58 protein-coding genes and 1 riboswitch (1 of these 59 running past the window's edge) are annotated in these 56,031 nt (G+C 70.0%); of the genes, 17 read left to right on the forward strand and 41 right to left on the reverse strand.

Annotated elements, in window-relative coordinates; translation table 11 throughout:
• Positions 1–376: 376 nt before the first annotated feature.
• From ACFWWR_RS08130 to rlmN, 4 genes are all read right to left on the reverse strand, one after another.
• Positions 377–1,408 (reverse strand): ABC transporter ATP-binding protein, encoded by a 1,032-nt coding sequence (locus ACFWWR_RS08130; protein WP_383861261.1) that lies wholly within the window; start codon positions 1,406–1,408, stop codon positions 377–379.
• A 17-nt stretch (positions 1,409–1,425) separates the two neighbouring features.
• Positions 1,426–3,099, reverse strand: coding sequence for an ABC transporter permease (locus ACFWWR_RS08135; protein WP_384302538.1), 1,674 nt, complete (start codon positions 3,097–3,099; stop codon positions 1,426–1,428).
• Entirely contained in the window at positions 3,075–4,154 is a 1,080-nt protein-coding gene (locus tag ACFWWR_RS08140) for a thiamine ABC transporter substrate binding subunit (RefSeq protein WP_383861255.1), read from the reverse strand. The genes ACFWWR_RS08135 and ACFWWR_RS08140 overlap by 25 nt, the downstream gene beginning before the upstream one ends.
• An 86-nt stretch (positions 4,155–4,240) precedes the next feature.
• A riboswitch (TPP riboswitch) is annotated at positions 4,241–4,346 on the reverse strand.
• 24 nt (positions 4,347–4,370) lie between these two features.
• Positions 4,371–5,477: a 23S rRNA (adenine(2503)-C(2))-methyltransferase RlmN gene (rlmN, locus tag ACFWWR_RS08145; RefSeq protein WP_383861252.1), complete on the reverse strand. Its 1,107-nt coding sequence runs from the start codon at positions 5,475–5,477 to the stop codon at positions 4,371–4,373.
• Between the two features lie 500 nt (positions 5,478–5,977).
• Between rlmN and ACFWWR_RS08150 the strand changes: the two genes are divergently transcribed.
• A complete protein-coding gene (locus ACFWWR_RS08150; protein WP_384302540.1) occupies positions 5,978–6,445 on the forward strand; it encodes an SPW repeat protein in 468 nt (155 codons plus the stop codon).
• Positions 6,446–7,339: 894 nt separating this feature from the next.
• On the opposite strand, the gene ACFWWR_RS08155 is transcribed toward ACFWWR_RS08150, so the two are convergent.
• The 4 genes from ACFWWR_RS08155 to ACFWWR_RS08170 all read right to left on the reverse strand — a co-directional run bounded on the left by ACFWWR_RS08155 (position 7,340) and on the right by ACFWWR_RS08170 (position 9,678).
• Positions 7,340–7,825 carry an NUDIX domain-containing protein gene (locus ACFWWR_RS08155; RefSeq protein ID WP_384302542.1) on the reverse strand — a complete coding sequence of 162 codons (486 nt, stop codon included), beginning with the start codon at positions 7,823–7,825 and terminating at the stop codon, positions 7,340–7,342.
• Positions 7,826–7,843: 18 nt separating this feature from the next.
• Positions 7,844–8,251, reverse strand: a complete 408-nt coding sequence (locus ACFWWR_RS08160) for a hypothetical protein (protein ID WP_384302544.1) — start codon at positions 8,249–8,251, stop codon at positions 7,844–7,846.
• Positions 8,252–8,764: 513 nt separating this feature from the next.
• Entirely contained in the window at positions 8,765–9,055 is a 291-nt protein-coding gene (locus tag ACFWWR_RS08165) for a helix-turn-helix domain-containing protein (protein WP_384302546.1), read from the reverse strand.
• A gap of 251 nt (positions 9,056–9,306) precedes the next feature.
• On the reverse strand, positions 9,307–9,678 hold the full coding sequence (locus ACFWWR_RS08170; RefSeq protein ID WP_062043675.1) for a winged helix-turn-helix domain-containing protein: 372 nt from the start codon (positions 9,676–9,678) through the stop codon (positions 9,307–9,309).
• Positions 9,679–9,828: 150 nt separating this feature from the next.
• Between ACFWWR_RS08170 and ACFWWR_RS08175 the strand changes: the two genes are divergently transcribed.
• From ACFWWR_RS08175 to ACFWWR_RS08230, 12 genes are all read left to right on the forward strand, one after another.
• A complete protein-coding gene (locus ACFWWR_RS08175; protein WP_062043671.1) occupies positions 9,829–10,182 on the forward strand; it encodes a hypothetical protein in 354 nt (117 codons plus the stop codon).
• Positions 10,183–10,184: 2 nt separating this feature from the next.
• Positions 10,185–11,540, forward strand: a complete 1,356-nt coding sequence (locus ACFWWR_RS08180) for an FtsK/SpoIIIE domain-containing protein (RefSeq protein ID WP_384302548.1) — start codon at positions 10,185–10,187, stop codon at positions 11,538–11,540.
• A gap of 82 nt (positions 11,541–11,622) precedes the next feature.
• Entirely contained in the window at positions 11,623–11,826 is a 204-nt protein-coding gene (locus ACFWWR_RS08185) for a hypothetical protein (RefSeq protein ID WP_384302550.1), read from the forward strand.
• On the forward strand, positions 11,826–12,512 hold the full coding sequence (locus ACFWWR_RS08190; protein WP_384302552.1) for a DUF2637 domain-containing protein: 687 nt from the start codon (positions 11,826–11,828) through the stop codon (positions 12,510–12,512). Before ACFWWR_RS08185 ends, ACFWWR_RS08190 begins: the two co-directional genes overlap by 1 nt.
• A gap of 19 nt (positions 12,513–12,531) precedes the next feature.
• The gene (locus ACFWWR_RS08195; protein WP_046708309.1) at positions 12,532–12,723 is read left to right on the forward strand and encodes a mobile element transfer protein; all 192 of its coding nucleotides are present in this window, start codon (positions 12,532–12,534) and stop codon (positions 12,721–12,723) included.
• Between the two features lie 13 nt (positions 12,724–12,736).
• A complete protein-coding gene (locus ACFWWR_RS08200) occupies positions 12,737–12,892 on the forward strand; it encodes a hypothetical protein (RefSeq protein WP_093746058.1) in 156 nt (51 codons plus the stop codon).
• Between the two features lie 12 nt (positions 12,893–12,904).
• On the forward strand, positions 12,905–13,228 hold the full coding sequence (locus ACFWWR_RS08205; protein ID WP_384302555.1) for a SpdD-like protein: 324 nt from the start codon (positions 12,905–12,907) through the stop codon (positions 13,226–13,228).
• A gap of 89 nt (positions 13,229–13,317) precedes the next feature.
• Positions 13,318–13,509, forward strand: coding sequence for a hypothetical protein (locus tag ACFWWR_RS08210; RefSeq protein ID WP_384302557.1), 192 nt, complete (start codon positions 13,318–13,320; stop codon positions 13,507–13,509).
• The gene (gene repSA / locus ACFWWR_RS08215; RefSeq protein WP_384302559.1) at positions 13,502–14,878 is read left to right on the forward strand and encodes a replication initiator protein RepSA; all 1,377 of its coding nucleotides are present in this window, start codon (positions 13,502–13,504) and stop codon (positions 14,876–14,878) included. The genes ACFWWR_RS08210 and repSA overlap by 8 nt, the downstream gene beginning before the upstream one ends.
• 1 nt (position 14,879) lies before the next feature.
• Positions 14,880–15,077, forward strand: coding sequence for a helix-turn-helix transcriptional regulator (locus ACFWWR_RS08220; protein ID WP_384302561.1), 198 nt, complete (start codon positions 14,880–14,882; stop codon positions 15,075–15,077).
• Positions 15,077–16,312, forward strand: a complete 1,236-nt coding sequence (locus ACFWWR_RS08225) for a tyrosine-type recombinase/integrase (protein WP_384302563.1) — start codon at positions 15,077–15,079, stop codon at positions 16,310–16,312. The genes ACFWWR_RS08220 and ACFWWR_RS08225 overlap by 1 nt, the downstream gene beginning before the upstream one ends.
• 55 nt (positions 16,313–16,367) lie before the next feature.
• Positions 16,368–16,814, forward strand: a complete 447-nt coding sequence (locus tag ACFWWR_RS08230; protein WP_384302565.1) for a hypothetical protein — start codon at positions 16,368–16,370, stop codon at positions 16,812–16,814.
• A 383-nt stretch (positions 16,815–17,197) separates the two neighbouring features.
• Here the strand turns inward: ACFWWR_RS08230 and ACFWWR_RS08235 are convergent, their stop codons facing one another.
• From ACFWWR_RS08235 to rpsB, 6 genes are all read right to left on the reverse strand, one after another.
• Positions 17,198–17,647, reverse strand: a complete 450-nt coding sequence (locus tag ACFWWR_RS08235; RefSeq protein ID WP_383861249.1) for an SRPBCC family protein — start codon at positions 17,645–17,647, stop codon at positions 17,198–17,200.
• Between the two features lie 134 nt (positions 17,648–17,781).
• Positions 17,782–18,996: a phosphatidate cytidylyltransferase gene (locus tag ACFWWR_RS08240; protein ID WP_383861246.1), complete on the reverse strand. Its 1,215-nt coding sequence runs from the start codon at positions 18,994–18,996 to the stop codon at positions 17,782–17,784.
• Positions 18,996–19,553 carry a ribosome recycling factor gene (gene frr, locus ACFWWR_RS08245; RefSeq protein WP_250074558.1) on the reverse strand — a complete coding sequence of 186 codons (558 nt, stop codon included), beginning with the start codon at positions 19,551–19,553 and terminating at the stop codon, positions 18,996–18,998. Before frr ends, ACFWWR_RS08240 begins: the two co-directional genes overlap by 1 nt.
• 130 nt (positions 19,554–19,683) lie before the next feature.
• The gene (pyrH, locus tag ACFWWR_RS08250; protein ID WP_217234642.1) at positions 19,684–20,442 is read right to left on the reverse strand and encodes a UMP kinase; all 759 of its coding nucleotides are present in this window, start codon (positions 20,440–20,442) and stop codon (positions 19,684–19,686) included.
• Positions 20,443–20,618: 176 nt separating this feature from the next.
• A complete protein-coding gene (gene tsf, locus ACFWWR_RS08255) occupies positions 20,619–21,455 on the reverse strand; it encodes a translation elongation factor Ts (RefSeq protein ID WP_384302567.1) in 837 nt (278 codons plus the stop codon).
• A gap of 97 nt (positions 21,456–21,552) precedes the next feature.
• Positions 21,553–22,512, reverse strand: coding sequence for a 30S ribosomal protein S2 (rpsB, locus tag ACFWWR_RS08260; protein ID WP_384302569.1), 960 nt, complete (start codon positions 22,510–22,512; stop codon positions 21,553–21,555).
• Between the two features lie 271 nt (positions 22,513–22,783).
• Here rpsB and ACFWWR_RS08265 point away from each other — a divergent pair, with 271 nt between their 5' ends.
• Positions 22,784–23,383 carry a murein hydrolase activator EnvC family protein gene (locus ACFWWR_RS08265; RefSeq protein WP_384302571.1) on the forward strand — a complete coding sequence of 200 codons (600 nt, stop codon included), beginning with the start codon at positions 22,784–22,786 and terminating at the stop codon, positions 23,381–23,383.
• A 174-nt stretch (positions 23,384–23,557) separates the two neighbouring features.
• On the opposite strand, the gene ACFWWR_RS08270 is transcribed toward ACFWWR_RS08265, so the two are convergent.
• The 18 genes from ACFWWR_RS08270 to proS form a co-directional block, all read right to left on the reverse strand.
• Positions 23,558–24,115, reverse strand: a complete 558-nt coding sequence (locus ACFWWR_RS08270; protein WP_384302623.1) for a TetR/AcrR family transcriptional regulator — start codon at positions 24,113–24,115, stop codon at positions 23,558–23,560.
• 82 nt (positions 24,116–24,197) lie between these two features.
• Positions 24,198–25,040: an RNA polymerase sigma factor WhiG gene (gene whiG, locus ACFWWR_RS08275; protein WP_217234646.1), complete on the reverse strand. Its 843-nt coding sequence runs from the start codon at positions 25,038–25,040 to the stop codon at positions 24,198–24,200.
• A 282-nt stretch (positions 25,041–25,322) separates the two neighbouring features.
• Positions 25,323–26,483, reverse strand: a complete 1,161-nt coding sequence (dprA, locus tag ACFWWR_RS08280) for a DNA-processing protein DprA (protein WP_384302573.1) — start codon at positions 26,481–26,483, stop codon at positions 25,323–25,325.
• Positions 26,480–28,105, reverse strand: coding sequence for a YifB family Mg chelatase-like AAA ATPase (locus tag ACFWWR_RS08285; RefSeq protein ID WP_383861231.1), 1,626 nt, complete (start codon positions 28,103–28,105; stop codon positions 26,480–26,482). The genes dprA and ACFWWR_RS08285 overlap by 4 nt, the downstream gene beginning before the upstream one ends.
• Position 28,106: 1 nt before the next feature.
• Positions 28,107–28,478 (reverse strand): YraN family protein, encoded by a 372-nt coding sequence (locus tag ACFWWR_RS08290; protein ID WP_383861228.1) that lies wholly within the window; start codon positions 28,476–28,478, stop codon positions 28,107–28,109.
• Between the two features lie 144 nt (positions 28,479–28,622).
• Positions 28,623–28,931 (reverse strand): DUF2469 domain-containing protein, encoded by a 309-nt coding sequence (locus ACFWWR_RS08295; RefSeq protein ID WP_123991871.1) that lies wholly within the window; start codon positions 28,929–28,931, stop codon positions 28,623–28,625.
• A gap of 56 nt (positions 28,932–28,987) precedes the next feature.
• Positions 28,988–29,512 carry an NUDIX hydrolase gene (locus tag ACFWWR_RS08300; protein WP_383861224.1) on the reverse strand — a complete coding sequence of 175 codons (525 nt, stop codon included), beginning with the start codon at positions 29,510–29,512 and terminating at the stop codon, positions 28,988–28,990.
• Positions 29,502–30,278 carry a signal peptidase I gene (lepB, locus tag ACFWWR_RS08305; protein WP_383861221.1) on the reverse strand — a complete coding sequence of 259 codons (777 nt, stop codon included), beginning with the start codon at positions 30,276–30,278 and terminating at the stop codon, positions 29,502–29,504. The genes ACFWWR_RS08300 and lepB (ACFWWR_RS08305) overlap by 11 nt, the downstream gene beginning before the upstream one ends.
• A gap of 94 nt (positions 30,279–30,372) precedes the next feature.
• Entirely contained in the window at positions 30,373–31,353 is a 981-nt protein-coding gene (lepB, locus tag ACFWWR_RS08310; RefSeq protein ID WP_383861219.1) for a signal peptidase I, read from the reverse strand.
• The gene (gene lepB / locus ACFWWR_RS08315) at positions 31,241–32,332 is read right to left on the reverse strand and encodes a signal peptidase I (RefSeq protein ID WP_384302575.1); all 1,092 of its coding nucleotides are present in this window, start codon (positions 32,330–32,332) and stop codon (positions 31,241–31,243) included. Before lepB (ACFWWR_RS08315) ends, lepB (ACFWWR_RS08310) begins: the two co-directional genes overlap by 113 nt.
• Positions 32,325–33,065: a signal peptidase I gene (gene lepB, locus ACFWWR_RS08320; protein ID WP_383861213.1), complete on the reverse strand. Its 741-nt coding sequence runs from the start codon at positions 33,063–33,065 to the stop codon at positions 32,325–32,327. Before lepB (ACFWWR_RS08320) ends, lepB (ACFWWR_RS08315) begins: the two co-directional genes overlap by 8 nt.
• 45 nt (positions 33,066–33,110) lie before the next feature.
• Complete coding sequence (gene rplS, locus ACFWWR_RS08325; RefSeq protein WP_383861211.1) at positions 33,111–33,461, reverse strand: 50S ribosomal protein L19; 351 nt, start codon at positions 33,459–33,461, stop codon at positions 33,111–33,113.
• A 133-nt stretch (positions 33,462–33,594) separates the two neighbouring features.
• Entirely contained in the window at positions 33,595–34,428 is an 834-nt protein-coding gene (trmD, locus tag ACFWWR_RS08330; protein WP_383861208.1) for a tRNA (guanosine(37)-N1)-methyltransferase TrmD, read from the reverse strand.
• Positions 34,428–35,006, reverse strand: a complete 579-nt coding sequence (gene rimM, locus ACFWWR_RS08335) for a ribosome maturation factor RimM (RefSeq protein ID WP_383861205.1) — start codon at positions 35,004–35,006, stop codon at positions 34,428–34,430. Before rimM ends, trmD begins: the two co-directional genes overlap by 1 nt.
• A 109-nt stretch (positions 35,007–35,115) precedes the next feature.
• Entirely contained in the window at positions 35,116–35,355 is a 240-nt protein-coding gene (locus tag ACFWWR_RS08340) for an RNA-binding protein (protein ID WP_005479813.1), read from the reverse strand.
• A 2-nt stretch (positions 35,356–35,357) separates the two neighbouring features.
• Positions 35,358–35,777 carry a 30S ribosomal protein S16 gene (gene rpsP / locus ACFWWR_RS08345; protein ID WP_217234666.1) on the reverse strand — a complete coding sequence of 140 codons (420 nt, stop codon included), beginning with the start codon at positions 35,775–35,777 and terminating at the stop codon, positions 35,358–35,360.
• A 293-nt stretch (positions 35,778–36,070) separates the two neighbouring features.
• Entirely contained in the window at positions 36,071–36,673 is a 603-nt protein-coding gene (locus tag ACFWWR_RS08350; RefSeq protein WP_383861200.1) for a hypothetical protein, read from the reverse strand.
• Between the two features lie 260 nt (positions 36,674–36,933).
• Positions 36,934–38,349 (reverse strand): proline--tRNA ligase, encoded by a 1,416-nt coding sequence (proS, locus tag ACFWWR_RS08355; RefSeq protein WP_383861197.1) that lies wholly within the window; start codon positions 38,347–38,349, stop codon positions 36,934–36,936.
• A gap of 198 nt (positions 38,350–38,547) precedes the next feature.
• Here proS and ACFWWR_RS08360 point away from each other — a divergent pair, with 198 nt between their 5' ends.
• The gene (locus ACFWWR_RS08360; RefSeq protein ID WP_384302577.1) at positions 38,548–39,402 is read left to right on the forward strand and encodes a methyltransferase domain-containing protein; all 855 of its coding nucleotides are present in this window, start codon (positions 38,548–38,550) and stop codon (positions 39,400–39,402) included.
• On the opposite strand, the gene ftsH is transcribed toward ACFWWR_RS08360, so the two are convergent.
• From ftsH to ACFWWR_RS08390, 6 genes are all read right to left on the reverse strand, one after another.
• A complete protein-coding gene (gene ftsH, locus ACFWWR_RS08365; RefSeq protein WP_384302579.1) occupies positions 39,399–41,339 on the reverse strand; it encodes an ATP-dependent zinc metalloprotease FtsH in 1,941 nt (646 codons plus the stop codon). The two genes, ACFWWR_RS08360 and ftsH, sit on opposite strands and share 4 nt — an antisense overlap.
• Positions 41,340–41,437: 98 nt before the next feature.
• Positions 41,438–42,991, reverse strand: coding sequence for a signal recognition particle protein (gene ffh, locus ACFWWR_RS08370; RefSeq protein ID WP_383861189.1), 1,554 nt, complete (start codon positions 42,989–42,991; stop codon positions 41,438–41,440).
• Between the two features lie 88 nt (positions 42,992–43,079).
• Complete coding sequence (locus tag ACFWWR_RS08375; RefSeq protein WP_383861187.1) at positions 43,080–45,527, reverse strand: [protein-PII] uridylyltransferase; 2,448 nt, start codon at positions 45,525–45,527, stop codon at positions 43,080–43,082.
• 26 nt (positions 45,528–45,553) lie between these two features.
• Entirely contained in the window at positions 45,554–45,892 is a 339-nt protein-coding gene (locus ACFWWR_RS08380; RefSeq protein ID WP_006379495.1) for a P-II family nitrogen regulator, read from the reverse strand.
• Positions 45,889–47,232 (reverse strand): ammonium transporter, encoded by a 1,344-nt coding sequence (locus tag ACFWWR_RS08385; RefSeq protein ID WP_383861184.1) that lies wholly within the window; start codon positions 47,230–47,232, stop codon positions 45,889–45,891. Before ACFWWR_RS08385 ends, ACFWWR_RS08380 begins: the two co-directional genes overlap by 4 nt.
• 324 nt (positions 47,233–47,556) lie before the next feature.
• The gene (locus ACFWWR_RS08390) at positions 47,557–49,050 is read right to left on the reverse strand and encodes a hypothetical protein (protein ID WP_383861181.1); all 1,494 of its coding nucleotides are present in this window, start codon (positions 49,048–49,050) and stop codon (positions 47,557–47,559) included.
• 445 nt (positions 49,051–49,495) lie between these two features.
• Here ACFWWR_RS08390 and ACFWWR_RS08395 point away from each other — a divergent pair, with 445 nt between their 5' ends.
• Positions 49,496–50,152 (forward strand): bifunctional DNA primase/polymerase, encoded by a 657-nt coding sequence (locus ACFWWR_RS08395; protein ID WP_383861179.1) that lies wholly within the window; start codon positions 49,496–49,498, stop codon positions 50,150–50,152.
• An 83-nt stretch (positions 50,153–50,235) separates the two neighbouring features.
• On the opposite strand, the gene ftsY is transcribed toward ACFWWR_RS08395, so the two are convergent.
• The gene (gene ftsY, locus ACFWWR_RS08400; protein ID WP_383861176.1) at positions 50,236–51,438 is read right to left on the reverse strand and encodes a signal recognition particle-docking protein FtsY; all 1,203 of its coding nucleotides are present in this window, start codon (positions 51,436–51,438) and stop codon (positions 50,236–50,238) included.
• Between the two features lie 147 nt (positions 51,439–51,585).
• Here ftsY and ACFWWR_RS08405 point away from each other — a divergent pair, with 147 nt between their 5' ends.
• Positions 51,586–52,557, forward strand: coding sequence for an LLM class flavin-dependent oxidoreductase (locus ACFWWR_RS08405; protein ID WP_383861173.1), 972 nt, complete (start codon positions 51,586–51,588; stop codon positions 52,555–52,557).
• 99 nt (positions 52,558–52,656) lie between these two features.
• Here the strand turns inward: ACFWWR_RS08405 and ACFWWR_RS08410 are convergent, their stop codons facing one another.
• Together ACFWWR_RS08410 and ACFWWR_RS08415 are read right to left on the reverse strand one after the other, a co-directional pair.
• Positions 52,657–54,075, reverse strand: a complete 1,419-nt coding sequence (locus ACFWWR_RS08410) for a sugar porter family MFS transporter (RefSeq protein ID WP_383861170.1) — start codon at positions 54,073–54,075, stop codon at positions 52,657–52,659.
• A 188-nt stretch (positions 54,076–54,263) separates the two neighbouring features.
• A protein-coding gene (locus ACFWWR_RS08415; RefSeq protein ID WP_384302581.1) for an AAA family ATPase crosses the window boundary here: on the reverse strand, positions 54,264–56,031 show its final stretch. It continues 2,102 nt past the right edge of the window; the window shows 1,768 of its 3,870 coding nt (coding positions 2,103–3,870); the start codon falls outside the window, past its right edge — the gene reads right to left on this strand; it ends in the stop codon at positions 54,264–54,266.

Raw genomic sequence — 56,031 nt, forward strand, 5'->3', positions numbered from 1 at the left:
TCCGGCCGCCGCCCCGGGGTAACGACATCCCCCGGGTGCCCCGCCCGCAACCCCCCGTGCCCCGACCCCAACCACCGTTGGGGCGGGCCCACCGCCGTGTCACGGGCCCCCGGCCCCCATCCCCCATCCCCCCGCGCTGCGACGCGCAACGGCGGGCAGCCATGCACGCACGCGTAACGGCGGGCAGTCGCGCACGCACACCTAGCCGCGGGCAGTCGCGCACGCACACCTAGCTGCGGGCAGTCGTGCCGCTGGGGCGGCACGGGTGGGCGCAGCGGCACCCCGCAAGCGCGGGCAAGCGAAACCCACCCGCCGCCGACCCCGACGCCGTTCACCACGCAAGCCGGCAGATGCCAGATGCGGCCCCACTCACGCGTCAGCCGAGCACGACGATCTCACCCGCATCGAACTCCACCCCGACCACGTCCCCCACCCCCGGCGCCACCCGCAACGCACACGCCGCCTCCAGCCGAGGCGCCCCCTCCTCCGGCTGCAGATGTACGGCGACATGCGTGCCCTTGAACGTCCGCGCGACCACGCCACACCGCAGCCCCTCGTCCGCACGCACCAGCCGTACGCCCGCAGGCCGCACCAACAGGGACCGCACCCCCTGCGCAGCCCCCGCGGGGACCGGCACCTTGCCCCACGCCGTGTCCGCGGCCTCCCCCGCGACCGTGCCCTCGACCACGTTCTCGAAGCCCAGGAAGCGGGCCACGAACTCGTCCGCCGGCCGCTGCCACACGTCAAGAGGCGTACCGGACTGGGCGATCCGCCCGTCCCGCATCACCACGACCCGGTCGGCGAGCGCGAAGGCCTCGCCCTGGTCGTGGGTCACCGCGAGCACGGTGGTGCCCAACCGACCGAAGAGCTCCCGCAGTTCGACGACCAGCCGCTCCCGCAGCGACCGGTCGAGCTGCCCGAGCGGCTCGTCCAGCATCAGCAGCCGCGGCCGCGGCGCGAGCGCCCGGGCCAGTGCCACCCGCTGCTGCTCACCCCCGGACAGCGAGGCGACGGCACGGCGCCCAGCGCCCGGGAGGCCCACCAGGTCGAGCAACTCCCGTACCCGCTCCCCCTGTTGTTCTTTGGACACCCCGCGCCCTGCGTGCATCCGCAGCCCGAACCCGACGTTGCCGCCCACGTCCCGCTGCGGGAACAGCTGATGGTCCTGGAACATCAACCCGACCCCGCGTTTGTGCGCGGGCACACCCGCCTGGTCGCGTCCGTCGAGCAGCACCCGCCCGCCGTCGGGGGGTTGGAGGCCCGCCACCACCCGCAACAGCGTCGACTTGCCGCTGCCGCTGGGCCCGAGCACGCACACGATCTCGTGCTCGGCGACATCGAGGTCGACCCCGTCCAGGACGGCCCGCCCGCCGAACCGTACGGTCGCGTCCTCAAGACTCAGCAGCATCCAGAACTCCCCGGCATCTAGAACTCCCCGGTCCGGTCGGTCCGCAGCCGCTCAAGGACCAGCAGGGCCACCGCGCACACGATCATCAGAATCGTCGAAAGGGCCATCGCCTGGCCGTAGTTGAGCTCCCCGGCCCGCCCGAGCAGCCGCGCCACGGCGACCGGCAGGGTCGGGTTGTCGGGCCGCGCGATGAACACCGTCGCCCCGAACTCCCCGAGCGACACCGCGAAGGCGAACCCCGCCGCGATCAGCAGAGCCCGCCGCACCATCGGCAGGTCCACCTCCCGCCACACCCGCCACGGCGACGCCCCGAGCACGGCCGCCGCCTCCCGCAGCCGTACGTCCACCGCCCGCAGCACGGGCAGCATGGTCCGCACGACGAAGGGGACCCCGACCAGCGCCTGCGCGAGCGGCACCAGGATCCACGAGGACCGCAGGTCCAGCGGCGGCTCGTCGAGCGCGATCAGGAACCCGAACCCGACGGTCACCGCGGACACCCCGAGCGGCAGCATCAGCAGCGCGTCGAACCCGCGCACGAACCGGCCCGCGTCCCGGCGGGTGAGCGCCACGGCGGCCAGGCCGCCGACCAGCACGGCGATGGCGGTGGCCACGACGGCGTACTGCAGCGAATTGCCGATCGCCTCGATCGGCGGCACCAGGAAGAGCCCGCCGTCGTCGCTTGTCAGCGCCCGGTAGTAGGCGAAGTCCGGGGCGTCGAGGGACCGCTGCACCAGCACGGCGAGCGGCAGCAGAAGCAGGACGACGACGGAGGCGAGGACGCCGGCCAGCAACGCCCACTGGCCGGCCCCGCACGGCCGGCGCGCCGTCACGGACGCGTCCACCAGCCGCAGGGCGGTCTCCCGCCGCCGTACGGTCCACGCGTGCAGGGCGAGGATCGCGCCCACCGCCAGGAACTGGATCAGCGTCAGCACGGCGGCCGTGGACAGGTCGAAGATCTCGGACGTCTGCCGGTAGATCTCCACTTCCAGCGTCGAGAAGGTGGGCCCGCCGAGGATCTGCACCACACCGAAGGAGGTGAAGGTGAAGAGGAACACCATGAGCGCGGCGGCGGCCACGGCGGGCGCGAGCGCGGGCAGCGTGACCTTCCGCCAGGCCGCGAGCCGGGACGCGCCGAGCATCCGCGCGGCCTCCTCCTGCCGCGGGTCCAGCTGTCCCCAGAGCCCGCCGACGGTCCGTACGACCACCGCGTAGTTGAAGAAGACGTGCGCCAGCAGGATCGCCCACACGGTGGTGTCCAGGCGTACGCCCCACAGCTCGTCCAACAGTCCGCCACGCCCGACGAGCGCCAGGAACGCCGTACCGACGACGACCGTCGGCAGCACGAAGGGCACGGTGACGACGGCCCGCAGGACCTGCTTGCCGGGGAAGTCGAAGCGGGCGAAGACATACGCGCCGGGCAGCGCGATCAGCAGGGTGAGCGCGGTGGAGGCCAGCGCCTGCCAGGTCGTGAACCACAGCACGTGCCGGACGTCGGACTGCCCGAGCACGTCCATGATCCGGCCGAGGTGCCACACCCCGTCGACCTTGAGGCCGCGTACGACGATCGCGGCGACGGGGTAGGCGAAGAAGACCGCGAAGAACGCGACGGGCACGGCGATGAGGCCGAGCCGCGCCGCCGCGCTCTTCCCGGGTCCCTTGCGCGGGGCTACTTCAGTACGAGCGAGGTCCACGACTTGACCCACTGGTCACGGTGGTCGGCGATCGCGGCCGGGTCCATGGTCTCGGGATCCTTCGCCTGCGGGCCGTACTTCGTGAACTCGACCGGCACCCGCGCGCCCTCCCGCACCGGGTAGACGAACATGTTCAGCGGCATGTCCTCCTGGAACTCCTTGCTCAGCAGGAAGTCGAGGAGCGCCTTGCCGCCCTTGGTGTTCGCGGCGTTGCTCAGCAGGCCCGCGTACTCGACCTGGCGGAAGCAGGTGCCGGCCGCGACACCGGTGGGCGCGGTCGTCGGCTTCGGATCGGCGTAGATGACCTCGGCGGGCGGCGAGGAGGCGTACGAGACGACCAGCGGCCGGTCGGCCTTGGCCTTCTTGCCGCCGGCGGAACCGGAGAACTCCTCGTTGTAGGCCTGCTCCCAGCCGTCGACGACCTTCACGCCGTTGGCCTTGAGCTTCGTCCAGTAGTCCGTCCAGCCGTCGTCGCCGTACTTGGCCGCCGTGCCGAGGAGGAATCCCAGCCCCGGGGAGGAGGTGGAGGCGTTCTCGGTGACGAGGAGGTTCTTGTACGTGGGCTTGATCAGGTCGTCGAACGAGGTGGGCGGGGTCAGCTTGTGCTTGCTGAAGTACGCCTTGTCGTAGTTGACACAGATGTCGCCGGTGTCGATGGGAGTGACCCGGTGCTTGTCCTGGTCGGCCCGGTACGCGGGGGCGACCTGGTCGGAGCCCTTCGCCTCGTACGACTGGAAGAGCCCGTTGTCGAGGGCCCGCGACAGCAGGGTGTTGTCGACGCCGAAGAAGACGTCGCCCTGCGGGTTGTCCTTGGTCAGGATGGCCTTGTTGACGGCCTGCCCGGCGTCGCCGTCCTTGAGGACCTTGACCTGGTAGCCGGACTGCTTCTCGAAGTCCGCGAGGACGCTCTTCGAGACGGCCCACGAGTCGTGGCTGACGAGGGTCACGGTCTTGGAGTCCCCGCCGTCACCTGTGCTGTCGGAGGACCCGCACGCGGAGAGCGTGACAAGGCCGAGTCCCACGGCCAGGGCCGTGGCGTTCCTGGTGATGCTCACTGAATTCCTCCTGGGGTGACCAGGAAGAGACGCGGCCCTGCCCGGACGCCCCGGAGGATCCGGGACGTCCGGGCAGGGCGCAACAGCTCGAGTAGTGACCGAACTTCCTACCCAGAATGACCTGGGCGAGGTTCAGAGGGTCTGCGGCCGGTGCCGCACTCTCAGCGCTGTGGCGCTCCCCTGTCGGAATATGAAGATGTACGTACGGACGTCACACTACCGTTCGGTCGCGGCGAGCTGACCACACGCCCCGTCGATCTCCTGTCCACGGGTGTCCCGGACGGTGACCGGCACACCATGGGCGGCGATGGCCTCGACGAACGCCTTCTCGTCCTCGGGCCTGGAGGCGGTCCACTTCGACCCGGGCGTCGGGTTCAGCGGAATGAGATTGACGTGCACGGGCTTGCCCTTGAGCATCCGCCCGAGCCGGTCACCGCGCCACGCCTGGTCGTTGATGTCCCGGATCAGCGCGTACTCGATGGACAGCCGACGCCCGGACCGCTCCGTGTACGCGAAGCCGGCGTCCAGCACCTCGCGCACCTTCCACCGCGTGTTCACGGGGACGAGGGTGTCGCGCAGCTCGTCGTCGGGGGCGTGCAGCGAGATGGCGAGCCGGCACTTGAAGCCCTCGTCGGTAAAGCGGTTGATCGCCGGGACGAGCCCGACCGTCGAGACGGTGATCCCACGCTGTGAGAGCCCGAGCCCGTCCGGCTCGGGGTCGGTGAGCCGCCGGATGGCACCGACGACCCGGTTGTAGTTGGCCAGCGGCTCGCCCATGCCCATGAAGACGATGTTGCTGAGCCGCGCCGGACCACCCGGAATCTCGCCGTCCCTGAGCGCCCGCATCCCGTCGACGATCTGGTGCACGATCTCCGCGGTGGACAGGTTCCGGTCCAGGCCCGCCTGCCCGGTGGCGCAGAACGGGCAGTTCATGCCACACCCCGCCTGAGAGCTGATGCACATGGTCACCCGGTCCGGGTAGCGCATCAGCACCGACTCGACGAGCGTCCCGTCGAACAGCCGCCACAGCGTCTTGCGGGTGGTGTCCTGGTCGGTCGACAGATGCCGGACCACCGACATCAGCTCGGGAAGCAGCGCCTCCTGAAGCCGGCCGCGGGACCCGGCCGGGATGTCGGTCCACTCCTGCGGATCGTGCGCGTACCGCGCGAAGTAGTGCTGCGAGAGCTGCTTGGCACGAAACGGCTTCTCACCAACCGCGGCCACCGCTTCCTTGCGCTCGGCGGGCGTGAGGTCGGCGAGGTGCCGCGGCGGCTTCTTGGCTCCGCGCGGGGCGACGAAAGTGAGTTCTCCGGGTGCAGGCATAACCCTTCCAGTGTCGCAGATCAACTCGGGGAGCCCAGGCCAGAGCGGGGTGGGGGTGGTCACCTGTGGGTGCCGACTGTCAGCGTTGGTCGGCTTCGCACGGCCCAGGGACGGCCCAGAAGCCCATGGTGGGTGCGCCCATGCGAGGTCAAGGCTTTGAGCTCTGCCCTCATCCTTATCAGGTCGATCACACGAGGTCGGCGACGTCGACCAACCTGCCTTGCGCCTCGGTCGATCGTCCACCGAGGTCCGGCGCCGAACGCCGCTGTTCGTGCTTGTTGGTGTCAGTCGCTGGTGTCAGTCGCTGTACGCGGTCTTGACACAGGCTCCCTTTCGGCTCAAGCGCAACAACGAGACCCTCAGGCGCTGGTGAATTGCGCCTGCAGGCCACCTCCTCCGCAGCATCTTCGTACTCAGGCGGCTCAGCGACGGTTACCCCGTCCCCGTGGGGTACCCGCTTGCACGTAGTGCGCATAACGGGCAAATTGGAGGTAATTGGAATGGCGACACAGCCCCGGTCGGACATGGCAACACATCCCGACATCCTTGCCATGCGAAACCAGCACGAGATGGCCGAGCGCGTCTCGACTACTCCGAGGGCACAGGCCGTCGAGGCCATGGCCCTGATCACAGGCCTCTACCTGGCGGCCTCACCGTGGATCGCGGGCTTCAACGAATTCTCCACCCTGGCGGTCAACAATCTCATCGTCGGCATCGCATACGCCCTGATCATGAGCGGTGGCTTCGGCCGGGCATACGAGCGGTCGCACAGCATGGCGTGGGCCGCTTGCGCGCTCAGCGTGTGGACGATCTTTGCGCCCTGGGTTGTAGCGGGCGACGTCAGCACCACCAGGACCATCGTCAACAACATCATTGTCGGCGTGATCGCGCTCATGCTGGCACTCATGGCCGCCGCAGCCGCCCGCCCCGTGGACCAGGCGTCCGGTGACCGCTCATCCCCCGCATAGGTGATCGTCCCCAACCCCTCCGAAGGTCGTGGCACTCATCACGGGTGCCACCGGCCCCGCCGACGGGACTGTCTCGCCGGCGGAACACCGATCGACGTTGAGCCGGTAGCGGCACAACGCAGAAAGGAATAGCGATGGAAGCCTCTGAACTGGAAACCAAGGTCCATACGCTGGAGACGGCTCTTGCCGTGCAAGAAGGCGTCGCACTGCTGGCGGGCATCTTCCTCGGCATGGGGATCGCCAAGCACTGACGGCCCTCTCGTCTACCGGGCTCCGCCCTTTGGTGAAGCCCTCCCTGCCCCTGTTGGGCCGTGGCCTGGCGGGGGCGGGTCGTGCGCGCAGCATCCGTCAAGGTCGGTGGAGCGGCCTCAACCACCACCCACCCCAGCTCCCATCCCGTCCGCCGTCGACCCACACACCGTGGAGCGGGCGTGGTTCATGGCGTCCAGGTGGAGCGCGCCACTGTACGAACGACCTGGACGCCATGGGCCGCGTCTGCTCGGCTCTGCCTGGGTCGACGGTGGACGGGATGGGAGCACCCCGCGCACGCCATTCACGGGCCCGCGGTCGGGAACGGCGCCCCCTCCATCCCGGTGCCGGCCGATCCCCCGCCGGAGGCATCGTCTTGACCGATGGCCGCTCTATACGGTGATCGACTCATGGCCACCGGCCCTATCCACATGTGGGCGCGCGTCGTCGGCGGCGGCAGCGCCGAGCGGGCCGAAGGCAGGAGCGCGGGCGCAGCCAGAGCCGGGAAGCGCGCCCGGCGGAGCGGAGCGCAGCCGGGTGCCTTGAATGAAGTAGAGAAAGTCTTATCCCGCTGGGATGAGGGCCTTCGGTCTCGATGAAGTAGAGAAAGTCTTATCCCGCTGGGATGAGGGCCTTCGGTCTCGGCTACGCCGCTACATCGCTCGGCGCCTGGCCATGCTCGAGGTACACCGGGGCGCTCGCCGCTCGGGCATCGATCGCCGCAAGGATGCGTCGTGCCAGCCGAGGGATCGTACGGTCCGCGATCTCGCTCGGGGCGACAAACGTGACGCTCTTCAGCTCCTCGGCCTGAGGGTGGATCTCCTCCACGGCCTCAGGGGCAAGCTCGCCGCCGTCGAACAAGTACAACACCTTGTCGCCCTCGGTAGCGCTGGGCGCCCAGTCGACGGCCAGGAGGCGGCCGAGCGTCGGCGTGATGCCGAGTTCTTCCCGTACCTCGCGGCTGGCAGCCCGAAGCGGAGACTCACCGGTCTCGACGTAGCCTCCGGGGATGTCCCAGTAGTCCTTGTACGTGGGCACCACCATGAGGACGCGCCCGCCGGCATCAAAGAAAAGCGCACCCGCTGCCATACGCGGATGCGCCATCTTCGCTTCATGCTCGTTCGCTGCCATGCAGCCGAGCGTACCCACCTAGACCACATGCAGCCGATCGGCGAGATCCGCCATGGCCCGGCTCGGTCGGCCACGCTGGTTGCGTACCCACGTGAGTACGAGTTCGCGGGCCAGGTAGTGGCTCCGTACCTGCTCCGGTGCCCAAGACTCGGCTTCAAGGATCACCGCCAAGGCGTCGTCGACACGGTTGTGTGCGCTAAGGGCACGGGCCACCTCGATGTTGTGCCGCGTCCGGCGCTCTGTCGGGAGGCTGCTGGTGTCGATACGCGGACCGAGATCGATGGCTACCTGCATGTCGCCCAGCTCGCCCGCGGTAGCCACACGGTGGATGTCGACGTTGGTCGGGCCGAAAGCGGTCCACATATGGTTCGCATCCTGCCCGAGTTGGCGGGCTGCCTGGTCGGCCTCGGCGAGGAACTCGCGCACGGTCGAGCGCTCCTCTGCCCGGGCGGCTGCTATCGAGCCAGCGAGGAAGAGCGTCCCGTAGATCGACAGGAACTCCGGGCTGGCCCCAGAGAGGCCCGGGAAGGTAGTCGGACGCATCACCGATGAGCTGTACGGCGGCGTCAAAGCGGCCGGTCGACAGGAGACAGTGACCCACGGACCGGAAGAGCGAGCCGATGACCGCCGGGTTGCCGGACTGCTGCGCCGCGCCCAATCCGCGATCGGCAGCAATCCAAGCGAGGTCCACCTCGCCCACCTTTCCGAGGACCATGGCAGCGCTCTGATACGTCAGCGCAAGCAGCTCGTTGGCCTGCTCACGCTCGCTGCCGCCGTAGGACCGCGCCGCGATAAGAGCGTCCGCCAGCACCAGGGGCAAGCGCCGGGTCGCGAAGCCATAGCGGGAAGCCTGGTAGGCATCCATGATCTCTACAACGCTGGTGCGAAGCTCGTCCAGGGGCGTGGGGTCGCCCTCGGTCGGTACCCCCAACAACGGCGTCAGTTGGCGGTAGTCATCAGCGCCGACCGAAGTGCCGGCACCGTGCGGTTGCCGCTGTCGGCGCTCCACTCCATGAGGGTCGGTTCGGCGAGCAGATCACCGAGGGACACATCAAGGGCATCGGCCAGAGTCTTGATGACCGAGAGTCGGTCGAGCTCCATGCGGTTGTTCTCAGCCCTGCTCAGCCAGTCGACCGTTCGGCCGACGAGTCCGGCCAACACTTCTTGGGACATGCCGCGCCTACGGCGGTACCAAGCGACTCGCTCACCGATCGTCAGGTTCGTCGTCATTCCTCGCATGGGAAGAGCGTCCACCCGCCTGTCTCTCTGGACCCGGAAAAAATTTCTGGGTGGAAAATTCTTCCGGGTCGGTGGGTTCTGTCGGTCCTAGCGTTGCTCACAGGCCGAGGGGCCGTCAGATCGGAAGGGCAACGAAGGGGCTGTGACCGTGCTGAGCCCGGCAGAGAAGCGAGAACTGATCAACCAGGTAAGGGGACTTGGTGAAGAGCTGGCAGAGGTTGCGCGTCGAGCGGACGCCTTGGTCATCGCCCTTGAGCCTGCTGCCGAACCAGGTCCTCCAGCTGGTCCATCCGCTCCGCAAGGCGGCGCACATCCCGACGGACCTCGGACAGGTACTCCGTGATCTGCTCAAACTCGGGGCTGCGCTTGGCGGAACCGCCCTCGCCAGGCAACGCGGCAAAGCTGCCCTTGCCTTGGTGGGAGATGGCGTAGCCGTCCTCGCGGAGACGCGAGATCGCCTGCCGGGCGACTGTGCGAGACACGGAGTGCTGCGCCATCAGGTCTGACTCTGAGGGGAGCTTGTCCCCCGGTGTGAGCTCTCCGTCGCGGATCCGGCGCTTGAAGTCGTCCGCGATCTGCAAGTACGCGGCACGTCCGGCGGTGAAGTCGGCCATAGCCCCTCTCAGTGGTTGTCGTACCTAGTGCAGCACATCCCGCTGACAGGCGTCGAGACAGCCACTTGACACACCAAGTAGTACAGGTTCATGCTCTACCTCAAGATGACGTACTAAGTACGTTAGGTTCATCGATCCCAGGAGCGCGTCATGCGTCAGATCCCCGTCGACACCTCCAACGCGACCGTGATGGTCGCCAAGGCTCCGCAGCCGAAGGTCAAGGACCGCCGCACCGGTGAGATCGCCATCGACAAGGACGGTGTCACGCTGATGACCGTGGAGGTCATGTTCTCCACGCCGGACGAGGTGGAGATCCTCAAGCTCACCGTCCCCCAGCCCGGCGTTTCCGAGGACCTGGCCATGGGTACCCCGGTCGCGCTGACGGGCCTGGTCGCCTCGGCGTGGGAGAACGAGTTCAACGGCCAGAAGCGGCACGGCATCGCCTTCCGCGCGGTCGCCGTGACCTCGCTCGCCGAGGCTGCCTCGAAGCCCAAGGCTGCCTGATCATGACCTGGTTCATGGTCGCTCTGGTGCTGGTCGTCGCTGCTGCGGGTCTCCTGCGGTGGCGGCGCCCCGCCTGGTACTGGATGACCTTCGGGGTCACCCTCGCCGCCTTGCGGGTCCTGGTCCGCTACGCCTCCGTCATGGACGCCTGCGGGCTGACTGTCCCGCCCTCGCGCTGGCGCCTTGCCCTCGCCCGGATGACCAACCGCCCGGCACCCGAGTCCCGCGCGCCGCGCATCCTGCGACTGCGGCCGACCCGGACCGGCCTGGTGCTCCGGCTTAAGCTCCGCCCCGGACAGGACGCCTTCGACGTCTCCGCCGCAACAGACCGGCTGCGCCACTCCTTCGGCCTGTACGGCGTCACTTCCCGCGAACTTCGCTCCGGTGTTGTCGAGTTGAGGATGACCGGCTATGACGTCCTCAAGCGGGTGCAGATGCCTTCCAAGACCGACCGCGCACCCATGCGGGTTCCCGTCGCCCTGCGCGAGGATGGCTCGGTCCACTACCGCGACTACCGCGCCGTCCCGCACGGTCTCACCCTCGGCGCCACGGAATCCGGGAAGTCCGTCTACCAGCGCAACCTTGTTGCAGGGCTGGCCCCGCTGGATGTCGCCTTGGTCGGTATCGACTGCAAGCAGGGCGTCGAACTCTTCCCGCTGGCCCGCCGCTTCTCCGCCCTCGCCGACAACCCTGACACCGCCCTCGACCTCCTCGAAGCGCTGGTCACCCACATGGCAGACGTCTATCAGCTGATCCGGGCCAACCAGCGGATCACGGTGGACGTTCCGGATGCCGAGATCGCCGCCGACATCTGGGACCTGCCCGCCGACATACGTCCCGTCCCGGTCGTGGTCCTGGTCGACGAGGTCGCCGAACTCGCCCTGTTCGCTTCAAAGGACGACGAGAAGCGCCGCGACCGCATCATCACCGCCCTGGTCCGCCTCGCCCAGCTCGGCCGCGCCGCCGGCATCTACCTGGAAATCTGCGGACAGCGCTTCGGCTCCGAACTCGGCAAGGGCATCGCCATGCTTCGCGCCCAGCTCACCGGCCGCACCGCCCACCGTGTCAACGACGAGACATCCGCCAACATGGCCTTCGGCGACATCTCCCCGGACGCCGTCCTCGCCGCCATTCAGATTCCCACCGACACCCCCGGCATCGCCGTCACCGGCGACGCCTCAGGCGGCTGGGCCCGCATCCGCGCCCCGCACACCTCGCTGCGCGAGGCCGTCAACATCTGCAACCGGCACGCCGACCGCGCCCCGGACCTGCCCGCCCTGGCGGCCTTCCGCCCCGCGGTTGCCCCGCTGCCCTCGGCCCGTGTGCCGCTGTCCAAAACAGCCCCCGCCACCGCCTGAGCCTCCCTGCTCCACCGGTCGGCGCGACCGCCTTCGCGCCGGGTCCCTACCCGCCCCATGCCTGCTGAAGGGAGAGCACGTCATGTGCCCCGACTGCGAAGACTTCGCCCGCACCGTGCTCCTGCTGGGCCAACTCGCCCTCTACGCCGACGTATCCGGCGCTGATCACGGCTTCATCGAGGCCGTGGGCCCGTCCCTCGCCGCGTCCCTGCCCGAGCCGTCGCCCGGTACGTTCCCGCCCGGCTACGACCCCACCGACGGCCCCGACTACCCCGGCGGCTCGTGATGGCCCGCCCCGCATTCCGCGTGGACGCCGTCCTCGTCCAGGCCGTCATCGCCGGAGCGCTGTCCTTCGCTCACCTTCACGACCTCGCCGCCGCTGCCGGACAGGACGGCTGGAAGGCCTGGGCCTACCCGGTCTCGGTGGACCTGCTCTTGGTCGTCTCTTGGCGGCGGCTGCGCAGTGAGGGCCCGTCCCGGCTGGCCTGGTGCTGGTTCGTGATCGCGCTGGTGGCCTCGCTCGGTGCCAACGTCGCGACTGCCGGACTCCTCGACCTCCAGCAGGTTCCGGCCTGGCTGCGGATCCTGGTCGCCGCCTGGCCCGCGCTGGCCTTCATGGGCGGCACGCTCCTCGCCCACTCCGCCACCGACCACCACCCGGCACCCGAAGTGCCGGCCACCGCGCCCGAGCCCGAACCGGTCGCCTCGCCCGAGCAGGAGACCCTCCCGGTCCCAGTCACCGAGGCCGAGGAAGCCCCCGCACTCCCGGCCGCCGAACCCCCGGCACCCGAGCCCGCCGCGCCTGCTGCCCCGGCTGCGCCCGCTGTCCCGGTCGCTCTGGTCGACCACGCCCGCAAGGTCGCCCACGACCACCACGCCCGCACCGGAACTCCGATCGACACCGACACCCTGCGCGCCCGTCTCGGCGTCCCGCCCCAGCTCGCCCACGCCATCGCCGCCCAACTCACCTGACCGGAAAGGACACCCCGCCATGCCTGCCCGCGACCACTTCCACTCCGTCATGCGGATCGGCCCCGTACAGATCGGCACCCACCGCGACCGCAACGGCCGCACCAAGCACGCCGCCGTGTGCACCAACGACCGCTGCGGATGGTCCGCCGACTACTCCAGCCAGAGCGCCGCACAGCTCGCCGCCCGCACCCACCGCTGCACCGCCCGCTAGGAGACCACCACCCATGGACGTCCCCCTCTGGTTCGCCCTCGCCGCCGTCGGCTACCTCGGCATCAAGCTCATCCGCCCGCCGCTCTGGCTGGTCCTGGTGCTCCTCCTCGGCGGCTACCTCATCGCCGACAGCCTCCTCGCCCCGGTCATCGACACCGCCATCAAGTAGGGAGATCCGCTGATGTTCCACCCGAAGATCCCGACCATGCCTCAGCCGACCGGCCTGATGACTCCGCCCGCCGTCGTCGAGCCGACCGCCGTCGTCCACCAGACCAGCACCCCTTCACCGGTCCCCCCGACCCCCGGTGCGGTGTCTCCCCGGCCCACCGTGCAGCTCACCCCCGGCGCGGTCGTCGCCCTCGTCGGTGGTGGGACGGCCGTGGTCCTGGTCGTCGGCGCGGTCCTGGTCTCGATGCTCCTCGCGGTCGCCATCACCGGCGCCTCGGTCGCCATCTGCGCCCTGGTCATCCGCTCGCTCATCAACACCGAGGCAAAGCACCGCTGACCGGCCCCCGGGCGGCCTCAACCGCCAAGCATCCGCCGCCCGGGAGCCCTGCCCCTACCGAACCCGAAGAGCCGGAAGGAACCCCCAGCATGACGCACCGCACCACACCATCGCCCCGCATCTGCCCCAACTGCGACGGGCACGCCTCCGCCGCCATTACCCTCGGCGGCCGCGACGCGCAGGGCAACCGGCGCACGATCACCGCGCACTGCCCGGCCTGCCACGGCACCGGCACCACCCACCGCCGCACCCGTAGCAACCGGGAGGGCGCCCGTGCCTGACCTGTTGCTCGACCCGGTCACCCTCGGCGATCTGCTGAGGGTGGCTTCGGCCGATGACTTCGACCGCTGGCAAGACCAGGTCCGCCGCACCGGCGGCTGCGCCGACCCCATCCACCTCACCGGCTGGACCCTCGCCAAGGACAAGACGACCGGCGAGACCCTGCACCACTACTCCACCGAGAACGAGCCCGGCGGACGCCTACGCGTCGCCTGCGGCAACCGCCGCGCCTCCCGCTGCCCCTCCTGCGCCTTCACCTACGCGGGCGACACCTACCACCTCATCCGAGCAGGGCTCGCCGGAGACGACCGCCGCGACATCCCCGCCACCGTCCGCGACCACCCCCGCGTCTTCGCCACTCTCACCGCACCCTCCTTCGGCCCGGTCCACAACCGCCCCGACCATGGCATCTGCCGCTGCGGCACCCATCACCCCGCAGACGACCGCACCCTAGGCACAGCACTCGACCCGGCCACCTACGACTACGCGGGAGCCGTCCTCTTCAACAACCACGCAGGCAACCTGTGGCAGCGCTTCACGACTCGCCTCCGCCGCGAGATCGCCGCCCGCGCAGGACTCACACGCCGCGAACTCGCCGACCACGCACGCATCTCGTACGGCAAGGTCGCCGAGTTCCAAAAACGCGGTGCCCTGCACTTCCACGCCGTCATCCGCATCGACGGCCCCGACGGACCCGACACCCCGCCTCCGGCCTGGGCCACCGTGCAGCTGCTCGACGACGCGATCCACGCCGCCGCCGCACACTCCTACACCTCGGTCTCGGTGCCGGCCGTTGCGGACCAGCCCGCCCGCACCTTCCGCTGGGGCACCCAGCTCGACGTCCGCCCGGTCAAGGCCTTCGGCGACGGCTCCGACATCACCGAACAGGCCGTCGCCTCCTACGTCGCCAAGTACGCCACCAAGGCCGCCGAGAACACGGGCACCCTCGACCGTCGCATCGGCGAGCTCTCCGAACTCGACCGCCACCAGGTCCCCGACCACACCCGCCGCCTGATCGAAGCCTGCAAGCTGCTCGACCCCCTCTACCCGGACCGCCGCCTCTGGGCCTGGGCCCACATGCTCGGCTTCCGCGGCCACTTCAGCTCCAAGTCCCGCCGCTACTCCACCACCCTCGGCGAGCTCCGCCAGGCCCGCGCCGACTACCGCGCCGCCCAGGAACGAGAAGCCCTCGGCCTGGACGACCGCGAGCCGGACACCGTCCTCGTCCTCGCCGACTGGCAGTACGCCGGACACGGCCACACCCCAGGCGAATCCGTCCTCGCCGTCACCATCGCCCGCGACCTCCAGCACAACCGCGAAACCGCCCGCGAAGCCCTACGCGACCAATCCGCCGACGAAAGGGAGTGGTGACATGGCCTCCGAGCTGCCGAGCCGCTTCCTGACCCCCGACGACCTGGTCGACATGTTCGAGCTGCCCAGCGTCGAGACGGTCTACCAGTGGCGCCGCAAGCGCACCGGCCCCCGCGGCTTCCGCGTCGGCCGGCACCTGCGCTTCGACCCGAACGACGTACGGGCCTGGGTCGACTCCCAGATCGGGGAGGCTGCCTGATGGCCGGTCACATCCAAGACCGCTGGTACAAGACCGAACCGGGTCCGGACGGCAAGCCGATAAGGGTCAAGACCGAGCGCTACGGCAACGGTCTCCGGTACCGGGCACGGTACGTCGGGCCGGACGGCACCGAGAAGAGCAAATCCTTCCCCGACCGTCAGAAGCGCCGGGCGGAAGAGTGGCTGTCCGAGACTGCTGCTGACATGTCCCGTGGGCAGTACGTCGACCCCAGGGCTGCCCGGACGACCTTCCAGCAGTACGCGGAACGCTGGATCGCCGGGCAGACGACTGACCTGAACACACGCATTGGAGCGGAAACCCGGCTTCGGCTGCATGCCTTCCCTCGGATCGGGGCGCGTCCGCTCGGGTCCTTCCGCCCGGTCCATATCCGCGAGTTCGTTCGCGCCCTGGAGAACGACGCGATAGGCGGCACATACGCGCGCAACATCTACGCCAACGTCCGCGCGGTGCTGTCGGCCGCCGTGGATGACGGCCACCTCGCCCGAAACCCGTGCTCGGCTGCGTCGGTCCGCCCGCCCGCCGCCTCCACCGCCCGGGTCGTGCCCTGGCTTCCGTCCCAGGTGCGTGCGGTCCGCGACGCGCTGCCCGAGCGTTACCGAGCCATGGTCGACGTAGGTAGCGGCTGCGGCCTCCGCCAAGGCGAGATCATCGGCCTGGCCGAAGACTCTTTTCAGCTCGGCGGCGACACACTTCGGGTCACCACTCAGGTCAAGCTGATCCGTGGCGTCGCCGTCTTCGCGCCGCCCAAGGGCAACAAGGAACGGGACGTACCGCTGCCGTCCTCGGTTGCCTCCGCCCTACAGCGGCACATCCAGAGTCACCCGCCCGTCGCAATCAAGCTGCCCTGGATGAGGCCGGACGGCCCCCTCACCGAGCGGCGCCTGATCTTCACGAACACAGTCGGCGGGATCGTCTGGCGGAGCAACTTCAACGTCCACGAGTGGAAGCGTGCTCTTGCCGCGGCCGGCCTCATCGCGACGCCGGAATCCGGGAAGCCGTACGCCTCCGCCCGGCAGCACGGGATGCACGCCCTTCGCCACTTCTACGCCTCGGTCCTCCTCGATGCGGGCGAGAGCATCAAGGCCGTGAGCGAGTACCTCGGTCACGCCGATCCGGCGATGACGCTGCGGGTGTACGCCCACCTGATGCCCAGCAGTAGCGAGCGAGCCCGCCGGGCCCTGGATGGTGTCTTCGGCGACGATGTATCCCCGTAAGCCGATCCCTGCGGGCATGCATACGGTGTGTGAGCGTCTGGGAATAATGCCGACTATGGGCGCATGGGGGACGCTACTCGCAACCGTGGTCGGTGCCGCGATTGCGCTGGTGGGACAGCATCTCGTGAAACGGGCTGAGAACAAGGCGCGCATCTCCGAACTGCTGTTGGAGCAGTGCGCTTTGGTGGCGGCTACGGCTTCAGACTTCCAGAACCGAGTTTGGGAGGAACGGGTTCTCCATATGGAAGGACGCGTCAGCGGGTGGGACCTGTCGGCTCACAAGCTCGCATGCGCGCGCATCCAGATTCTGTCCAGGGATCAAGCCCTGCTCTCGGCGCTGAGCGAGCTGAACAAGGCTGGTGAGAACCTTGGCATCCACTGGCGACGAGGGAACGTCGATGACGACGAGTGCGCCAGACTCTGGGAACGGCATCGGGCAGTCAAGGCAGAGTTCATCGCAGCCAGCAGTGGAGCGATTCGCCGTCGCCTAACCCAGGGATGAGCCTGTCAGACGGCCCGGAGACGGCCCACCAGGCATAAGACAGCCCCCTACTGGCGACAACATCGCTGGTGGGGGGCTTCTTCGCGCCCAGAGAACATCAGTTCTCCGAGTGCAGGCATAACCCTTCCAGTGTCGCAGATCAAGTCTGCTGGCCCAGGCCGGAGCGGAGTGGGGGCGGTCACCCTGTGTGCTGCCCGCTGTCGGCCTCGCACGGCCTGGGGCCGGTCGAAGGGCACCTCGGCGGGGAGCCGCACCCCCGCCGCCCGCCCTGGTCGATCAGCTCGCCGCCCCACTGACATGGCAGATCACCGAGATACCCGCCGTCGTCAGCCAGCCGCGCCCGCCCCAGGGCCGGACGGTGACGGATCGCCCACCAGCCCGGGCTATGCCGTCGGGCGCTCCAGCCGGTTCTTGAGCAGCTGCTCGTCGCGCGGCAGCTCCTTGCGTATCTGTGGGCGGGCGACGAGCGGGACGAGGACCTTGCCGAGGCCGTGGCCTTCGAAGTCGATGTCGATCGTCACGCGGGAGCGTCGCCCGTCGTCGAGCGGTTCGATCACGCCGTGGACGCGCGGCCGGACGGGACCGTCGACACCGTGCAGACCCCAGCGGTGCGGCGGGACGTGCTCGTCGAACTCCACGGTCATCGGCATCTCTCGGCTGCCGATACGCCGGGTGACCCGGACCCGGGAGCCCTCGTGCAGCGGACCCTCGTCGAGCCGCTGTGCGGAAACCGCGCTCAGCTGCCATTCCGGCAGGTGAGAGGGGTCCGTGACATACGCGTAGACGTCGTCGGGACTGCGGTCGACGTCGATCACTTCTCGGACGGCGGACATGGCGCCCTCCTTCCAGAGTGAACCCCTTTGAGGGCTTACACCGGAATCGTCCCACTCGACGGCCGGAGTGGCCATCGCCCGGAACGCGAGGAGCCCTCGCCGAAGCGAGGGCCCCACGAGAAGACGTCCGACGGTCAGCCGGAGCCGACGAAGATCACCATCAGCAGCCACACCACGGGAGCCGTCGGCAGGAGCGAGTCCAAACGGTCCATGATGCCGCCGTGACCGGGGAGCAGGGTGCCCATGTCCTTGATGCCCAGGTCCCGCTTGATCATCGACTCGCCGAGGTCGCCCAGCGTGGCGCTGGCCGCAACCGCGAAGCCCAGCACCACGCCCTGCCACCAGGTGCCGTCGTCGATCAGGAACTCCATGGACAGCGCGCCCGCCACCATGGCGAAGCTCAGCGCCCCGAGCAGGCCCTCGCGGGTCTTGCCGGGGCTGATGCGCGGGGCGAGCTTGTGCTTGCCGAAACGCCAGCCGATGGCGTACGCCCCGGTGTCGCTGACGACGGTCAGGAGCAGGAACGTCAGGACGCGACGCGGACCGTCGTCGGCGGTGAGCATCATGGCGACGAACGTCGCCAGGAACGGGACGTAGAAGGCCGCGAAGACGCCCGCGGTGACGTCTCTGAGGTAGCCCTCCGGCGGTTCCGTCATCCGCCAGACCAGGACGGCCAGCGCGGTGAGCGCCATCGCGACCCACGCGCCCTCGGCACCCCGGACGTACCCGGAGACGACCATGGCCGCGCCGCCGAGCGCGAGCGGGACGAGGGGCGCCTTGATGCCCTTGCGCTCCTCGAGCCGCTTGGTCAGCTCCCACACGCCGACCACGACGGCGACCGCTATCACGCCGACGAAGACGGCCTTGACGACGAACAGCGACGCGACGATCACCACGCCCAGCCCGACGCCGACCCCTATGGCCGCACTGAGGTCACGTCCCGCGCTCTTCTTCTGCGGCGCGGACGCCGGCTGCGAGGAGTCGGGCATGGGCTCCGGATTCTGCGGCGCCGTCCCGTAGGACGACGTCTGCGGCATGTCGTAAGGGCCGTAGGCCGGGGCCTGCGGCGGGTCGTACGGCCGCGACTGCCGTACGTCGTACGGCGGTTGCGGCGCCTGGTCGCGGAACAAGGGGCCGCTCAGCCGAGCGGCCCCCCGGTCGTCATCCTGGTCTCCGCCATGTGCGGGTACGTCGGGCACGACGGGCATGGGGCGTGTCTGCTGCGCGTCATGCGCATCGTACGTGGGACCCGCCGGGTCGGCCCCCTGGGCAGGCCCCTGGTCGGTGGGCCCCCAGTACCCGGCAGGTGGCCCGGCTTGTGGCGGAGAGCCCCAGGAAGAGTCGTTCATCAGACCTCGAGCAGCTCCGCTTCCTTGTGCTTGAGGAGCTCGTCCACCTGGGCGACGTACTTGTGCGTGGTGTCGTCGAGCTCCTTCTCCGCACGACGGCCCTCGTCCTCACCGACGTCGCCGTCCTTGACGAGCTTGTCGATGGCGTCCTTGGCCTTGCGGCGCACCGAGCGGATGGAGACCTTGCTGTCCTCGGCCTTGCTCCGGGCGACCTTGATGTAGTCCCTGCGGCGCTCCTCCGTGAGCTCGGGGAACACCACCCGGATGATGTTGCCGTCGTTGCTCGGGTTGACGCCCAGGTCGGAGTCGCGGATCGCCTGCTCGATGTTGCGCAGCGCGCTCTTGTCGAACGGGGTCACGACCGCCATGCGCGGCTCCGGCACGGAGAACGAAGCCAGCTGGTTGATCGGCGTCGGCGCGCCGTAGTAGTCGGCCACGATCTTGTTGAACATCGCCGGGTGCGCACGGCCGGTGCGGATCGCGGCGAAGTCCTCCTTGGCGACCACGACGGCCTTCTCCATCTTCTCCTCGGCCTCGAGGAGGGTCTCTTCGATCACCACTTGCTCCTGCGTGTCTTGAGTAGGCCCGGCTGCGGTTCCTTGTGAGGGCGGCGGCCGGCTGCGTCGCGTCTTCTTCCTGCACGGTTCCCGACCGGCAGGACATTGTCCATCCCTCCGGTCGGGGGCATCAGCCCTGGCTGACTTGGTCACCCACCAGCGTGCCGATCTTCTCACCCTTGACGGCGCGCGCGATATTGCCCTCGGCGAGAAGCTCGAACACCAGGATCGGGAGCTTGTTGTCGCGGCACAGCGTGACGGCGGTGGCGTCGGCGACCTTGAGGTCTCGCGTGATGACCTCGCCGTAGCCGAGGGCGTCGAACTTGACCGCGTCGGGGTTGGTCTTCGGGTCGGAGTCGTAGACCCCGTCCACGCCGTTCTTGCCCATCAGGAGCGCCTCGGCGTCGATCTCCAGGGCCCGCTGGGCGGCGGTGGTGTCGGTCGAGAAGTACGGCATGCCCATACCGGCGCCGAAAATGACCACGCGGCCCTTCTCCAGGTGCCGGATGGCGCGCAGCGGGATGTACGGCTCGGCGACCTGACCCATGGTGATGGCGGTCTGCACCCGGGACTGGATGCCCTCCTTCTCCAGGAAGTCCTGGAGGGCGAGGCAGTTCATGACCGTGCCGAGCATGCCCATGTAGTCGGACCGGGCGCGGTCCATGCCACGCTGCTGGAGTTCGGCACCACGGAAGAAGTTGCCGCCGCCGATGACTACGGCGATCTCCGCGCCGTCCCGCACGACCGCCGCGATCTCACGGGCGATCTTGTGCACCACGTCGGGGTCGACGCCCAGGCCCCCGCCACCGGCGAACGCCTCTCCGGACAGCTTCAGCAGAAACCGCCCGCGTACTTTGCCGTCGTCGCTCTTCTGGGGCTTGGTGGTCATGGCGTTCTCCTCATGGTGCACATACGAGGAGGCCATTGCCGGTGGGGTGTCGTTCGCAACCCATGCGCGGCAATGGCCTCCTCGTCAGATCTGCTGTCGTCCGCCACACATGTGACGGCGTACGCGGACGACTGCTGCCGACCCTATCGGGGTCGCGCGTCGATCGCGGTACGGACTCAGATGCCGACCTTGATGCGCGTGAAGCGCTTCAGGGTGACACCCGCCTCGTCCAGAACCTTCTGGACGGACTTCTTGTTGTCGAGCGCGTACGGCTGGCCGAGCAGCGTGGCGTCCTTGAAGAAGCCGTTGAGGCGACCCTCGACGATCTTCGGCAGGGCGGCCTCGGGCTTGCCCTCGGCGCGGGTGGTCTCCTCGGCGACGCGGCGCTCGGACTCGACGACCTCGGCCGGCACGTCGTCCTTGGAGAGGTACTTCGGCGCGAAGGCGGCGATGTGCTGGGCCACGCCCTTGGCGATCTCGGCGTTGGGCTTGTCGAGCTCGACGAGGACACCGATCTGCGGCGGCAGGTCGGGCATCGTGCGGTGCATGTACGCCGACACGAAACCGTCGGCGAACACCGAGAAGCGGTCCAGGACGATCTTCTCGCCCAGGTTGGCGTTTGCCTCGTCCACGAACGCCTGGACGGTCTTGCCGGCCTCGATCTCGGAGGCGAGCAGGGCCTCGAGGTCGGCCGGGGCGGACTTGGCGACGTGCTCGGCGATCGCAGTGGCGACGGCCTGGAACTTGTCACCCTTGGCGACGAAGTCCGTCTCGCACTTCAGCTCGACGAGGACACCGGAGGAGTTGTCGTCGGCGATGATCGAGACCACAGCGCCGTTCTCGGCGGAGCGGCCCTCGCGCTTGGCGACGCCCTTCTGGCCCTTGATACGGAGCGCCTCGACGGCCTTCTCGACGTTGCCCTCGGCCTCGTCCAGCGCCTTCTTGCAGTCCATCATGCCGGCGCCGGTGAGCTCACGGAGCTTCTTGACGTCGGCGGCGGTGTAGTTCGCCATGATTCTGGAATCTCTTTCGAAGTCTGAAGATCTACGGGCGCCGGACGGCGGGGGCTTCGTGGGCCCCCGCCGTCCGGAACCCGAAGGTCGTGAGGGGTCAGGCCTGCTCGGCGTCCGCGGCGGGGGCCTCAGCAGCGGCGGGGGCCTCGGCAGCAACCTCGGCAGGGGCCTCGGCGGGGGCCTCGGCGGGGGCCTCAGCAGCGGCCTCGGCCGGAGCCTCGGCGGCGGGGGCCTCAGCGGCAGGCGCCTCGGCAGCAGCGGGGGCCTCGGCCTCGTCGGCCTTCTTCTCGCCCTCGAGCAGGTCGCGCTCCCACGCGGCCAGCGGCTCGCCCGCCGCCTTGTCGCCCTTGCCCTCGGTGGCGACACCGGAGCGGGAGATGAGGCCCTCGGCGACCGCGTCGGCGATCACACGGGTGAGCAGCGTGACGGAACGGATCGCGTCGTCGTTGCCGGGGATCTTGTAGTCGACCTCGTCGGGGTCACAGTTGGTGTCGAGGATGGCGACGACCGGGATGTTGAGCTTCCGGGCCTCACCGACCGCGATGTGCTCCTTCTTGGTGTCCACGATCCAGACGGCGCTGGGGACCTTGGACATCTCGCGGATACCACCGAGGGTCTTCTCCAGCTTGGCCTTCTCGCGCGAGAGCACGAGAAGCTCCTTCTTGGTCAGACCGGACGCGGCGACGTCCTCGAAGTCGATCTGCTCGAGCTCCTTGAGGCGCTGCAGACGCTTGTAGACGGTCGAGAAGTTGGTGAGCATGCCGCCCAGCCAGCGCTGGTTGACGAAGGGCATGCCGACGCGGGTGGCCTGCTCGGCGATGGCCTCCTGCGCCTGCTTCTTGGTGCCGACGAACATGACCGTGCCGCCGTGGGCGACGGTCTCCTTGACGAACTCGTAGGCGCGGTCGATGTACGACAGCGACTGGAGCAGGTCGATGATGTAGATGCCGTTGCGCTCCGTGAAGATGAACCGCTTCATCTTCGGGTTCCAACGACGGGTCTGGTGACCGAAGTGGACGCCGCTTTCCAGCAGCTCCCGCATCGTGACGACGGCCATGGCCGTTCTCCTTGAATTTCTCGGTTGTGCCGCGGGTACCGGCGGTACCCGCGCCTGACGCCCGCGATGCGCCTTGCCGCTAGGGACCGAGAGGCGCTGACACCGGCTGTTTGACGGCCTGATGTCGGGGCGTGCGAAGTCGACCCGGTGACCCGGATCGCCAGAAGAAGTGTACGGGACCCGCGAGGCACCGGGTGACGCCGCTGTCCACAACCCGGGAGTGGTCCACAGGTCCCGGCCACGATCGAGACGGGTGCGGGACGGTTCTCGCATGCGAGCGATGCGATGTGTGGGTACCTGGACGGGACTGCTGCTGCTCCTCACGGCGACGGTGCTGATCTGCGCGCCCCCGCCGGGCAGCCGGCCGGTCCCTTTCCGCCCGGCGGCCACGGACACCTCCGTGCCACCCCTCGGCCGCGCCTGGCCCGTGGGCACCCGCCCACGGGTCCTGCGGGGCTGGGAACCCCCGGCGACGGCGTACGGCCGCGGCCACCGGGGCGTCGACCTCGCGGCCGCTCCCGGCACACCGGTACGAGCCGTGGCGGCCGGCCGGGTGTCCTTCGCGGGCCGGGTGGCGGGCAAGGGGGTCGTCGCGGTGGAACTGCCGGGGACGGGCGCCCCAGCACTCCGAACGACGTACGAGCCGGTACGGGCGTCGGTGAAGAAGGGTGTGGAGGTGGCGGCGGGCGAGGTGGTGGGCCTGGTGGAGCCGACCGGCTCGCACTGCACGAGCACCTGCGTGCACTGGGGCCTGAGAAGGGGCGAGACCTATCTCGACCCGCTCTCCTTGCTGCCCCCCTGGTTGCTCCGCAGGGCGCCGTCAAGGCTGTTGCCGGTACTCGGTGTCCCGCTGCCTCCGCGATCGCCCTGACTGCGGGCGGTCGTGCCTCTGGGCCGGCACGCGTGGACGCGGCGGCACCCCGTCAGCGCCGGTCTGCGCGCCCTGACTGCGGGCAGACGTGCCGCTGGGGCAGCACGGGTGGAACCGGCCTCACCCCTTCAGCGCCGGGCTGCTCGCCCCACGCCCGGCCGGCCACGGCCGACGTCAGCCCTGTACGCCCCGCAGCGCCATGGAAACCGCCGCCTCCGTGATCACCGCAGGCTCCTCCGCCGCCCCCAGTTCGATCCGCCGCACAGCCGCATCCACAACTCCCTGCAGCAACATCGCGGCCATCCGAGGCTGGGCGTGGCCCATCTCCCCCAACGCCTCGACGATCATCGCCACGAGCCCTCCGTGCGCGGCCCGGATCTTCTCCCGGGCCCCCGCGTCCAGCTCACTCGCGGAGATCGCCACCACGGCCCGGTGCCGCCGGTCCCCGACCAGCGCCAGCTGCTGCCGCACATACGCCTCGACCTTGCCCTCGGGCGCCTGGGCCCGCTCCATCGCCGACGACACCTCCGCCGCCCAGACAGGGAAGTCGACCTGGCACAGCTCCTCGACCACGGCGGCCCGCGACCGGAAGTACTCGTACACCGACGACCGCGCGAGCCCCGTCCGCTCGGCGAGGGCCGGGAAGGTCAGCGCCTCCGTCCCACCCTCGGACAACAGGGAACGAGCCGCGTCCAGCAGGGCGGCTCGCTGCATCGACCGGTGCTCGGCCACGGAGGCCGCTCGAATCCTTGGCACTCGACCACTCTACGGACGGACCACCGCCGACGGGAGTGACACCCGTCGGCTCGCCACCTCAGCGACCGAAACTCGCCAGCTTCGCCCGCAGCTGGAGCACCGACTTGGTGTGGATCTGACTCACCCGGCTCTCGGTCACCCCCAGCACGTTCCCGATCTCGGCGAGCGTGAGCCCTTCGTAGTAGTACAGCGTCACCACGGTCTTCTCCCGCTCGGGCAAGGTGTTGATCGCCCGCGCCAGGAACCGCCGCAGCTCCCGGTCCTCGGCCACCTCCACCGGGTTGTCCGCGGCGGTGTCCTCCAGCGTGTCCATGAGGCTCAGCCGGTCGCCGCCCTCACCGCCGACGTGCAGCAGCTCCTCCAGTGCCACCACGTTGGCCAGCGACAACTGGCTGAAGACCGCGTGGAGGTCGTCGACCGCGATGCCCATCTCTGCGGCCACCTCCCCCTCGCTCGGCGTCCGCCGCAGCCGCGCCTCGAGCGTGGCGTACGCCCGCTCGACGTTGCGCGCCTTCTGTCGCACGGACCTCGGGATCCAGTCCAGCGCCCGCAGCTCGTCGATCATCGCGCCCCGGATCCGGGTGATCGCGTACGTCTCGAACTTGATCTCCCGGTCGACGTCGAACTTCTCGATCGCGTCGATGAGTCCGAAGACCCCCGAGGACACGAAGTCCGCCTGCTCCACGTTGGGCGGCAGGCCGACGCTCACGCGTCCCGCCACGTACTTGACGAGGGGCGAGTAGTGCAGGATCAGCTGCTCGCGCAGCCGCTCGTCGCCCGTCGCCTTGTACGACCGCCACAACTCGTCGAGCGTCGAGGGAGCGGGCGGCCGCACGCTGCCACCCTCGCGGGCGGCTGGGGGGATCGCCGCCCGGTCGGACCCGGAGGTGTGCTGGGGCATTCGTCGCCTTGTGCCGTTCTGCCGTGATGTGGGGGTGCCTGGGTGAGCTGTCGGACTGATGTCGTTCTGATGCCGAGACGCCTGTCTGTGCCGGAATCCACGTGAGCGTAGCGTGACTGAAGCGTCGCAGTGCGCGAAGGGCGTGCCTCGGACCGTGCGCAGATACGTTCCGCTGGACGCCCCACCGCGTCACACCCGTCGCTCTGCGTGATCATCGAATCGCGCCAACTGCGGTGATTTCCAAGCGCATCAGGGTTCCCCCGGACGGCCGAACACGCTCGGTCAACACCCGCGTCCGTCACCGTCCACGGAGATCATTGCCTGGCGTGTCAACTTCCAGCCGTCGCCGTGTCGTTCGACGTAACCAAGTGCTCGGAGTTCGTACAGTCTCGCGACCGCGTCGTCCCGGGTCGTCTGCGCGCCGCGCGCGACCTCGTCCGGCGTCGCCGCGCGGTGACCGGGCAGTGCGGCAATGACCCGCCGTGCCGCCACGTCGAGGAGATCACGCGGCAGCACGGGCCCGCGCCGGTCCGGGGCCAGCTCTCCCATGTCACCGACCAGTTCGACGACCTCCGCGGCGTCGGTGACCAGTACCGCCTCTCCCCGCAGCAACTCATGCACACCGGCGGACAGGCCGCTGGTGGCAGGTCCCGGCACACCCATGGTGTGGCGGCCCAGACGCTGTGCCGCACGTGCCGTGACCAGCGACCCGCTGCGATGGGCGGCCTCGACGACGACGGTGCCTCGGGTGAGCGCGGCGATCACCCGGTTCCGCAGCACGAATCTGCTCGGGCTCGGGTGGTCGCCGGGCGGCAACTCCCCGATCACCAGGCCCTGTTCCGCGATCCTGGTGATCAACTGGGTGTGTCCGCGCGGGTAGGGCCGGTCCACTCCGCAGGCCAGTACGGCCACGGTGGCGCCGCCCGCGCCGAGGGCACCGCGGTGGGCGGCGCCGTCGACCCCGTAGGCACCGCCGGACACCACGACCCAGCCGCGTTCGGCGAGGTCCGCGGCGAGGGTGCCCGCCATGTGGGCGCCGTACTCGGTGCAGGCGCGGGCGCCCACGATGGCCACCGAGCGGAGCGCCCACATCCGCAGACTGGGCTTTCCCCGCACCCACAGCCCCAGCGGGCGGGCGTCCCCCAGGTCGTCGAGCTGTCCCGGCCACTCGCCGTCGCCCGGACCGACGAAACGCACGCCGGCGTCCCGCGCGACGGCGAGGTCCCGCCAGGGCTCGACCCCCTCGACCCGGCCGACCAGACCGGCCCACCGCTTGTCGCTCACCCCCGGCAACGGCACCTCGCCGTCCCGCAACCGTCGGGCCACCTCCCGCACGCCGTACTCCCGCACCCACCGCCCGGCGACCTCGTCGCCGGGCTCGATGACCCGCGTGAGGAAGACCCGTCCGAGCAGCTCGCCGTCCGGACCGTCGCCGATGCTCACGTCAGCGCTCCGATGGCCATGGGGACGCCCCGTGGCACTCCGGTGCGCAGTTGGAGCGCCAGGGCGACGTCCGTCGCGTCGGGACGGTCGTGACCGACGAGGTCCGCGACGGTCCAGGCCACCCGCAGCACCCTGTCGATCCCGCGAGCGGTCAGCACGCCCCGCTCCAGGTTGCGCTCCGCGTCGTCCATGGCACCGGCCACGGCATGCCAGCGGCTGCGCAGCTCGCGTCCGGGAACCTCGCTGTTGGTGCGCCAGGGGGTACCGGCAAGGCGGGCCAGCGCTCGCTCCCTGGCCTCCCGGACCCGGCCGGCCACCGTGGCCGTGGAATCACCCCGGGCGCCGCGCTCCGTCAGCTGGGCACGCGTGACCCGGTCCACCTCGACCCGCAGGTCGACCCGGTCGAGCAGAGGGCCGGACAGCCTGGCCTGGTAACGCCGGATGAAGGAGGGCGGGCACTCGCACAGGTCGTCCGTCTGGGAGAAGCGGCCGCAGGGGCAGGGGTTGGCCGCCAGCACCATCAGGAACTTCGCCGGGAAGCGCACCACGCCCGCACTGCGGGCGATCACGACATGGCCCGCCTCCAGGGGCTGCCGGAGGGCGTCCAAGGCCCGACTGCTGAATTCGGGGGTTTCGTCCAGGAAGAGAACACCCCGGTGCGAGAGGGACACCGCGCCGGGCCGGGCGATGCCGGGGCCCCCACCGACCAGCGCCTGCATCGTCGCCGAGTGGTGCGGGGCGCAGTAGGGGGCGACGGCGATCAGGGGTTTGCCCGGGGGCAGCAGGCCCGCCACCGAGTGCACCGCCGTGACCTCCAGCGAGTCCTCTCGGCCGAGGCGCGGCAGGATGGCGGGCAGCCGCTCCGCGAGCATCGTCTTCCCGGCGCCGGGCGGGCCCTCCAGGAACAGGTGATGTCCGCCCGCCGCGGCGACCTCCACGGCCGTACGCGCAGACGTCTGGCCCACGACGTCGGCCAGGTCGTGGTCGAGGTCGAGCTGCGCACCACCCGGGCTGTGCATTCCCGTGGCCGCGCCGGTGCCCGGCACCCGCAGGCCGGCGAGGAGCGGGTCGGGACGGCCCACGTCGTCCGGCTCCTCCTCCGGCACCGGCTCGTCCGCGAGGACCGCGATCAGCTGCCGCAGACTGCGCACTCCCAGCACGGACACACCGGGCACCAGGGATGCCTCGGCGGCGGCGCATTCCGGCACCACCACCTGCTCATAACCGGCGTCCGCCGCGGCCAGTACCGCCGGGAGGATGCCCCGCACCGGCCGCACCCGGCCGTCGAGTCCCACTTCTCCGATCATCACGATGTCGGCGAGCACCCGCGGATCGATCCGCTCGGCCGCCCCCAGCACCGCGGCGGCGATGGCCAGGTCGAATCCGCTGCCGCTCTTCGGGACGGACGCCGGACTCAGGCCGACCGTCAGCTTCTTCTGGGGCCACGAGGCGCCCGAGTTCACCACCGCGGCCCGCACCCGGTCCCGGCTCTCCGTCAGGCTCTTGTCCGGCAGTCCCACCAGGGTGAACGCCGCTACCCCCGGCTCCAGGTCGGCCTGGACCTCGACCACCACGCCCTCGACGCCGACCAGCGCCACCGAACACGTACGTGCGAAGCCCATCTCAGGCCACCCCCCGCACATGCTCGACCACCGGTGCGCCTCGGCTGGGCAGGACGACCCCCACCAGGTCGATGCGGACGCCTCCCGGCGGCGCCCCTCCGTGTGCGTGGATCCAGCGTTCGGCGAGGCCTCGCAGGCGCTGAGCCTTGTCGGGGGTCACCGCGGCCATCGGATGCTCGAAGAGCCCGGCCCGCCGCGTCTTGACCTCGCAGACGACCAGGACGTCGCCGTCCCGCGCCACGATGTCGATCTCACCGGTCCTGCCGCAGCGCCAGTTGCGTTCCAGGACCGTCATCCCGGCCTCCGCCAACCGCCGCGCGGCCAGCGTCTCGCCGTACTTGCCGAGTGCACTGCGTGCCTGGTGTGTGTTCATGTCGGCACCACCTCCGGCGCCAACCGTCACGCAACCGCCCCCAAGAAGTGGATCTTGGTGGACAACTCGGCGGTTGTGGAAAACCCCGTCACCCAGGCGGGGGAACCGCAGCGGGGAACCTCAGCGGGCCGGCCTCAGCCGACCTCAGCCGCCCGGCATCTCCAGATCACTCTTGTTCAGCTCTTCGATGTTCACGTCCTTGAACGTGAGCACCCGCACCTGCTTCACGAACCGAGCCGGCCGGTACATGTCCCACACCCAGGCATCCGCCATGGAAACCTCGAAGAAGACCTCACCCTGGACCGAGTGCACCTGCATCTCGTAGTCGTTGGTCAGATAGAAGCGCCGCTCGGTCTCGATCACGTATTTGAACAGACCGACGACATCGCGGTACTCCCGGTAGAGCTTGAGCTCCATCTCGGTCTCGTACTTCTCGAGGTCCTCGGCGCTCATGGCATGTTCCCCTTCAGCCGTGCGATCCCACCATTGTGCGCCAGCCCCGCGAGCCCCTAGACGATTTCGGTGTCCAGGGTCACGGGCCCGGCCGGGGGACCTTCGTCAAGCAGCCTGCTCAGCAGCTCGGCGAGTCTGGTCGGATACACCGTCTCATGTGCCTGGCTCAGTTCCCGACACGTCCACCAGCGCGCTCCGGCGACACTGCGCCGTTCCAGCTCGGTCAGCCCCCTGGCCTCGGTGGCCGTCTGGGTCGTACGGGCCAGGTAGTACCACTCGTCCTGGTCCCAGCGGCGACCCGCGAACGGGAAGGAGCACATCCGTCGCCACAGGACCGGGCCGAGCTCGACCTCGGTGATGCCGGTCTCCTCGGCGAGTTCCCTGAGCGCGGCCTCCTCACGACTCTCGTCGCCCTCCAGGCCGCCGCCGGGCGTGAACCACCAGTCGTCGGCCGGATCGTCCGGCTCGTGACCGTGCAGGAGAAGGATGCGGTCCTCGGGGTCGAGCAGGACGACCCGGGCCACTTTGCGCAGACCGCCCTCGTACGAGTCGCTGCCCGTGTCCGTCGCCTCAGCGGGCACCGGCCGGCTCCGTCCGCGTCCGGGAGCGGCCACCGAGCAGCTTGGCGACCGGACCGTACGCGCCACCGCCGAGGACGAGCACGCCCCCGGCGACGATCAGCGCGACGATCGTCCGGATCGGGCCCGGTGAGGACAGCGCGCCCAGCGTCTCGAAGCCGGTCGGCCGCTCCAGCATGCCGTTCATGGGCCAGACAACGGCGTCCACCCGGGCGGTCACGGCGCTCTTCGCCACCGTGCCACGGGCCGCGTCGCTGAGGTGGGCCGTGGAGTCCAGGGAACCCGCCCGCTCGTCGCCCAGCAGGAACAGCCGTCCCTCGGGAACCTTCACGGTCTCGAAGCCCGTGATCTCGGCCGCGCTCCCCTCGGGCAGATACGGTTCGTCGATCTGCTTGCCGTTGACGGTCAGCTTGCCCTCGGTGCAGCACGCCACGGTGTCGCCGCCGACCGCGACCACCCGCTTGACCACGGGGGCATTGGTCACCCAGCTCGTGTCCGTGAAGACGACGACGTCGCCACGGCGTATCTCCCCGCCGTCGATGCGCTGGGCCAGGACCCGGTCGCCGGCGTCGATCGTCGGCGTCATCGAGCCGGTGGGCACGGTGTACGGGCGGTAGGCCACCGCTGCCCAGGCGAAGCCCCCGAGGAACAGCACGAGGCCCAGTGCGACGGCCAGTCCGGACAGTCTCTGTCCGGTCCGGCTGCCCACCGGGCCCGTGTCTGTGCCGCCGCTGCGCGGGGCCGTACGCGTCGTGCTCTCGCCACCCATGGGTCCGCACCCTACCCGGCGGTACCTGACCCGGTCAGCCCTTCGGCCCCGACCAAGGTCACAAGCTGTACGAGGCTTTTGTCGAGCCTTGACCTCAGCGGGTCTCGGCCACGGCGATCTTCCGACGGCGCCACAGCGCCACCGGCACCACGCCGACGAAGGCGAACGCGTTCGGCGCGACCGTCAGGGCCGCGGACGCCGCCGACTGGGTGTTCAGACCGGACTGGTCGAAGGTGTCCGGGACCGGCAGGGTGCCCCAGCGGTTGATCGGCCAGGCCTTCACGATGGCGCGGCCGACGACCTCGTCCACCGGAACCATGCCGTGGTACTTGTCGTTCTGGTTGTAGCGCGAGTCGCGCGAGTTCTGCCGGTGGTCGCCCATGACCCAGATGGAGCCCTCGGGAACCTTCACCGTGAACTGGCCGCCCTGGTCGTCCTGGCTGCACGGGGTGTTGCCGGGGTAGACGTACGCCGACTCGTTCAGCGCCTTGCCGTTGACCTTCAGCGGGCCGGTGCCGCTGCACGAGACGGTGTCGCCGCCGACGCCGACGACCCGCTTGATCAGGTCCTTCTCCGACGGGGAGGGCATCAGGCCGATCCAGCTGAGGAACGTCTGCACGGCGTTGGGGTTGGTCGTCGGCTCGCCCGCCAGCCAGTTGTCCGGGTCGTGGAAGACGACGACCTCACCGCGCTCGGGTTCGGAACCGAACCAGGGGGTGAGCTTGTCGACCAGGACGCGGTCACCCTCCTGGAGGGTGTTCTGCATCGAGTCGGACGGGATCGAGAAGGCCTGCACCAGGAAGGTCTTGATCAGCAGCGCGAGCACGAGCGCGATGCCGATCAGGATCGGCAGCTCCTTCCAGAAGGAGCGCGGCTTCCTCGCCTTGGCGGACGAGCCGCCCCGTCCCTGATCGTCCGTTCCGGTCTCGTCGCTCCCCGTGTCGTCCTCGGCCGCCCCGGAGTCATTCCCGGAGGTCACGGCGCTGTCCGCGGCCGGGACGGCTGATTCCGCGGGGCGCCCGCGGTGCTCCTCGCCGTCGTGTCCGGACCGTGCGCCAACCGCCACATCCCCCACGCCAACTCCTTACTCTGTGCCGCTGCCTGCCCCACATTCGGCGCAGGCCCACCACTCCCATAACGAGCGGGAGTTCCGCAGGGCTCGGGAGTTGGATCGATGCGTTCGGATCGTCGGAAGCAACCCTAAGCGACAGCTGGGGAGCCGCGGTCGCCCCGGACCCCGAGTCGGACACGGATGCATAGGTTTTCGGTTCCTCGAGCGTGGTCCAGTGGCCGAAGGGCCAGGCGATGACCCTGGCCCGTCCCACCACCGAGTCCTCGGAGACCGTGCCGCCGTAGTCGGTGTCCTGGTGCGCTCGGGAGTCCGCGGAGTTGGCCCGGTGGTCACCCATCACCCACAGCCGTCCCTGCGAGACGGTGATGTCGAACTGTGTCGTGGACGGGGCGTTTCCGGGATACAGGTATTCCTCGTTCAGCGGAACGCCGTTGACGGTGACCCGCCCTTGCGTGTCACAGCACTTGACGCGGTCGCCGCCGACGCCGACGACCCGCTTGATGAGGTCCTTCTCGTCGTCGGACGGCAGCAGGCCGATGAAGGTGAGCCCCTCCTTGACCTGCTTGACGACGATGGGGTCGTCCTTCTTCGTGGTGGTCTGCTCGTCCTTGAGCCAGCCGCCGGGATCCTTGAAGACGACGACGTCCCCGCGCTCGGGCTTGGACCCGAACCACGGGGTGAACTTGTCGACCAGGACCCGGTCGCCGATCTGGATCGTCTGCTCCATGGAGCCGGACGGGATCACGAACGCCTGGACGAGGAAGGTCTTCAGGACGAGGGCGATGAGGACGGCGACGCCGACGAGGAGAGGTATCTCCTTGACCGCGCCGCGCCGACGGCGCCGCTTGACCTTGCGCTGGAGTTTTCGCCGCTCGGCGCGGGTGCGGCCACCGGTCGGGCCGGAGGAGCGTCGGGAGCCGGTGGGCAGCAGGTTGTCGGCCGCGCTGTCGGGCGCACCGCGCGGTTTGCCGCGGTTACCCATGGGCGCCGTCCGCCGGGCTCGGCTCGCTCGGCTCCGGGCCGGGCACGCGCGCGTAGGCACCGGGGCGGTGCAGGCGGGTGAAGTGGCCGGCGGGCCAGAGGATCCAGTCGGCCCGTCCGACGACCCCGTCGACGGGGATCATGCCACCGCCGGGTGAGCCGAGGTGGTCGCGGGAGTCGCTGGAGTCGCTGCGGTGGTCACCGAGGACGAACAGGGTGCCGGCGGGCACCTCGACGTCGAAGGGCACCGAGGAGGGGCTGTCGCCGGGGTACAGGAACGTCGACTCGTCGACCGACCGGCCGTTCACCTCGATCCTCCCCTCCCTGTCGCAGCAGACCACGTGGTCTCCCCCTACCCCCACAACGCGCTTGACGTAGTCCCCGTCCCCGAAATACCCCGTTCCGTCGAACACGACGACATCGCCGCGTTGCGGTTCGGAACCGAAACGGTACGCCAACTTATTTACGAGAACGCGGTCCCCGATCCTCAATCCCCTTTCCATGGATCCGCTGGGAATCTGGAAGGGCTGCACCACGAAGGTGCTGAGCAGCAGCAGGAACATCAGGCAGAGCAGCAGGGTCAGGGTGATCCGCCCGCCGGGTAGCCATTCGGCGGCCCGCGACACCAACGCGAAACGCGACCGGCCCTCCGGCCCTCCTGTGTCCGAGATCTCCTCGGCATCGGAAGGGCGGGAGGAGCGGTCGCGCTCCGTCGGCTGTGCTTCGGTGTCCATCGGGGCCAGATGCTATCCGGCCCCGCTGTGGGACCCCGCGCGCGATCAGTTGTCGCGCTTCTCCTTGATCTTCGCGGCCTTGCCGCGCAGCTCGCGCAGGTAGTACAGCTTGGCGCGACGCACGTCACCGCGGGTGACGAGCTCGATCTTCTCGACGATCGGGGTGTGCACCGGGAAGGTGCGCTCGACGCCGACGGAGAAGGAGACCTTGCGGACCGAGAAGGTCTCGCGGACGCCGGAGCCCTGGCGGCGGATGACTACGCCCTTGAACTGCTGCACACGGGAGCGGTTGCCCTCGATGACGCGGACGTGGACGTTGACGGTGTCACCCGGGCGGAAGGCCGGGACGTCGGTGCGCAGCGACGCGGAGTCGACGGAGTCGAGCAGGTGAGACATTTCGTCTGCTTTCCTCGTTGATGCCACAGGTCATCAACGGAAACTAGGTTCTTCGGGTGGAGTTGTGCGGATCGGGGCGGGCGTCGTGTCCCCCTGTGGCAGGGGCGCACGCCGGACGACGCACAACAGCGGCCTATTCTTCCACGCCCTCTGGCCTGCGCCAAAATCGTCCGTACGGCTCCCCCGCCGGATCCGGCGCCCAGCCCAGGATGGAGAGCATCTCGCGGTCCTTCTTGTCGAAGACCTTGGGCTCGCAACGCTCGATGAGGTCGGGCCGGTTGGCCGCCGTGCGCTTCAGGGCCTCGTCACGGCGCCAGCGGGCGATCTTGCCGTGGTGGCCGCTGAGCAGCACCTGCGGGATGCCGCGGTCACGCCACTGGGGCGGCTTGGTGTAGACGGGGCCTTCCAGGAGGTTGGCCATGGCCCCGGGCGCGAAGGAGTCGTCCTGGTGCGACTCGGCGTTGCCCAGAACTCCGGGCAGCAGCCGGGCGACGGCCTCGGTGACGACGAGGACGGCCGCCTCGCCGCCGGCGAGGACGTAGTCGCCGATGGAGACCTCGTAGACCGGCATCCGGGTCGCGTACTCGTCGATGACACGGCGGTCGATGCCCTCGTAACGGGCGGGCGTGAAGACCAGCCAGGGGCGCTCGGAGAGCTCGACGGCGAGTTCCTGGGTGAAGGGGCGGCCGCTGGGCGTGGGGACGATCAGCGCGGGCGCGTGGGAGCCCGTCTCGTAGCCGTCCGCGAGGACCTCGTCGAGCGCCTCGCCCCAGGGTTCGGTCTTCATGACCATGCCGGGACCGCCGCCGTACGGGGTGTCGTCGACCGTGTTGTGGCGGTCGTACGTCCAGGACCGCAGGTCGTGCACGCTCACGTTCAGCTGTCCACGCGCGCGTGCCTTGCCGACGAGGGAGACGTTCAGGGGTTCGAGGTACTCGGGAAAGATCGTGACGACGTCGAGCCGCATTACGCCTCTTCCTCGGAGGCGTCGCCGGAGGCATCGCCGGCGGAGTCCCTGGCGGACGCGATCTCCGCGTTGTCGTCGATCAGGCCCGGCGGCGGATCGATGACGGCCCGCTGCTCCTCGAGGTCGATCTCGGTGACGATCTCCTCGACGAAGGGGATCATCACCTCGCTCCCGTCGGCCCGCTCGACGATGAAGAGGTCCTGGGAGGGCAGGTGCGAGATCTCGGTGATCCGGCCCACTTCGACGCCGTCCTTGGTGACGACGTCGAGGTCCATGAGCTGGTGGTCGTAGTACTCGTCCTCGTCCTCCGGCAGCTCCTCCGGATCGACATCGGCGATCAGGAGGGTGTTGCGCAGCGCCTCGGCGGCGGTGCGGTCGCGCACGCCCTCGAAGCGCAGCAGGAGGCGCCCGCTGTGGACGCGGCCCGTCTCGATGGTCAGTGGACCGGTGGCGGCCGGGTCGGTGGCCAGGACTGCGCCGGGGGCGAGCCTGAGCTCCGGCTCGTCGGTACGTACCTCGACGGTGACCTCGCCCTTGATGCCGTGGGCGCGGCCGATCCGTGCGACTACCAGCTGCACTGTGCTTGCTCTCCTGTCATACGACGGGCCGTTCGACGTCGGACACACGACGTCGGGCCGGGGACGACCCAGAGGCCCTCCCCGGCCCGAGCCGGTGCTGCGTTTGGCGTCAGCGGACGTGGTCGACGTCGACGAGGTCGACGCGGACACCACGGCCGCCGATGGCGCCTACGACGGTGCGCAGGGCGCGTGCGGTGCGGCCGTTGCGACCGATCACCTTGCCGAGGTCGTCGGGGTGGACCCGGACCTCCAGCACCCGCCCGCGACGCAGGTCGCGCGAGGCGACCTGCACATCGTCAGGGTTGTCGACGATGCCCTTCACGAGGTGCTCGAGAGCCTCCTCGAGCATGCTCAGGCCTCGGTCGACGCGGACTCGGCCGGGGCGTCGTCCTTCTTCTCAGCCTTCTTCTTCTGGGTGATGGCCTCACCCTTGCCCTCGTCTTCGCCGCCGAGAGCCTCGAACAGCGGACGAGCGGCCTTCTCGGCGGGCTGGAGCAGCGGAGCCGGGGCGGGCTCGCCCTTGAACTTCTGCCAGTCGCCGGTCTTCTTCAGGATGGCGAGCACGGGCTCGGTCGGCTGAGCGCCGACGGAGAGCCAGTAGGCGACGCGGTCGGCGTCGACCTCCATGCGCGAGGGGTTCTGCACCGGGTGGTACAGGCCGATCTCCTCGATCGCACGGCCGTCACGACGGGTACGGGAGTCGGCGACGACGATGCGGTAGTGAGGCGAACGGATCTTGCCCAGACGCTTCAACTTGATCTTGACTGCCACGGGAGTGGGTTCTCCTGGATTTGACGTGGTTGGGCACGGCGAGATGGCCGCGTGGGGTTGCGGTACCCGAGTGCCCGATGGACGCGTCAGCCGGAGGCGAGAGGGTTCCTGTGCGGCTGTCGAGTACAGCTGGCCATTCTGCCACACTCTGCGGGCCGAGCCCGACCGTGGGTGCCCCGAGGCATGCCTGACAGGCGCCCGGCGCCGCGGGGTGCCGCTGCCTTACGGCTGCCACGGCGCCCCGCGCCCTTGCCGTCCGCGCGTCCGGCACCCACGAGATGCCGGTGATGCGGTCAGCTCGCCGCCGCGCCCACGATCTCCGGGATCCGGAACGGCTTCCCGCACCCGCCGCACACGATCGGCGCCTGGGCCAGTACCGACGGGACGACCCGGACGTTGCGCCCGCAGTCGCAGACCGCTTTGACGCGGACACCGCCACCGGAGGAGCCGTGGCGGGCGGCCGGGCCCCGGAAGGTGCTGGACGTGTCGGCGGCGGTCGCCACCGAGTGGGCCTTGAGCGCGCGCTGGATGCGCTCGATGGTCGGGCGGTAGCGGCGCTTCGCCTCGGGGGTGAGCGTGACCAGGGAGAAGCCGCTGCTGGGGTGCGGCTCCTCGGGGTGGTCCAGGCCCATCTCCTCGGCGATCGCGAGGAATCTGCGGTTGTGGTAGCGGCCTGCACGGGACGTGTCGCGGATGCCGCGCGCGGCGGCGATGCCATGGACTGCCTCGTGAAGCAGTCGCTCGAAGGAGAGCTCGTGACCGCACGCGGACGACGACTCCCCGATCAGGGACTCTGGCGCGGCAAGATCGGGCAGCTCGGGGTGGTACCGCTGAATGTCGGCCCACGCCTCTGCCAGCTCTGCGGCGAGAACAGGTGGTGTCTGTGTCGTGCTCACGTAATGACAACGAGCCAGAGTGCCGCTGTGTTCCGATTCCGGGGCATCCCAAATAATTTGCACGTACCCGTCAGTTGCCGCTGATGCGTCCTGACGAGGGCGGGTGCGCTGATCTGCGGATAAGCCTCACAGCTCGTCACAAGCTGGTGCGTAGTCTGACGTACGCCCCGGCGCGTAGACGATGTCCATGCGCCGGGGAACGAGTGTTCCGCAGTTGCGCAAGAGGCGTTTCGGCCGCTCTCGCGCCGGAAGGGCGCTCCTCAGTAAGCGCGCGCGACGATCGCGACGTTACCCGGTGCGTCGCCGTCCTCCGGCACCGACCCGTCCTCGGCGACCAGACACCGTACGGTCACCGAGTGCTCGGCCAGCTTGGCCTCGCCCTCTTCCCCGAGGGTCGCCCAGGGGATGCGCGCCCAGCCGCCGGCGACGGCCGCCTCGACGGCCTCCTCGATCGTCGACACCTCGGACGTACGGGACTCGCGGCGCTCGCGGGACTGCTTCAGGAGCAGCGCCTGGTCCTCTTCGAGGATGGCGGGGAGGATGCCGACGAGGGAGTCCAGGGCCACCGGCTCCTTGCCTCCCGGGATGCGGCGGGCCAGCATCGCGGTGCCGTTCTCCAGGTCGCGGGGCCCGATCTCGATCCGTACGGGCACACCTTTCAGTTCCCAGTCGACGGCGCGGCGGCCGAAGGGGGTGTCCACCCGGTCGTCGACCTGGACGCGGACTCCCGCCGCCTTCAGCCGGTCGCCGAGCTCGCGGACCTTGGCCAGAACCGCCTCGTCGCCCTTGATGGCGAGGACGACGGCCTGGATCTGCGCGAGGCGCGGCGGGACCCGGAGGCCGTTGTCGTCGCCGTGCATCATCACCAGGGCGCCGATCATGCGCGTGGTCGAGCCCCAGGAGGTCTGCCAGACCAGTTCCTGCGTGCCGTCCTTCGACAGGTACGAGGTGTTGAAGGCCTTGGCGAAGTTCTGGCCGAGTTCGTGGCTGGTGGCCATCTGGAGGGCCTTGCCGTCGCCCATCATGCCTTCGAGCGTGAGGGTGTTGATCGCGCCGGCGAAGCGCTCCTTGACGGTCTTGCGGCCGGGGACGACGTCCATCGCGAGGACGTTCGCCATGAAGTCCTCGTAGACCTTGCGGTGGATGCGGGAGGCGAAGTCGCGCGCGTCCTCGAAGGTGGCGTGCGCGGTGTGGCCCTCCTGCCACAGGAACTCGGACGTGCGCAGGAACAGGCGGGGCCTGAGCTCCCAACGGACCACGTTGGCCCACTGGTTGATCAGCAGGGGCAGGTCGCGGTAGCTCTGCACCCACTTCGAGAAGTAGTCGTTGATGATCATCTCGGAGGTGGGGCGGACGACCGCGGGCTCCTCCAGCTCCTTGCCCCCGCCGTGCGTGACCACGGCCAGCTCCGGCGCGAACCCCTCGACGTGTTCCGCCTCGCGCGCGAGGTACGACTGCGGGATCAGCAGTGGGAAGTACGCGTTCTGGGTACCCGTCTCCTTGATGCGGGCGTCCATTTCGGCCTGCATCCGCTCCCACAGCCCGTACCCGTACGGTCGGATCACCATGGTGCCGCGCACCGGCCCGTTGTCGGCCAGCTCGGCCTTGCTGATCAGATCCTGGTACCAGCGCGGGAAGTCGTCCGCGCGGGGCGTGAGAACGGGTGCCTTAGCCATGGCGCGATGGTACGGGCCCAGATTGCCGGGATGTGAATTCTCGCCACTCGCACAGCGAATGCACAAACCGGGCCCGACAACCCCTGGACGCGGGGTCGAGTGCGGAGTTATCTGGCATACGGGGGGAGTGCGGCGCACGTCACGGGGGCTACGGAATCGGGCACAGAGGCAACTCTCGGCGGATTGGGGCGCGTACCTATGACACCTACGCTCGTGCGGCAGCACCTGTCCTATACGGGGGGAGCACCCCGTGTGGACCTCGGTGCACGCGCGCGTGACTGGTCCGAGATCCAGGAGCGGATGCTGGTACCGCTCTACGAGGCCGTCTACGAGCGACTCGAAGTGGGCCCGGCCACAAGGCTGTTGGGCCTTGGCTGCGGCTCGGGGCTCGCCCTGCTGATGGCGGCCTCCAGAGGTGCCGCGGTGACCGGTGTCGACGCCTCCTCCGAGCGGCTGGCCCTCGCGAGGGAGCGGCTGCGGCCGCCGGCGTGGGGCACGCGCGGGCGGGGCGACACCCGGCTCGTCGACGGGTCGCCCGGGGACGCGGCCGAGCCGGAGGCGCCCGCGTACACCCTGGTGACCGCCTTCGAGCCCATCGGGTGTCTCGCGGGTGACTCGGAGGGGCTCGCGGAGTTGCTCGCCTCGGCGGTGCCGCTCGCCGGGCGGGGGGCGGCGGTGGTGCTGGCCGGCTGGGGTCCGCCGGAGCGGTGTGCCACGTCGTCCGTGCTGCGGGTGGCCACCAAGCTGGCGGATCCGCTGCGTGGTACGGGCAGTTGGCGTCTCGCCCTGAGGGACGACCTGGAGGAGGTCGCCCAGCGGGCCGGCCTCAAGCCGGACGGCTCCGGCCGGGTCGCCTGCCCCTTCGGGTACGCGGGCGTCGACAGCGCCGTACGAGGACTGCTGTCGACGGGGCTCTTCGACGCGGCGATCTCCGCGACGGACCGGATGCAGGTCGACAAGGAGCTGACGGAAGCCCTGCATCCGCATCAGCGCCGGGACGGCACGGTGTGGATGCCGAACGTCTTCCGGTACCTGATAGCGCGCGTCCCCTAGGCGTCGAGGTCCTTCCGTAGACGCGTGATTCCCGCGATCCGGTACGCGGCCGTCTCCTCCAGCGTCTCGTTCGCCAGCAGCGCCTCGGCCAGGGCGTCCAACTGGCCGCGGTGGTCGCGGAGTTTGTGGCAGGCCTCCTCGTAGCACTCGTCGACGATCCGCCGCATCTCGTGCTCGATCGTGTCGAGGGTCCCCGGGGCGGCCGCGAGGCCGTAGGCCTGCTGGGCGTCGTTCGGGAGGGCGGACAGACGGCCGACGCGCTCGCTCATGCCCCAGCGGGCGACCATGCCGCGGGCGATGTTGGTGACCTGTTCGAGGTCGTTCTCGGCGCCGGTGGTGACGACGCCGTAGACGACGTGCTCCGCGGCCATGCCGCCGAGCGCGCCGATGATGCGGCCGCGCAGGTACTCCTCGGTGTACGCGTACCGGTCCGCGTCCGGCGTCGACAGCGTCACGCCGAGGGCTCTGCCGCGCGGCACGATGGTGATCTTGCGGACCGGGTCGGCGCCGGGCTGCAGCATGCCGAGCAGGGCGTGTCCGCTCTCGTGGTACGCCGTTCTGTGCCGCTCCTCCTCGGGCATCACCAGCGGGCGTTCGGCGCCCAGTTGCACCTTCTCCAGGGCCTCCGAGAGGTCGGTCTGCGTGACCTGTTCCTGTTTGCGCTTGACCGCCAGCAGGGCGGCCTCGTTGGCCAGGTTGGCCAGTTCCGCGCCGGTCATGCCCGGGGTCGTACGGGCCATCTGGGCCAGGTCGACGTCCTGGGCGAGCGGGATCTCGCGGGTGTGGATCTCCAGGATGGCCTCGCGGCCGCCGCGGTCCGGGGGCGAGACCATGACCACCCGGTCGAAGCGGCCGGGGCGGGTCAGGGCGGGGTCGAGGACGTCGGCGCGGTTGGTCGCTGCGATGACGATGACGCCCTCCGCGCCGGAGAAGCCGTCCATCTCGGTCAGGATCTGGTTCAGCGTCTGTTCGCGCTCGTCGTGGCCGCCCATGCCGGAGCCGCCGCCGCGGGCCCGGCCGATGGTGTCGATCTCGTCGATGAAGATGATCGACGGCGCCACCTTGCGGGCCTCGGCGAAGAGTTCGCGGACGCGGGAGGCGCCCACGCCCACGATCATCTCGATGAACTCGGAGGCGGACGCGGAGAAGAAGGGCACGCCGGCCTCGCCGGCCACCGCACGAGCGAGGAGGGTCTTCCCGGTGCCGGGCGGGCCGGCCAGCAGCACGCCCCTCGGCATCTTGGCGCCCATCTTCCGGTAGGCGTCCGGGTTCTTCAGGAAGTCGACGACGTCGTTGAGCTCGCCCTCGACCTCGTCGATGCCCGCCACGTCCTCGAACGTCGTGCGCTTCTGCCCCGACTCCAGCTCCACCGGCCGGGGCGGCGCCTTTCGGCCGAGCATGCCGCCCGCGCCGCCCATGCCCGCGCTCATCCGCCGCGCGATGAAGATCCACAGGACGACGAGGAGGAGCATCGGGGCCAGCGAGATCAGCAGGTTGGCCAGAAAGCTGCGCTGCTGGACGACCGGCTCCGCGGTGACGGTGACGTTGTTCTTGGTCAGGTCCTCCCAGAGCTGGTCGTCCGCGAAGGTCGGCCGCTCTGTCTTGAACTTGGTGTAGGTGCCGTCGCCCTCGGGGTTGTCCTGCTTCTTCTTGAGCTGGCCCTGGATGGCGTCGCCCTTGGCGTAGATCTTGGTGACGTTGCCGTTGTCGACCTGCCTGCTGAACTCCGTGTACGAGAGCGTCGGCTCGTCGCCGTCGTTGAAGAAGGACAGCACAAGGTTGGCGACGAGGAACACGACCAGCGCGGCGGCGGCCAGACCCCACCAGCCGCCGCGCGGCCTCCGCCCGCCCGGCGAGGGTTTCGGCGGCTCCTCCGGGGTGCCCTCGGTGCGCCAGGGCTGGTCAGGGGCCTTGCGTGGCGGCACAGGGTTGGTCATACCGGGACGTTACGACACGGATCATGCACCGGCACCCGCAGAACGCCCCGAGGGCGCCCCTCGAAAGAAGGACGCCCTCGACACCGTGGAGATTGCTGTCAGCCCATGAACTTCTTGAACTCGTCCGGCAGCTCGAAGTCCTGGCCGCCCTGCTGACCGGGCAGACCGAACGCGTTGCCGCCCTCGGCCGCGGCGGCGCGACGTGCGGCCTCCTCCTGCTCCTGCTGCTTGCGCTTCATCGGGTTGCCGGAGCGCTGCTTGCCCTTGGCCTTCTTCGGCTGCTTCTTGCTGCGGCCGGGACCGCCGCCCATGCCCGGAACCCCCGGCATGCCCGGCATACCGCCGCCCTGGGCCATGCGCGACATCATCTTGCGGGCCTCGAAGAACCGCTCGACCAGGCCCTTCACCGCGCTGACGTCGACACCGGAGCCCTTGGCGATACGGGCGCGGCGCGAGCCGTTGATGATCGTCGGCTCCTGGCGCTCGGCCGGGGTCATCGACTTGATGATGGCGGCCGTGCGGTCGACGTCGCGCTCGTCGAGGTTGTTGATCTGGTCCTTGATCTGGCCCATGCCCGGAAGCATGCCGAGCAGCTTGGAGATGCTGCCCATCTTCCTGACCTGCTCCATCTGGGCCAGGAAGTCGTCCAGGGTGAAGTCCTGGCCCTTCTTGGACGCCAGCTTGGAGGCCATCTGCTGGGCCTCTTCCTGGCTGAACGTCTTCTCCGCCTGCTCGATCAGGGTGAGCAGGTCACCCATGTCGAGGATGCGGGAGGCCATCCGGTCAGGGTGGAAGGCGTCGAAGTCCTCGAGCTTCTCGCCGTTCGACGCGAACATGATCGGCTTGCCGGTCACCGAGGCGATCGACAGGGCCGCGCCACCGCGGGCGTCACCGTCGAGCTTGGAGAGCACCACGCCGTCGAAGCCGACGCCGTCGCGGAAGGACTCGGCGGTGTTGACCGCGTCCTGACCGATCATGGCGTCGACGACGAAGAGGATCTCGTCCGGCGAGACCGCGTCCCGGATGTCAGCGGCCTGCTGCATCATCTCGGCGTCGATACCGAGGCGGCCGGCGGTGTCCACGATCACGATGTCGTGGACCTTGGTCTTCGCGTGCTCGATGGAGTCCCTGGCGACCTTGACCGGGTCGCCCACGCCGTTGCCCGGCTCGGGCGCGTAGACGGCCACGCCGGCCCGCTCGGCGACGACGCTGAGCTGGTTGACGGCGTTCGGTCGCTGGAGGTCGGCGGCGACCAGGATCGGCGAGTGGCCCTGTTCCTTCAGCCAGCGGGCGAGCTTGCCCGCGAGGGTGGTCTTACCGGCACCCTGCAGGCCCGCCAGCATGATCACGGTCGGCGGCTGCTTGGCGAAGCGCAGGCGGCGGGTCTCGCCGCCGAGGATCGTGACGAGCTCGTCGTTCACGATCTTCAGAACCTGCTGGGCCGGGTTCAGCGCCTTGGAGACCTCGGCGCCGAGGGCACGCTCCTTGACGTTCTTGATGAACGTCCGCACGACCGGCAGGGCGACATCCGCTTCGAGGAGCGCGATGCGGATCTCGCGCGCGGTGGCGTCGATGTCCGCCTCGGAGAGCCGTCCCTTGCCACGCAGGTTCTTGAAAGTCGCTGAGAGGCGATCGGAGAGAGTATCGAACACGGCGCTCGCGGTCCTCGGGGTTGTCGGTGGCTGGCTTCGGAATCGCCCTCCAGGGTATCCCGGCTCCACAAGACCGGGTCACTGCCGTTCAGCCCCGCAAGGTCTCCTCCAGTTTCCGCGCCACGGAGACGGCCTCGTCGTCGGGCAGGGGCGAGCCGTCGGCGCCGGTCACGTAGAAGGCGTCCACGGCGTTGGCGCCCAGGGTGCTGACATGTGCGCTGCGCATCCGCACACCCGCCTCCTCCAGCGCGTGCCCGATGCGGTGCAGCAGGCCGGGTACGTCCTGGGCGCGGACCTCGATGACTGTGGCGAGGCGGGACGCGGCCGGGTGGACGGTGACCCGGGGCGGCGGCGCCACGACTCCCCGGCGACGCGGGTAGGCGGCGTCGCGCTCGGCGAGGCGTCCCGTGATGTCCAGGGAGCCGTCGAGTGCGCGTACGAGATCGGCGCGCAGCCGGGCGGCCTGCGGCAGGGAGCCGTACTCGGCGGCGACCCGCCAGTTCAGCAGCAGGACGGAGCCCTCGACGCCGTCGGGCAGGTCCAGGGCCCGCAGCTCGGCCGTGCGGACGGTCAGGCGGTGCATGGCGAGGACGCCGGCCACCGCGGGCAGCACGCCGGACTGGTCCGGTACGGCGATGAGCAGCTCCACGCCGAGCGGCTCGGGATCGCCGGCCGGCTGCTCCTCGGCCGGCGGCGGCTCGGTCTGCGCCCGCAGGGCGAGCACGGGGCCGCCGGTGGCGACCGACTCGATCGCGAGCCGCTCCTGCTCGGCGGTGGGCGCGGCGGACTCGGGCTCGTCCGGCAGGTCCCCGGACAGGACCGCGTGAACCCGCTTGACCAGGTCGGCGACAAGCGAGCCCCGCCAGGACGACCAGGCCGCCGGCCCGGTGGCCAGCGCGTCCGCCTCGGTGAGCGCGTGCAGCAGTTCCAGCGTGCTCTGCGAGCCGACCGCGTCGGCGACCGAGCGCACGGTGGCCGGGTCCTCCAGGTCGCGCCGGGTGGCGGTGTCGATGAGCAGCAGGTGATGACGTACCAGTGTGGCGAGCACCGTCACGTCCGCGCGGTCGAAGCCGATTCGGGCGGCCACGTCCTTGGCGATGATCTCGCCGGCCACCGAGTGGTCCCCGGGCCAGCCCTTGCCGATGTCGTGCAGCAGCGCGGCTACCAGCAGAAGGTCGGGGCGGCTGACGCGGCGGGTGAACTCGGAGGCGCGGACGGCGGTCTCGATGAGGTGCCGGTCGACGGTCCAGACGTGCACGGCGTTGCGTTGCGGGCGGCAGCGCACCCGCTCCCAGTCGGGCAGCAGGCGGGTGATCAGGCCCTCCGCCTCCAGTGCCTCCCACACGTCGATGGTGGGCCGGCCGGAGCCAAGCAGGGTCACGAGCTGTTCGCGCGCCTCGGCGGGCCAGGGCGCGGGCAGAGGGCGCGCGCTTGCCGCCATGCGCCGTACGGCGTGCAGGGAGAGCGGGAGGCCGGCCTGTGCGGCGGCGGCCGCGGCACGCAGCGGGAGCACGGGGTCGCGTTCGGGGCGCGCGGCGCGGGCGAGCACCACCTCGCCGTCCTGCTCCACGACCCCCTCGGCCAGCGGCGAACGGTCGGCGACCGGCTTGCCGCCCCCGAGCATGGCGCGCAGACGCGGCCGCACGGCGCGCGACCTGAGCACCCGCCCCACTTCGCGCCAGGTGACATCACTGGCGTACGAGATGACCCGCGCCGCCTCGTACACCTGCCGCAGCAGCGTGTCGGCGTCGAGCAGGCCGAGCTCGGCCGCGACCTGGTCCTGCTCCTGGAGCGCGAGCCGGTCGGTCGCCCGCCCCGTCGTCAGGTGCAGGGCGTCACGGACGTCGAGCAGCCGGCGCCGGGCGTCGTCGAGGCCCTCACGCGGTGCGTCGGCCAGCCAGGAGGCGGCGACGGCGCGCAGCGCGGTGGCGTCGCGGAGGCCGCCGCGGGCCTCCTTGAGGTCGGGTTCCAGGAGGTACTGCAGCTCGCCCTGCCGCTCGGCGCGCTCGGCGCACAGCTCCTGGAGCTCGGGGAGACGTTTCGGCGCCTGGTTGCGCCAGTCGGCGAGGACCGCCGTGCGCAGGCCGGCCGTGAGGCCGAGGTCGCCCGCGAGATGCCGGGCGTCCAGCAGGCCCAACTGCACCTTCAAATCCTCGCCGGCGGTCTTGCGGGCCTCGGCCGGCGTACGCACCGAGTGGTCGAGGGCCAGGCCGAGGTCCCAGACCGGGTACCAGATGCGGTCGGCCAGGGCGGCGACCGCGGCGGAGTCGCTGCCGTCGTGCAGCAGGACCAGGTCCAGGTCGCTGCGTGGGGACAGTTCGCCGCGGCCGTAGCCGCCGACGGCGATCAGGGAGACGCCGCGCACCTCCCCCGCCGCGTTGAACAGGCCCGAAAGCCAGTCGTCGGTCAGTTCGGCGAGGGCTGCACGGCGCGGCGGCCCGGACCGCGCCCCCTCAGTGAGGAGGCGCAGCCGGGCCGCCGCGTAGCCGCTGGGTCCCGAGTCCTCTGCATCCTTGCGCACGTCCGTACTCGTCACCCAGTGGCTCCTGTTCTGTTCTTCTGTCAGAGCGCGTCCGGGCCGCGCTCGCCGGTGCGGACCCGTACGGCGGTCTCGACCGGGAGGGACCAGACCTTGCCGTCACCGATCTTGCCGGTGCGGGCCGCCTTGACGATGACGTCGATGAGACCCTCGGCGTCGTCGTCCTCGGCCAGCACCTCGATGCGGATCTTCGGGACCAGGTCGACCGTGTACTCGGCACCGCGGTAGACCTCGGTGTGGCCCCGCTGACGACCGTAGCCGCTCGCCTCGGTGACCGTCAGGCCGTGGACCCCGAAGGCCTGAAGGGCTTCCTTGATCTCGTCGAGCCGGTGAGGCTTCACGACGGCGGTGATGAGCTTCATGCGTCCACCTTCTTCGCGGTGTCGGCCACCGGGGCCGGAACTGCGGTCGTGCGGGCGGAGCCACCGCCGGCACCGCTGAAGTCGTATGCGGTCTCGGCGTGCTCGGCCGAGTCGATGCCGGCCACCTCGACGTCCTCGGAAACCCGCATACCGATCGTCTTGTCGATCAGGAAGGCGAGGATCGCGGAGGCGACGAGCGAGTAGGCGAGGACCGCGAAGACGCCGGCGCACTGCTTCCAGAACTGGGTCATGCCGCCGCCGTAGAAGAGACCCTCGACGGTGGACTGACCGTGGCCGCTGGCGAAGAGGCCGATCAGCAGGGAGCCGACGACACCGCCGACCAGGTGGACGCCGACGACGTCGAGCGAGTCGTCGTAGCCGAACTTGTACTTCAGGCCGACGGCCATGGCGCACAGGACACCGGCGATGACACCGACGGCGATCGCGCCGAGCGGGGAGACCGCACCACCGGACGGGGTGATGGCGACCAGACCGGCGACGGCGCCGGAGGCGGCGCCCAGCGTGGTGAACGCGCCGTGGCGGATCTTCTCGTAGATGAGCCAGGCCAGCATGGCGGCGGCGGTGGCGATCTGCGTGTTGACGAACATCAGCGCGCCGACGCCGTCGTCGTTGCCGAGCCACGAACCGGCGTTGAAGCCGAACCAGCCGAACCACAGCAGACCGGCGCCGAGCATGACCAGCGGCAGGCTGTGCGGACGCATCGGGTCCTTCTTGAAGCCGACGCGCTTGCCGATGACCAGGATCACGCCGAGTGCCGCGGCACCCGCGTTGATGTGGACCGCCGTACCACCGGCGAAGTCGATCACGCCCAGTTCGAAGGCCCAGCCACCGGTGCCCCAGACCCAGTGCGCGACCGGGAAGTAGACGACCGTGGCCCACAGGGCGATGAACAGCGCCCACGCCGTGAACTTCACACGGTCCGCGAGGGCACCGCTGATCAGGGCGGGCGTGATGATGGCGAACATCATCTGGAAGACCATGAAGACGAAGACCGGGATGGTGTAGCCGGGCCACAGTTCCGTCAGGCCGATGTTGCTGAGGCCGAGCCAGTCCGAGTTCCATCCGATGATGCTGCCGGAGTCGGTACCAAAGGCCATGGAGAAGCCGTACAGCACCCACAGGATGGTGACGATCCCGATACTGATGAAGCTCATCATCAGCATGTTCAGGGTGCTCTTGACCCGGACCATGCCTCCGTAGAAGAAGGCCAGACCCGGAGTCATGATCAGCACCAGGGCGGAACAGATGAGCATGAAGCCCGTGTTGGCGGCAGACAGCTTGGGCGCTTCTGCGGCGAGCGTGATGGCTGCTGGTGCCATCGGCGTCTCCTCGTCGTTGGTACGGCCCCGTGCGGGCGAAGCCTGAGCGGATTGAGGGGTGGGCCGGTTATGCGCCATGAGATTGACGCAGCGCGGTTTCGGTCGAGGCCCCTCGTTGTTTCGCCGCCGTGACGAAGGCGCCCTGCGTGTTACGCCTAGATGAACTGGCAGATATTGGACGCGCCGATCGTTATCGTGGCGCAACCTTCGGCGAGGGCAGGAAACCGGCCGCGGTCGGCCTTCCGATGACCTGGCATGGGGGAGCCGAGTCGGGCAGTTCGGGAGGGCCGGCCGCGGCCGGGGTTCAGGGGATTCCCTGGGGTGTCAGACCGCCTCCGCGGTCTCGGGCAGCTCGATGGCGAGCTGTTCGGTGAGGTCCACGACCTCGGCGAGATCGCCGAAATCGCGTACAGCCGTGTCGACCGTCTTTCGGATACGAGTGTTGACGCGCTCGGAGCGCACCTTCTTCGCTTCCAGCATGGCCCTCTTGGCCAGCACCGCGCTGCGCTCGGGCTCCCGCTGGAGCAGGTGCACCGTGGCCAGCCCGATCAGATTGAGTGCGTACGAACGCTGGTGATCGGAATCGTCGGCGAAGAGCTCTACGGCCCGCTGCATCAGGGGCTCGGCGAGGGAGGCGTAGGTGGGGCTGCGGCCGGCGACGTAGGCGAGGTCGCGGTAGGAGTGGGAGTTCTCGCCGTACAGCTCGGCCTCGGAGAAGAAGCTGATCCAGTCGGGGTCCGGCTCGTCCCACTCGTCGGCGTCGGCGAAGGTGTCCTCGGCCATCCGGACCGCCCTCTTGCACTTGCCGGGCTGCCCCATGTTGGCGTAGGCGCGGGCCTCCATCGCATACAGCATGGACTGGGTGCGCGGGCTCGCGCAGTCCCGGCTGCCGTACTGCGCGAGGTGGATCAGTTCCAGGGCGTCCTCGGGCCGCCCGAGGTGGATCATCTGGCGGCTCATGCTCGACAGGACGTACGAACCGAGCGGCTTGTCGCCCGCCTCCTTGGCCGCGTGCAGGGCGAGCACGAAGTACTTCTGGGCGGTGGGCTGCAGCCCCACGTCGTACGACATCCAGCCGGCCAGTTCGGCGAGCTCGGCGGCGACTTTGAACAGCTTGCGGGTGGTGGCCTCGGGCTGCGGCTCCTGGAGGAGGTCGGTCACCTCGTGCAGCTGGCCGACGACCGCCTTGCGGCGCAGGCCGCCGCCGCACTGGGCGTCCCACTGGCGGAACATCATCGTCGTCGACTCGAGGAGTTCCAGCTCGGGCCGGGACAGCCGGCCCCGGCGGGCCGCGGCCGAGGACGGCTCGGGCTCGCGGTGCGGGGACGGAGGGCCGGGCACCAGCCAGCGCTGCATGGGCTCGATGAGGGACGGGCCCGCGGACAGGGCCAGCGAGGTCCCGAGGAAGCCGCGCCGCGCCAGCATCAGGTCGCTGCGCGAGAACTCGCTGAGCAGGGCCACCGTCTGCGGACCCGTCCAGGGCAGGTCCACGCCGGTCGCCGAGGGTGCCTGACGGGCGGCGCGCAGACCGAGGTCCTCGACGGAGACGACGCAGCCGAACCGCTCGGAGAACAACTCGGACAGGATCCGGGGGATGGGCTCGCGGGGGTTCTCGCCGTCCAGCCAGCGGCGAACCCGCGAGGTGTCGGTGGAGATGTGGTTGGCGCCCAACTGGCGGGCCCTGCGGTTGACCTGGCGGGCGAGCTCGCCCTTGGACCAGCCGCTGCGTACGAACCACGAGGCGAGCAGCTCGTTCGGGCGCTTGTCGGCGTTCGTTGCGTTTGTCGCACTCGTCCCGCTACCGCCGTTGCCGCTCACTGGAACGCCCCCATCCCTGAGACCACTTGTCACTGAGTGCGCCAAGCCTTATCAGAATGCCGGTAAATACGGCCGCCCGTCCGGCGGTTGCCATCCTTCGAACGGGAACCCGGGTTGCCTCCGGCATACTCACAAGTGCATGCACCCCAGGACTCGTGTACTCAAAGTAATCCTACGATCACGCGTCCAGCCATGGCGATCCCGGAAACGCCACCATTCGCCACCCCTTCGAATGAACTCACGGTCGCCTCCACACGATTGACTTGACAGAGGACGACGGGGAGCGGGCGGACCGATGCACTCAGGGGCGCACGAGGCCGGGCACACCACCCGGAGCGCTTCCGGGCGCCGACATGACCCGGAAGTGGCAGTGGAACCGGCAACGGAGAGTCACAGTTCGCGTTCGTCACGTAACCACCGGCTCGCCGGACCCGTTGGAGGGGGCATGGGCTTCACGATCGGCGGCATTCGGGAGATCCGCTCCGGCTCGCGTCGGCGCGGCCGCTCGTCGGAGTGCACGACCGTCGCCGAATTCACCGGGCTCTGGGGCTGGGACGTCGTCCCCGGGGCGCGTGCCGCGGCGGGTGTCTGCTCGTGCGGGCGCGCCGATTGCGCCGCCCCGGGCGCCCACCCCCTCGACTTCGCGCCGCACGTCCCCGCCGGTGCGACCCTCGACGAAGTCACCAAGACCTGGGGCGAGTTCCCCGGCGCCTCGGTGATGCTGCCGGTCGGCCGGGCGTTCGACGTGATCGAGGTGGCCGAGTCCGCCGGCCGCCGCGCCCTGGTCCGCCTGGAGCGCATGGGCCTCCCCCTGGGCCCGGTGACCGCCGCCCCCGAGGGCCGCGCCCACTTCTTCGTCGCCCCCGGCGCCGCCGCCGAACTCCCCGAGCTCCTCTACCGCATGGGCTGGGACGACCCCGCCTCCCTCGACCTCCACGGCCTCGGCCCCGGCACCCACCTCACGGCTCCGCCGTCCGACCGGGGCGGACTGGGCCCGGCGCGCTGGCTGCGCCCACCCTCACTGGACACCGCTACGAAGCCGCCGGCGGCGCGGTTGCTGCTGGGGACGCTGGCCTACGTGGCGCACCGGTCGCGCGCCTAGACGTACACAGCGAAGCGCCCGCTCCCGACTGCACCTCGGGGCGGGCGCTTCTTCGTCCACGTACGGATTCTTCGTAGGTGCTGTCACTCTCCGATAAGGGCGTCAACGAACGCCTCCGGCTCGAACGGCGCCAGGTCGTCCGCGCCCTCGCCGAGGCCGACCAGCTTGACCGGCACGCCCAGCTCGCGCTGGACCGCGATCACGATGCCGCCCTTGGCCGTGCCGTCCAGCTTGGTGAGGACGATGCCGGTGATGTCGACGACCTCGGCGAAGACGCGGGCCTGCACGAGACCGTTCTGGCCCGTCGTCGCGTCGAGGACGAGCAGGATCTCGTCGAGGGGCGCGTGCTTCTCGACGACGCGCTTGACCTTGCCGAGCTCGTCCATGAGGCCGGTCTTGGTGTGCAGGCGCCCCGCGGTGTCGATGAGCACGACGTCCGCGCCCATCTCCTTGCCCTCCTTGACCGCGTCGAAGGCGACGGAGGCGGGGTCCCCGGCCTCGGGGCCGCGCACGGTGTGGGCGCCGACCCGGTCGCCCCAGGTCTGCAGCTGGTCGGCGGCGGCGGCGCGGAAGGTGTCGGCGGCGCCGAGCACGACACTGCGGCCGTCGGCCACCAGCACGCGGGCGAGCTTGCCGGTGGTGGTGGTCTTGCCGGTGCCGTTGACGCCGACGACCATCACGATGCCGGGCTTGCTGGCCTCGGGCTCGGTCCTGACCGTGCGGTCGAGGTCGGTGCCGACCAGCTTGAGCAGCTCCTCGCGCAGCAGCGTGCGCAGCTCCTGTGGGGTGCGGGTGCCGAGCACCTTCACGCGCTCGCGCAGCCCCTCGACCAGCTCCTGAGTGGGCAGCACGCCCACGTCGGCGGTGAGCAGGGTCTCCTCGATCTCCTCCCAGGTGTCCTCGTCGAGGTGCTCGCGCGAGAGAAGCGTGAGCAGCCCCTTACCGAGCGCGTTCTGCGACCGGGAGAGCCGGGCACGGAGGCGGATGAGCCGCCCGGCGGTCGGCTCGGGGACCTCGATCTCGGGGACTTCTACGGCAGGAGGCTCCTCCACGACGACAGGAGCCGAGCCGTCCGGGAGGTCCACCTCCTCTATCGTCCGGCGCGGTTCGTCGCGCGGCGTCTCGGCCTCGTCGCCGACGTGCGGCTCGGCCGGAGGGGCGGTGATGTCGGGCGCGGCGGGCGGCGGCGGGGGCAGCGGCTTCTTGCGCCGGCTGCCGACGATGAGCCCGCCGAGCGCACCGAGCACGACCACGGCGATGACTACAGCAAGGATGACAATTTCCATAACCCGTCCAGTATGCGTGACCCCTCCCCCGCGGGGCCGTCGTCGGCGCCTCCGAACGGGGGCATCCCCTACCCCTGGTTACCTGACGAGCCGTCAGCTAATCTCCCCCAGCACCGGCACCCCACCCGCTTGGCGAAGGGGGCTCCCATGCCCGTCACGGTCGTACGCTTCAACCTCGTCGAGCCCGGCGCCACCCCCGCCTCGCTCGGCGCCCGCTACCGGTCCGCCCTGGAGATGGCCGCGTACGCCGACTCCCACGGGGTCACCACCGTGCAGACCGAGGAGCACCACGGCGTCGAGAACAACTGGCTGCCCTCCCCCTTCGCGTTCGCGGGAGCGGTCTTCGGCGCGACCCGGCGGATCGCGGTCACCGTCTCGGCGGTGATCGGTCCGCTGCACGACCCGCTGCGGCTGGCCGAGGACATCGCCGTACTGGATCTGCTGAGCGGCGGGCGGCTGGTGACGGTCGCCGGGATCGGATACCGGCCCGAGGAGTACGCGCTGTTCGACGTGGAGTGGAAGCGGCGGGGCCGGCTCCAGGACGAGCTGCTGGAGACGTTGCTGCAGGCCTGGACGGGTGAGCCCTTCGCCTATCGCGGCCGTACGGTACGGGTCACCCCGCGCCCCTGCTCCGACCCGCACCCCCTCCTGCTGGTAGGCGGCTCCTCCAAGGCCGCCGCCCGCCGGGCCGCCCGGCTGGGTCTGCCCTTCTTTCCCAGCGCGCATCTGCCGGAGCTGGAGGCGTACTACAAGGAGCGGCTCGTCGAGTACGGCACCGAGGGCTGGACCATGATGCCCGCCGCCGAGACCCCCCTGCTGCACCTCGCCGAGGACCCGGACCAGGCGTGGGCCGCGTACGGCGAGCACTTCCTGCACGAGGCGCGGACGTACGCCTCCTGGCAGTCCGGCGACATCCGCTCGGCGGTGAGGTCGGCGGCCACCACCGTGGACGAGCTGCGCGCCGAGGGCGTGTACCGGATCCTCACGCCCGACGCGTGTGTGGCGCAGGGCCTGGACAACCTCGTTCTGCATCCGCTGGCGGGCGGGATGCCGGTGGACGAGGGGTGGCGCAGTCTGCGGCTGTTCTGCGAAGACGTACTGCCCCGGCTCGGACCGTGACGGTCGGGTGAGCCGGGGCAGTACGTCCTACGGGTGTCGAGGAGAAGGGCGGCGGGGACTTGGCCCGTCTCCTCGAGTGCGAGGGCCTCTGTACGAGGCTCAGCCCATCTCCTCCAGCGCCTTGCCCTTCGTCTCCTTGACGTACTTGAGAACGAAGGGGATGGAGAGCGCGGCGAAGGCCGTGTAGATCACGTAGGTCACGGAGAGGTTCCAGTCGGCCAGAGACGGGAAGCTCGCGGTGATGGCCCAGTTCGCGATCCACTGTGCGGCTGCGGCCACACCCAGCGCGGCGGCGCGGATCCGGTTCGGGAACATCTCGCCGAGGAAGACCCAGACGACCACACCCCAGGACAGGGCGAAGAAGAGCACGAACACGTGGGCGGCGATCAGCGCGATCCAGCCCTGGGTGGCCGGCAGCTTGCCGTCGACCAGGTCGAAGGAGAACGCCCAGGCCTCCAGTGCGAGGCCGATCACCATGCCGACGGAGCCGATGAGGGCGAGCGGCCTGCGGCCGACGCGGTCCACGAAGATCATGGCGATCACGGTGCCGACGATGTTGATGATCGACGTCGTGAAGGAGTAGAAGAACGAGTCCGTCGGGTCGACGCCGACCGACTGCCACAGAGTGGAGGAGTAGTAGAACGCGACGTTGATGCCGACGAACTGCTGGAAGACCGACAGACCGATGCCGACCCAGACGATCGGCTTGAAGAAGAAGGAGCCGCCGAGCAGGTCCCTGAAGGTGGACTTGTGCTCGCTGGTCATCGCGTGCTCGATCTCGGCGACGCGCGCGTCCAGGTCGATCTCCTTGCCCTCGACCTCTTCGAGGATCTCGCGGGCGCGCTCACGCTTGCCGACGGAGATCAGGAAGCGGGGGGACTCGGGTATCGCGAAGGAGAGCAGGCCGTAGAGGACGGCCGGGATCACCATGACGCCCAGCATGACCTGCCAGGCCTCCAGGCCCATGAGCTTGCCGCGCTGGTCGCCCCCGGCGGCGTTCAGCAGGCCCCAGTTGACCAGCTGGGAGATCGCGATGCCGACGACGATCGCGGCCTGCTGGAAGGAGCCGAGCCGGCCGCGGTAGGCGGGCGGGGCGACCTCGGCGATGTAGGCGGGGCCGATCACGGAGGCCATACCGATGGCGAAACCGCCCACGACGCGCCAGAAGGCGAGGTCGTACAGCGCGAAGGGAAGCGCCGAGCCGACGGCGCTGACCGTGAAGAGGGCGGCGGCGATCTGCATGCACCGGATGCGGCCGATGCGGTCGGCGATGCGGCCGGCCGTCGCCGCGCCGATGGCGCAACCGATCAGGGCGATGGCGATGACCTGCGCCAGGGCCGCCGATCCGACGTCGTAGCGGTCACGGATGGCCTCGACGGCGCCGTTGATCACGGAGCTGTCGTAGCCGAAGAGGAATCCGCCCATCGCGGCCGCCGCCGCGATGAAGATGACGTGCCCGAGATGATCGGGATGAGCCGATGCGGCTCCTGACTTGGGTGCCTGCGCTGTGCTGGTCACGTGTACTCCTCGGGCCACCGGCAACGCTGCCGACGGGGGTTCGACCCTTCGAGGTAGGTGGTACCTGAAGGTAAAAGCAACATGGCCGAGACTATTCCTTCAAGTTTCGAAGTCAAGACCTGCTACATGTGAGCTATACCCCGGGCTGTGACAGTGTTGCGTTCAAGTCTTGAAGAAATGAAGGAGGGTCAGCGGAGCCGCTGGGAGATGACCTTCGACACGCCGTCGCCCTGCATGGAGACGCCGTACAACGCGTCGGCGACCTCCATCGTCCGCTTCTGGTGCGTGATCACGATCAGCTGGGAAGCCTCCTGCAGCTCCTGCATGATCCGGATCAGCCGCTGGAGGTTGGTGTCGTCGAGCGCCGCCTCGACCTCGTCCATGACGTAGAACGGGCTGGGCCGCGCCTTGAAGATCGACACCAGGAGCGCCACGGCGGTCAGCGAGCGCTCACCGCCCGACAGCAGGGACAGCCGCTTGACCTTCTTGCCCGGCGGCCGGGCCTCGACGTCCACACCCGTGGTGAGCATGTTGTCGGGGTCGGTCAGGATCAGCCGCCCGTCGCCGCCCGGGAACAGCCTGCTGAAAACGCCCTCGAACTCGCGGGCGGTGTCCCGGTAGGCCTCGGTGAAGACCTGCTCGACGCGCTCGTCGACCTCCTTGACGACCTGGAGCAGGTCGGTGCGGGTCTTCTTCAGGTCCTCGAGCTGCTCGCTGAGGAACTGATGGCGTTCCTCCAGTGCCGCGAACTCCTCCAGCGCGAGCGGGTTCACCTTGCCGAGCTGCTGATACGCCCGCTCGGCGGACTTCAGCCGCCTCTCCTGCTCGGCCCGGTGGAACTGCCTCGGCTGGTTGCGCGGGTGCTCCGGATCCTCCGGCAGCTCCTCGCCCTCGGCGGGGGGCGAGGGCGGCACCAGCTGGTGGGGGCCGTACTCGGCCACGAGCCCCGCCGGTTCCACACCGAGTTCCTCCAGCGCCTTGGTCTCCAGCTGCTCGATCCGCAGCCGTTTCTCGGCGCCGAGTACCTCGCCCCGGTGGACTGAATCCGTCAACTTGTCGAGCTCCGCCTTCAGGTCACGCCCCGCGCTCCGGGCGGCGGCCAGCTCCTGCTCGCGGCGGGCCTTGGCGGCCTCGGCGGCGGTGCGCTCCTCGTCGGCGCGGGCGAGCGAGACCTCGACGTGCGCGAGCAGTTGCCGGGCACCGGAGGCGACGGCCTCCGCGACGGCCGCCTCGTGTCTGAGGCGGGCCCGCCGCTGCTCGGCACGCGCGCGTGCCTCGCGTTCCGCGCGGGCGGCCCGGTCGAGCGAGTCGGCCCGTCCGGACAGGCCCTTGACTCTTTCCTCGTGCGTACGGACCTGGAGGCGGGCCTCCATCTCGGTCTGCCGGGCGTTGGCCCCGTCGGCGGCGAGCCGGTCCCGTACCGAGGTGTCGGGCTCCTCCTCGACCGGCATCTCCTCGGCCACGGCGAGCCGCTCGGCGAGTTCCTCGACGTCCTGGAGCGCCTTGTCCAGCGCCTCCTGCGCCCGCGCGGCGGCGGCAACCGACCGCTCCGCCTCACCGGCGGCCCCGCGCGCCTGCCCGGACAGCCGCCCCAACTGCTGGGCCACGGCCGACTTCTCCCGGTCGGCGGCCCGGCGCCGCTCCCCCAGCTCCTCGACCCGGGCCGCGAACTCCTTGCGCTGCTCACCCGCCACGCGCTGCGCCTCGGTGAGCTCCTCACACCGCACGGCCAGCTCCTCGAGCTCGGCGGCGGCCTCGTCCACGGACGCCTGCACCTCGAGCAGACTGGGCGCGCCGGCGGACCCACCCTGCGCGAAGTGCGCGCCCAGCAGGTCGCCCTCGGCGGTGACGGCCGTGAGGTCGGGCCGCGCGTAGACGAGATCCTCGGCGTCCTCCAGCGTGCCGACGACGACGATCCCGCGCAGGAGCCGGCGTACGGCGGGCATCAGGTCGGAG

Source organism: Streptomyces sp. NPDC058678, from assembly GCF_042714835.1.
Classification (GTDB): Bacteria; Actinomycetota; Actinomycetes; order Streptomycetales; family Streptomycetaceae; genus Streptomyces.

Coding starts and splice junctions, on each gene's coding strand:
- whiG (WP_217234646.1), bottom strand. CDS start 25,040: ATGCCCCAGCACACCTCCGGGTCCGACCGGGCGGCGATCCCCCCAGCC.
- pyrH (WP_217234642.1), bottom strand. CDS start 20,442: ATGACCACCAAGCCCCAGAAGAGCGACGACGGCAAAGTACGCGGGCGG.
- rplS (WP_383861211.1), bottom strand. CDS start 33,461: ATGTCTCACCTGCTCGACTCCGTCGACTCCGCGTCGCTGCGCACCGAC.
- ACFWWR_RS08210 (WP_384302557.1), top strand. CDS start 13,318: ATGACGCACCGCACCACACCATCGCCCCGCATCTGCCCCAACTGCGAC.
- ACFWWR_RS08395 (WP_383861179.1), top strand. CDS start 49,496: ATGGGCTTCACGATCGGCGGCATTCGGGAGATCCGCTCCGGCTCGCGT.
- ACFWWR_RS08385 (WP_383861184.1), bottom strand. CDS start 47,232: ATGGCACCAGCAGCCATCACGCTCGCCGCAGAAGCGCCCAAGCTGTCT.
- ACFWWR_RS08155 (WP_384302542.1), bottom strand. CDS start 7,825: ATGGCAGCGAACGAGCATGAAGCGAAGATGGCGCATCCGCGTATGGCA.
- ACFWWR_RS08285 (WP_383861231.1), bottom strand. CDS start 28,105: ATGGGCTTCGCACGTACGTGTTCGGTGGCGCTGGTCGGCGTCGAGGGC.
- ACFWWR_RS08195 (WP_046708309.1), top strand. CDS start 12,532: ATGCCTGCCCGCGACCACTTCCACTCCGTCATGCGGATCGGCCCCGTA.
- ACFWWR_RS08190 (WP_384302552.1), top strand. CDS start 11,826: ATGGCCCGCCCCGCATTCCGCGTGGACGCCGTCCTCGTCCAGGCCGTC.
- ACFWWR_RS08150 (WP_384302540.1), top strand. CDS start 5,978: ATGGCGACACAGCCCCGGTCGGACATGGCAACACATCCCGACATCCTT.
- ACFWWR_RS08170 (WP_062043675.1), bottom strand. CDS start 9,678: ATGGCCGACTTCACCGCCGGACGTGCCGCGTACTTGCAGATCGCGGAC.
- ACFWWR_RS08360 (WP_384302577.1), top strand. CDS start 38,548: ATGACACCTACGCTCGTGCGGCAGCACCTGTCCTATACGGGGGGAGCA.
- rlmN (WP_383861252.1), bottom strand. CDS start 5,477: ATGCCTGCACCCGGAGAACTCACTTTCGTCGCCCCGCGCGGAGCCAAG.
- ACFWWR_RS08165 (WP_384302546.1), bottom strand. CDS start 9,055: ATGACGACGAACCTGACGATCGGTGAGCGAGTCGCTTGGTACCGCCGT.
- ACFWWR_RS08200 (WP_093746058.1), top strand. CDS start 12,737: ATGGACGTCCCCCTCTGGTTCGCCCTCGCCGCCGTCGGCTACCTCGGC.
- ACFWWR_RS08180 (WP_384302548.1), top strand. CDS start 10,185: ATGACCTGGTTCATGGTCGCTCTGGTGCTGGTCGTCGCTGCTGCGGGT.
- ACFWWR_RS08230 (WP_384302565.1), top strand. CDS start 16,368: ATGGGCGCATGGGGGACGCTACTCGCAACCGTGGTCGGTGCCGCGATT.
- ACFWWR_RS08295 (WP_123991871.1), bottom strand. CDS start 28,931: ATGAGCGCCGAGGACCTCGAGAAGTACGAGACCGAGATGGAGCTCAAG.
- ACFWWR_RS08185 (WP_384302550.1), top strand. CDS start 11,623: ATGTGCCCCGACTGCGAAGACTTCGCCCGCACCGTGCTCCTGCTGGGC.
- ACFWWR_RS08225 (WP_384302563.1), top strand. CDS start 15,077: ATGGCCGGTCACATCCAAGACCGCTGGTACAAGACCGAACCGGGTCCG.
- ftsY (WP_383861176.1), bottom strand. CDS start 51,438: ATGGAAATTGTCATCCTTGCTGTAGTCATCGCCGTGGTCGTGCTCGGT.
- ftsH (WP_384302579.1), bottom strand. CDS start 41,339: ATGACCAACCCTGTGCCGCCACGCAAGGCCCCTGACCAGCCCTGGCGC.
- lepB (WP_383861213.1), bottom strand. CDS start 33,065: ATGGACACCGAAGCACAGCCGACGGAGCGCGACCGCTCCTCCCGCCCT.
- trmD (WP_383861208.1), bottom strand. CDS start 34,428: ATGCGGCTCGACGTCGTCACGATCTTTCCCGAGTACCTCGAACCCCTG.
- lepB (WP_384302575.1), bottom strand. CDS start 32,332: ATGGGTAACCGCGGCAAACCGCGCGGTGCGCCCGACAGCGCGGCCGAC.
- ACFWWR_RS08265 (WP_384302571.1), top strand. CDS start 22,784: ATGCGAGCGATGCGATGTGTGGGTACCTGGACGGGACTGCTGCTGCTC.
- ACFWWR_RS08380 (WP_006379495.1), bottom strand. CDS start 45,892: ATGAAGCTCATCACCGCCGTCGTGAAGCCTCACCGGCTCGACGAGATC.
- ACFWWR_RS08205 (WP_384302555.1), top strand. CDS start 12,905: ATGTTCCACCCGAAGATCCCGACCATGCCTCAGCCGACCGGCCTGATG.
- rpsB (WP_384302569.1), bottom strand. CDS start 22,512: ATGGCCGTCGTCACGATGCGGGAGCTGCTGGAAAGCGGCGTCCACTTC.
- proS (WP_383861197.1), bottom strand. CDS start 38,349: ATGGCTAAGGCACCCGTTCTCACGCCCCGCGCGGACGACTTCCCGCGC.
- ACFWWR_RS08175 (WP_062043671.1), top strand. CDS start 9,829: ATGCGTCAGATCCCCGTCGACACCTCCAACGCGACCGTGATGGTCGCC.
- lepB (WP_383861221.1), bottom strand. CDS start 30,278: ATGGGTGGCGAGAGCACGACGCGTACGGCCCCGCGCAGCGGCGGCACA.
- ACFWWR_RS08405 (WP_383861173.1), top strand. CDS start 51,586: ATGCCCGTCACGGTCGTACGCTTCAACCTCGTCGAGCCCGGCGCCACC.
- ACFWWR_RS08290 (WP_383861228.1), bottom strand. CDS start 28,478: ATGAACACACACCAGGCACGCAGTGCACTCGGCAAGTACGGCGAGACG.
- ACFWWR_RS08130 (WP_383861261.1), bottom strand. CDS start 1,408: ATGCTGCTGAGTCTTGAGGACGCGACCGTACGGTTCGGCGGGCGGGCC.
- ACFWWR_RS08220 (WP_384302561.1), top strand. CDS start 14,880: ATGGCCTCCGAGCTGCCGAGCCGCTTCCTGACCCCCGACGACCTGGTC.
- tsf (WP_384302567.1), bottom strand. CDS start 21,455: ATGGCGAACTACACCGCCGCCGACGTCAAGAAGCTCCGTGAGCTCACC.
- ACFWWR_RS08340 (WP_005479813.1), bottom strand. CDS start 35,355: ATGCTCGAGGAGGCTCTCGAGCACCTCGTGAAGGGCATCGTCGACAAC.
- ACFWWR_RS08235 (WP_383861249.1), bottom strand. CDS start 17,647: ATGTCCGCCGTCCGAGAAGTGATCGACGTCGACCGCAGTCCCGACGAC.
- ACFWWR_RS08240 (WP_383861246.1), bottom strand. CDS start 18,996: ATGAACGACTCTTCCTGGGGCTCTCCGCCACAAGCCGGGCCACCTGCC.